Consider the following 50,006-nt stretch of genomic DNA (forward strand, 5'->3'; position numbering starts at 1 on the left):
AGAGCGCACCAGGAGAATGCCCAGATGGGCACCATCCGGTAGGCCCACAATCGGCCAGTGCGCAAGACGGGGCCAATGGGAGAAGTGGGACAGCGCGCGGGCGCACCGCGGAACGCTCGCGCCCGGGCGAATCGCGTCGGGCCGGGCGCGTCGAGTAGCGTTGCCGACCATGCGTCTCGTCATTGCCCGCTGCTCCGTCGACTACGCCGGACGGCTCACCGCCCACCTGCCCTCGGCTCCCCGGCTGATCCTGGTCAAGGCGGACGGCAGCGTCTCGATCCACGCCGACGACCGGGCCTACAAGCCCCTCAACTGGATGTCGCCTCCGTGCACCCTCAAGGAGGGCACGGGCGAGGAGGAGGGCGTCTGGACCGTCGTCAACAAGGCGGGCGAGAAGCTCATCATCACGATGGAGGAGATTCTCCACGACTCCTCGCACGAACTGGGTGTCGATCCCGGCCTGATCAAGGACGGCGTGGAAGCACACCTCCAGGAGCTGCTCGCCGACCGCATCGACACCCTGGGCGAGGGCTACACCCTCGTGCGGCGCGAGTACATGACCGCCATCGGCCCCGTCGACATCCTGTGCCGTGACGCCGAGGGCGGGACCGTCGCGGTCGAGATCAAACGGCGCGGCGAGATCGACGGCGTGGAGCAGCTCACGCGCTACCTGGAGCTGCTGAACCGCGATCCGCATCTCGCCCCGGTGCGCGGGGTCTTCGCCGCCCAGGAGATCAAGCCGCAGGCCCGGGTGCTGGCCACGGACCGCGGCATCGGCTGCCAGGTGCTGGACTACGACGCCCTGCGCGGCATCGAGGACGACAAGCTGCGGCTGTTCTGAGGCCGCGTCAGCCACGACGTGGGGAGGGCCGGGTCCGACGGGCGGACCCGGCCCTCCTTTTTCGTTGCCGTTCCTTGTTCCCGGCCGGCGGGGGTCAGATGATCCGACCGGCCTCCGGGTCGGGGGCGGTTGACGTGTCCGCCTCGGTGCCCGGGTCGCTCTGCGAGGCGGTGGGGGTGCTCGCCGGGGAGCCCGCCGTGGCCGTGGGCGTGATGGGTCCGCTCGCGCTGTCGGACGTGGAGGGGGTGGTCGACGGCGGGTCGTCCGTCTCCGTCTCGGTCGGACTGGGATCGGGCGACTCGGTCGGCGGCGTGGACGGGTCGTCCGGTTCGCTGTCCGTCGGCTTCGGCGACGTCGGCTTCGTCGTCGGTGAACTCGGCGACTTGCTCGGCTCGTCCGGCGACCCCGGATCGTCCGGGCTCTCGTCGCCCCCGGGGCCGGTGCTGCTGCCCGCACTGCCCGGCCCCTGCGAAGGTTCGCCCGACTCCGTCGGTGTCGGGTCGTCGGACGTGCCGGGGGTGCCGTCCGGGCCCGAGTCGGTCGGGCCGCCGGGCGTCTCCCGGCCCTTGCCGTCGTCGGCGGGCCGGTCCGCGCCCAGGCTGCCGTCGTCGATGCCCTGGCTCGCCGACGGGGTGCCGCCGACCTCGTTGGAGGGGTCGCCCGCGTCGTTCTCGGACGTGGCCCCCAGGGTCACCACCGTGCCGAGCACGGCGACGAGCAGCGCGCCCGCTCCGGCGGCCACCAGGTTGCGCCGGGCGAAGCCCTTGATGCCGCCGGCGACCGTGCGGGACGGCTCCTCGTCGGGCTCGCGGCGGGTGACGAGGGTCGGGGACTGCGGAGGCGGCTGGAGTGGCGGGAAGGGCGCGGGGACGCCCGCGGACGGCGACACCGACTCCTCGTTGCGCGCGTCGGGCACCTCCTGCCCCACGGTCGGGCCGAGCCCGGCGTCGACGGCGCCGAATCCGGCGGCGGCCCCCGGTACGCCGAACGCGCCCGCGCCGCTGCCCAGGCCCGGGGTGTCCCCGGTGCGGTCGGCGACCAGCGCGAGGGCGCGGCGGCCCGCCACGGCGCCGCGCTTGTCGGAGAGCGCGCCGCGCAGCCCGATGGAGGCCTCCAGCTCGGCGCGCGCCCGGTCCAGCTGGTCCTCGCACAGCGCGAGGACGCCGAGTTCGTGGTGGAAGTAGGCCTGTTCGGCGACGTCGCCGGCGAGCCGGGAGGCCTCGGAGCCGGAGCGCAGCGCCCGTTCCCAGGCGCTCCAGTGGAGTCCGGCGGCGAACGCGGGAGCCGCGGTGCGGGCCAGCTGGACGGCCGGGCTCCCCTCGTCCTCGGCGGCCGGGGTCGTCGCCGGCACCAGGACGGCGAGGGCGGCCAGGACGGCGTCGGCCTCCGCGCAGACCCGCTCCGGGGTGACCGAGGGGTGCCCGGCCCACCAGGCGTAGTGCTGGGCGGCGGACTGCGCCCTGTCCTGTACGTCGTCGGCGTATCCGGCGCTCTCCAGCTGGGTGAGCACCCCGGCGGCCAGCCGGTAGCGGGAGCCGACCGGGGAGACCAGTCCGCAGTCGGCCAGCTCGCCGAGGGCGGCGTCCGCGTGGGTGTCGCCGACCAGGGCGGGCAGGTGCGCCTGGTGCGGCACCTCGCCGCCGAGCGCGACGGCGAACTCCAGGGTGGCGCGGGCGGAGGCGCTCAGCCGGGAGGCGAGCAGCGGCGCGGGCGCGGCGGCCTCGCCGAGGGACGGCAGGGGTACGTCGTCGGCCTCGCCGGCGTCGTAAGGGGTGTCGTCGGCGGAGCGGGGGTCGGCGAAGACGCCGAACTCGTCGACGGCGTCGGCACCGGCCCGCTCCCGGTCCCGGCGGCGCAGCAGGGCTCCGGCCTGGACGAAGCGCAGCGGCAGGCCCTCGGACTCGAACCAGAGGTCGCCGGCCCAGTTGGCCTCCTCCTCGGTAAGGGGGCGACCGGCGGCGCGCTCCAGCAGCTCCACGCCGTCCGAGCGCTCCAGTCCGGTGAGGAAGACCTCCTCGACGGCCGAGTCGGCGGAGGGTGCGGGCACATCCGGGGTGGCGCCGACCAGGAAGGCGCACTCGGGGGTGGCGTCGAGGAGTTCGTCGAGGGCGGTGCCGCCGAACTCGGCGTCGTCCAGGACCACGACCGCGCCGACCTCGCGGAGGCGGGCGAGCAGTTCCGTCCGGTCCGGGCGGTGCAGGGGCGCGTGGTGGACGGCGTGGAAGAGGTCGTGGAGCAGGTCGTCGGCGGTGCGGTGGTGGCCGTTGAGGCGCACGACGCCGTCGGGTGCGAGGCCCGCGCAGTCCTCGGCGACGACGTCGAGGAGGCTGGTGCGGCCGGAGCCGGCGGGGCCGGTGAGGCGGACGGAACGGCCGCGGGCGAGCAGCCGCACCAGTCGTTCGCGTTCGTCCTCGCGGGCCAGCAGGCCGAGGACCGTGCGGACCGGTCCCGGCGGGACGGGCGGCCGCGCGGCGCGCTCCGCCTCGGCGCGTTCGGCCGCGGTGTGCTTCTCGGGCCGGGCGGGCCGCTCCGCGAGCCGGCAGACCTCGATCTCGCTGCCGTCGACGGGGTTGACGGTGAGCAGGAGGTCGCCGGACACCAGTTGCGCGGTGCGGGCGAGCGCGGGCGCGTGCTGTCCGAAGTCGGATGTGAGGGGGTCCCTGGGCGGGCGCGGGCGCGGCGCCCGGTGGTCGCCGACTTGGCCGTACTCCTCAGGGCCCCGGTTGTTCGGGTCCATTGGTTCAAGCCCCCCAAAAGCGTCGTGTGCAGGGCCCCGGCGGGGCCACCCTCCCGGCCTTGCCGCACACCGCGCTGTCGCTTCTGGTCCGGGCCCGCCGGTGGGTCGCAACGGGGCGGGCAGCCAGACCCTAAACCTTCGCTCAGTATGTCCGACAGTCCGGGGTACCGGGCCGTCCGAGAGGTCACGGTCTCGTGAGGATTGCGTGTGTCGGAGGTGTGAACCTTCACTTACACGCGGGGCAGAGTCTCCACACCGATGCCGCCCTCGATGGCCAGGATCCGGTGCAGCCGGGTGGCCACCAGCAGGCGCTGCATCTGCGGCGGCACGTCGCGCAGCACCAGGCGCCGGCCGCAGCGGCCGGCCCGTCGGTGGGCTCCCATGATCACGCCGAGGCCGGTGGCGTCCCAGGAGTCCAGCTCTGACAGGTCGAGCACCAGGTCGCCGACTCCGTCGTCGACGGCCGAGTGCAGGACCGTACGGGCGTCCGCCGCGCTGCGGACGTCGAGGCGGCCCCCGACGACCAGCTCGACGTGGTCGCCCCTGATGTGCATATGCGCTCCCCGGCGTGCGTCTTCTCTTCGTCGTCTCTGCGTGGTGATCTCTCGGCGATATCAGGTGTTGCACCCTCTGACTGGCCGAAACGACCGGAGGTTGCCGCCTGTAAGCGAACCGATACCGAATTCACCCCGGCGTGTGACGTTTGCCGGGGCCGATGTGACCTCAGTGCTTGTAGAAGCCCTGCCCGCTCTTGCGGCCGATGTCACCGGCGTCCACCATCCGGCGCATCAGCTCCGGCGGGGCGAACTTCTCGTCCTGGGACTCGGTGTAGATGTTGCCCGTGGCGTGCAGCAGGATGTCGACGCCCGTCAGGTCGGCGGTGGCCAGCGGTCCCATGGCGTGGCCGAAGCCGAGCTTGCAGGCGAGGTCGATGTCCTCGGCGGTGGCGACGCCCGACTCGTACAGCTTCGCGGCCTCGACGACGAGGGCGGAGATGAGACGGGTCGTCACGAAGCCCGCGACGTCGCGGTTGACGACGATGCAGGTCTTGCCGGTGGACTCGGCGAACTCCCGTGCGGTGGCGAGCGTTTCGTCGCTGGTCTTGTAGCCGCGCACCAGCTCGCACAGCTGCATCATCGGCACCGGCGAGAAGAAGTGCGTGCCGACGACCCGCTCCGGGCGCTCGGTCACGGCCGCGATCTTGGTGATCGGGATGGCGGAGGTGTTGGACGCGAGGATCGCCCCGTCCTTCACCAGCTTGTCCAGGGTACGGAAGATCTCGTGCTTGACTTCCAGTTTCTCGAAGACGGCCTCGACGACGACGTCCGCGTCGGCGGCCGCGTCCAGGTCGGTGGTCGCGGTGATGCGCCCGAGGGCGGCCTCGGCGTCGTCGGCGGCGAGCTTCCCCTTGGCGACGAACTTGTCGTACGAGGCCCTGATGCCGTCGGTGCCGCGCCGCAGCGCCTCGTCGGTGACGTCCCGCAGGACGACGTCCCAGCCCGCTTGCGCGGAGACCTGGGCGATGCCGGATCCCATGAGACCGGCTCCGATGACGGCGAGCTTCCGTGCCACTGTGCGACTCCCCTGATACGCGCTGATTCTCGTCTCTCGGCCGGAGATTAGCGGGCGTGAGGCGCTGTGTGACCGGTTAGTAACGCGCGTCACGTCTCAAATGACGGACGTCACACCGAGGGGCCTCATTCGGGTGTCACTCGGCGCCTCGTACGGCGTAGTTGAGCACCTTCTCGCTCAACAGGTCCTCCATCTCGTCCAGCAGCAGGAGCACCTCGCGGGAGACCTCGGAGGGCTTTCCGCCGCCGACCATGCGGTGGCCGATCTCCACCATCACGGTGCCGTGCAGCCAGTTGATCTGACCGGCCATCAGGGCGGGCAACGGGTCCTCGGCCGGGGCGCCGGTCTCCTCCCGGAGGGTCTGCTCCAGGTTGACGAGGACCTCCTGGCCGATGGCCCACATCCGGGACCGCAGGGCCGGCGACTCGTGCACGACTTTCATGAACCCGGCGTATCCGTCCATCAGGCCGACGCGCGGCGAGACCGACTCGACCTCGTCGCGCAGTTCCCGCAGGACGGCGCCGGTCGCGGACTCCCCGCCGCGCCGCCCGCGCACCCAGCGCGAGAGCCGGTCGATCACGCCCTTGGAACGGTCGAGGAACAGGTCCTCCTTGGCCGGGAAGTAGTTGTAGACGGTGTTGACGGAGACGTTCGCAGCGTCCGCGACCTCCGCCACCGTCACCGCCTCGAAGCCGCGCTCCAGGAACAGTCCCGTGGCGACATCCGAGATGTACTGCCGGGTCTGCCGCTTCTTCCGTTCCCTGAGTCCCTCGGCCATGCACGCATCCTACCTGCGCCGACATCCCCGACTGGGGACACTGGAAACTTGGGGTCATTGCAAACTTCGAGTCACTCTGTTTTTCTGGAACGCATGGCAATCATCAGTACGGCCGGCCTGGCCCGCACCTTCGCGACCAAGCAGGGTCCGGTCGAGGCGGTGCGCGGCATCGACCTCACCGTCCGCGAGGGCGAGATCCTGGGCTTCCTCGGGCCCAACGGCGCCGGCAAGACCACCACCCTGCGGATGCTCACCACCCTCCTCGCCCCCACCGGCGGCGCGGCCACCGTCGCCGGGCACGACCTTGCGACCGACCCGGCCGGGGTGCGCGCGGCGTGCGGGTACGTGGCGCAGTCGGGCGGGGTGGACCCGCAGATCACGGTGCGGGAGGAACTGGTCACCCAGGGCCGCCTGTACCGGCTGACCAGGGCGCGGGCCGCCGAACGCACCGACGAGCTGGCCCGCGAGCTGGGCCTCACCGGGCTGCTCGACCGCAAGTGCGGCGCGCTCTCCGGCGGGCAGCGGCGCCGGCTGGACATCGCGATGGCGCTCACGCACCGCCCGAAGGTGCTCTTCCTGGACGAGCCGACGACCGGCCTCGACCCGGGCAGCCGCGCCGACCTGTGGGACCTGGTCCGCCGGCTGCGCGACGAGCACGGCACCACGGTCTTCCTGACCACCCACTACCTCAACGAGGCCGACGCCCTCTCCGACCGCCTGGTCGTCGTGGACGGCGGCGTGGTGGTCGCCGAGGGCACTCCGGCCGCCCTGAAGCTCGAGTACGGCGGCTCGCCCGACGCCTCGCTCCAGGACACCTTCCTGGCCGTCACCGGCCGCAGTGCGGCTCCGGCCGACGCCACACCCGTAGCCGTCTAGCACCCCTGGGAAACCCGATGCTGCTCCACGACACCGGCCTCGTCTACGGCCGCTATCTGCGCCAGTCCCTGCGTTCCCGCTTCGCGCTGCTGTTCGGGGTGCTGATGCCGCTGCTGTACCTGCTCTTCTTCGGTCCGCTGCTGACCAGCCTGCCGCTGGGCGCGCGGGGCAGCTCCTGGCAGGTGCTGGTCCCCGGCCTGCTGCTGCAACTCGGCCTGTTCGGGGCCTCCTTCGCGGGCTTCTCCCTAATCATCGAGAAAGGCCAGGGCGTGGTCGAGCGGATGCGGGTGACGCCCGTCAGCCGCCTGGCGCTGCTCCTTGGCCGGGTCCTGCGGGACGCCAGCGTCTTCGCCTTCCAGGCGGTGCTGCTGGTACTGGCGGCGCTGGTGATGGGCCTGCGCGCGCCGCTGCCCGGCGTGCTGGTCGGCTTCGCGTTCGTCGCGCTGCTCACGGTCTCGCTGGCGTCGCTGTCGTACGCGCTGGCGATGAAGGTCAGTACGCCGCAGGAGTTCGGGCCCACGATCAACGCGCTGACGATGCCGTCGATGCTGCTGTCCGGCCTGATGCTTCCGATGACGCTCGGCCCGGCGTGGCTGGACGTGCTCTCCCACCTGATGCCGTTCCGCTATCTGGTGGACGCGGTGCGGGACGCGTACGTCGGCTCCTACGCGACGGCGCACATGCTGTACGGCACGCTCGTCGCCCTCGCCTTCACCGCACTGGCCGTGACCGCGGGCACACGTGTGTTCCGCACCGCCGGGGCCTGACTACGCTGGCCCGATGGTCAACCTGACGCGCATCTACACCCGGACCGGCGACCAGGGCACCACCGCCCTCGGCGACATGAGCCGGGTCCCCAAGACGGACCTCAGGATCTCCGCGTACGCCGACGCCAACGAGGCGAACGCGGTGATCGGCACCGCCATCGCTCTCGGCGGCCTGCCGGAGGAGGTCGTCAAGGTCCTCGTCCGCGTCCAGAACGACCTGTTCGACGTGGGCGCGGACCTCTCCACGCCGGTCGTGGAGAACCCGGAGTTCCCGCCGCTCAGGGTCGAGCAGTTCTACGTCGACAAACTGGAGGCCGACTGCGACCGCTACCTGACCGAGGTGGAGAAGCTCCGCTCCTTCATCCTCCCCGGCGGCACCCCCGGCGCGGCCCTGCTCCACCAGGCGTGCACGGTGGTGCGCCGGGCCGAGCGCTCCACGTGGGCGGCGCTGGAGGCCCACGGCGAGACGATGAACCCGCTCACCGCGACCTACCTGAACCGCCTCTCCGACCTGCTCTTCATCCTGGCCCGCGTGGCCAACAAGGAGGTCGGCGACGTGCTGTGGGTGCCGGGCGGGGAGCGCTAGGCGCTGCGCGGGGAAGGGTGTGACGGCCGTGGGTCGTCTAGTCACATCGTCGTGACTGGTCGCGCGGTTCCCCGCGCCCCTTCGGGACGCTGCCGGCCTCGGCCGTCGGCGTGCCCGCCGGGGCCCTCTTCGGCCAGATCAGGTAGGTGAGGGCGATCAGGCCGTGGATGCCGGCGGCGCGCAGGGCCGTCCACTGGAAGGAGCGCAGCGACGAGGTGTCGCCGTCGCCGCCGACGTACCGGACGGCGCCCTGGAGCAGCGCGCAGGCCACCGCCGCGCCCAGCACCGTGCGCAGCCACAGCCGGCCCTCGTGCCGCGCCCGGGGCATGCCGTGGCGCGGGGGCCTGGCCGGGGGCGGACCACCGCCCAGGCGGTGGGCGGCGTGGCCGTCGAGCCAGCGGATCGTGTAGTGGCCGTAGGCGACGGTGTAGCCGATGTACAGCGCCGCCAGGCCGTGCTCCCAGCCCGGCTCGGCGCCGTTCTTCAGGTCGTACGCCGTCACGGCGAACAGCACCAGTTCAAGGACGGGCTCGCACAGCAGCAGGACCACACTGGTGCGCCGCCACTTCAGCAGGTAGCGGGCACCCAGGCCGAGGGCCAGCAGGACCCAGAAGCCGACCTCGCAGGCGATGATCAACGCGACGACCACGACGCACTCCCCTCGTTCACTCTTCCAGGCTCCCGTCGGAATCCGCCGGGTTCGTCGTCGGCGGTGACGAACCTCCGGTACATCGAAAGATGCAGTGCGGGACCCTTCCCGGGGATCAGGCGGGCGGGGCGCGGGGCGTGTTGGATGGTGGCATGGCCGCACGACTCCCCCGCCCGCGCCGCTTCGACGTGTACGCCGCGTCGGCGGGGCTCCTCGGCGGGCTGCTGCTGTGGGGCATCGGCCTGGGCATGCGGCCGGCCGACGAGCCGGCCGTCCTGTTCGGCGGCCGCTGGCCGCTGCTGGCCCCCCTCGCCGTCATGGCGGGCTGCGAGCTGCTGCGCCGGGCGGCGCCGCGCACCGGGCTGATGATCGGCACCGTCGCGCTGATCGCGGACTCGCTCACGCAGGGCAGCCTGGCCACGGTGATCATGTACACCGACGTGATGTACGCCGCCGTGCTGTACGGCCCGCCCGGCTCGGCCCGCCGCATCCCGTGGATCACCGGGTTGCTCACGGTGGCCGGGACGGTGGTGCCGTACGCGGTGCTGCGCGTGCCCGAGGCGCTGCTCATCGGAGTCGCCGTGGGCATCGTGTCCTTCGCGCCCGCCTCCACCGGCCTGATCGTGCGCAACCACCGCCAGGCCGCCGACGCCGCCCTGCTGCGGGCCGAGCAGACCGCGCTGCTGGCCGAGACGGACCGGGTCCAGGCCGTGACCGCGGAGCGTTCCCGGATGGCCCGCGAGCTGCACGACATGGTCGCCAACCATCTTTCCGCGATCGCCATCCACTCCACGGCCGCGCTCTCCCTGGACGACGCGGCGACCACCCGGCAGGCGCTCGGCGTGATCCGCGAGAACAGCGTGGCGGGGCTGGCCGAGATGCGACGCCTGATCGGCATCCTGCGCGACGACGGCGGGGACACCGAGCCCGCCGCCGCGCCCACCCTCGACGGGCTCGGCGCACTGGTCGACGGCGCCCGCGCCAACGGTCTCGACGTCACCCTGGACGCGTCACCCGGCGAGAACCTGCCCGCCCCGGTCGAGCTGGCCGCGTACCGGATCGTGCAGGAGTCGCTCACCAACGCGCTCAAGCACGCCTCGAAGGGCCCGGTCCGGGTCCTGATCGACCGGCACGAGGGCGCCCTGCGAGTCCGGGTGACCAGCCCGTACGGCGACCGGGACACCCCGCGCGCCCCCGGCTCGGGCGCCGGTCTGGTCGGGATGCGGGAGCGGGCCGCGCTGCTGCACGGCACCTTCGAGGCGGGTGCGGTGGCGGACCCCGCCTTGGCGGGCGACAAGATCTGGGCCGTACGCGCCACCCTCCCCCTGACCGAAGGAGACCTCGCATGATCCGCGTCCTCGTCGCCGAGGACCAGTCCGCCGTCCGCGCGGGGCTGGTGCTGATCCTGGGCAGCGCACCGGACATCGAGGTGGTCGGGGAGGCCGCGGACGGGGAGCGGGCGGTGGAGCTGGCCCGGGAGCTCCGTCCCGACCTGGTGCTGATGGACGTGCAGATGCCGCGCCTGGACGGGGTGTCGGCGACCCGGGTCGTGGTCGGGGAGCAGCTCGCCGACGTGCTGATGCTGACCACCTTCGACCTGGACGAGTACGTCTTCGGGGCGCTGCGGGCGGGGGCCGCCGGGTTCCTGCTGAAGAACACCGAGGCGAACGACCTGATCGCGGCCGTGCGCACGGTGGCGGGCGGTGAGGGGATCGTCGCCCCGGCCGTCACCCGGCGGCTGATCGCCGAGTTCGCCGCGAAGCCGGTGCGGGAGCCGGCCGCCGACCCGGCGGTGCTGCGGGACCTGACCCGGCGTGAGCGCGAGGTGCTGTCCTGCCTCGGCGATGGCCTGTCCAACGCCGCGATCGCCGAGCGGCTGGAGATGGCCGAGGCCACGGTGAAGACGCACGTCAGCCGGCTGCTGGGGAAGCTGGGCCTGCGCAGCCGGGTCCAAGCGGCGGTGCTGGCGCAGGAGTTGGGGATCTAGTTTCCCCTCTCGATCACGGGCTCAACCGCACCTCGCCACATTGGTCCAGACCTATTGACCTATGGTCCAGACCTTTCTATTCTCGCCGCACTGCGGGCATGAGGCTCAGTCATGCCCTCGACAACATCCCCATATAAGGAGGCGCACATGCGCTTCAGACACAAAGCCGCGGCACTCGCAGCGACCCTGGCGCTTCCCCTCGCCGGCCTGGTCGGCCTCGCGAGCCCGGCCCAGGCGGCCACGAGCGCGACGGCCACCTTCGCCAAGACCTCGGACTGGGGCACGGGCTTCGGCGGCAGCTGGACGGTGAAGAACACCGGCACCGCCTCCCTCAGCTCCTGGACCGTCGAGTGGGACTTCCCCTCCGGCACCAAGGTCACCTCCGCCTGGGACGCCACCGTCACCAACTCCGGCGACCACTGGACCGCCAAGAACGTCGGCTGGAACGGGACGCTCGCCCCCGGCGCCTCGGTCTCCTTCGGCTTCAACGGCAGCGGCCCCGGCTCCCCGTCCGACTGCAAGCTCAACGGCGGCAGCTGCGACGGCACCTCCGTCCCCGGCGACGAGGCCCCCTCCGCGCCCGGCACGCCCACCGCCTCGAACATCACCGACACCTCGGTGAAGCTGTCCTGGTCGGCGGCCACCGACGACAAGGGCATCAAGAACTACGACGTCCTGCGGGACGGCGCGACGGTCGCCACCGTCACCGGCACCACCTACACGGACAACGGCCTCACCAAGGGCACCGACTACTCGTACACGGTCAAGGCCCGCGACACCGCCGACCAGACCGGTCCGGTCAGCGGCTCCGTGAAGGTCACCACCACCGGCGGGGGTGGCGACGACGGCGGCAACCCGGGCACCGGTGACGAAGTCAAGATGGGCTACTTCACCAACTGGGGCGTCTACGGGCGCAACTACCACGTGAAGAACCTGGTCACCTCCGGCTCCGCCGACAAGATCACGCACATCAACTACGCCTTCGGCAACGTCCAGGGCGGCAAGTGCACCATCGGCGACTCCTACGCCGACTACGACAAGGCGTACACCGCCGACCAGTCCGTCGACGGCGTCGCCGACACCTGGGACCAGCCGCTGCGCGGCAACTTCAACCAGCTGCGCAAGCTGAAGGCGAAGTACCCGAACATCAAGATCCTCTACTCCTTCGGCGGCTGGACCTGGTCCGGCGGCTTCCCCGACGCCGTGAAGAACCCGGCCGCGTTCGCGAAGTCCTGTCACGACCTGGTCGAGGACCCGCGCTGGGCCGACGTGTTCGACGGCATCGACCTGGACTGGGAGTACCCGAACGCCTGCGGTCTCAGCTGTGACGAGACCAGCACCCCGAACGCCTTCAGCAACATGATGAAGGCCATGCGCGCCGAGTTCGGCCAGGACTACCTGATCACCGCGGCCGTCACCGCCGACGGCTCGGACGGCGGCAAGATCGACGCCGCCGACTACGGCGAGGCCTCGAAGTACATCGACTGGTACAACGTGATGACGTACGACTTCTTCGGCGCCTGGGAGAAGAACGGTCCGACCGCTCCGCACTCGCCGCTCAACGCGTACGACGGCATCCCGCAGCAGGGCTTCAACACCGCGGACGCCATGGCGAAGTTCAAGTCCAAGGGCGTCCCGGCCGGCAAGCTGCTGATCGGCATCGGCTTCTACGGCCGCGGCTGGACCGGCGTCACGCAGTCCGCGCCCGGCGGCACGGCCACCGGCCCGGCGGCCGGCACCTACGAGGCGGGCATCGAGGACTACAAGGTCCTCAAGAACAGCTGCCCGGCCACCGGCACCATCGCCGGCACCGCCTACGCCCACTGCGGCACCAACTGGTGGTCCTACGACACCCCGGCCACCATCAAGTCGAAGGTGGACTGGGCCGAGCAGCAGGGCCTCGGCGGCGCCTTCTTCTGGGAGTTCAGCGGCGACACCACCAACGGCGAACTCGTGAGCGCCATCGACAGCGGCCTGAAGTAATCCTCAGGGGCCCGGCGTTCCCAAGGGCCCAAGCGACGTTGACGCTCCCCCAGACTTCGTCCGGGGTGCCCCCCACACAGCGAGTGAATGTGGCTACGCCACATTCACTCGCTGTCCGGGCGGGGCTGCTTCCAGCCACGCGAGGAATCCGGTCAGCGCGTCTTCGCTCATCGCCAGTTCGAGCCGTGTGCCCCGGTGCAGACAGGCCAGGACCACGGCGTCGGAGAGCAACGCCAGTTCCTCCTCGCCGTCCGGCACCCGGCGGCCGGCCACCTCGATCGCCGAGCGTTCGAGCACGCGGCGCGGGCGGGGGGAGTACGAGAAGACGCGGTACCACTCGACCCGGTCGCCGTTGTAGCGGGCCACCCCGTAGGCCCAGCCCTTGCCGCCGGTGTCGCCCTCCTTGGGGGCGTCCCACCGCAGCGAGCAGTCGAAGGTGCCGCCCGAGCGCTGGATCAGCCGGCGGCGCAGACCGAAGACGAAGAGCCCGATCACCACCAGGGCGACCACGATTCCGCACACAGTCAGAGCGAGGGCCATCGACACCGACCTCCTCGTCTCCTAGGTAACGGAACGGAAAAAACACCCGGATCTGCCTCAGCCGCGGCCGGGTCCGGATGACTCCGGTCCCAGCCGCGGCTGAGTGACGTCATGGCACGACGCTATCGCACAGTGCTGTGGATCAGCGTCCCGCCGCAGCGCGCAGTCGGACGTCCGCGCGGCGCTCGGCGTGGGCGTCGCCCTCCGTCTTCGCGCGCTCGAGCTCCCGCTCGGCACGGTGGACGTCGATCTCGTCCGCCAGCTCGGCGGTCTCGGCCAGCAGCGACAGCTTGTCGTCGGCGAACGAGATGAAACCGCCGTGCACCGCGGCGACGACCGTCCCGCCGTCACTCGTACGAATGGTCACCGGGCCCGACTCCAGCACACCGAGCAGCGGCTGGTGACCGGGCATGACGCCGATGTCGCCGGACGTGGTGCGCGCGACGACCAGGGTGGCCTCGCCGGACCAGACCTCTCGGTCGGCCGCGACCAGCGCGACGTGCAGCTCAGCAGCCAAGGTGGCTCCTCGGGTCACCACCCGGCCGGAGAGCCGGGTGTTGGTTACAAGTCTAAGGGGCGTGCCGGAGGGGGCGGGACGCGCCCGCCCCCTCCGGGTGGTGGGCCGTGCGGCTCACCGTGAGCCGGGGCTCAGGAGACGCCCAGCTCCTTGGCGTTGTTCTTCAGGTCCTCGATGCCACCGCACATGAAGAACGCCTGCTCCGGGAAGTGGTCGTACTCGCCGTCGCAGATCGCGTTGAAGGCCGCGATCGACTCCTCCAGCGGGACGTCCGACCCGTCGACGCCGGTGAACTGCTTGGCGACGTGGGTGTTCTGGGACAGGAAGCGCTCCACGCGACGGGCGCGGTGGACGACGAGCTTGTCCTCTTCGCCCAGCTCGTCGATGCCGAGGATCGCGATGATGTCCTGCAGGTCCTTGTACTTCTGCAGGATGTTCTTCACGCGCATCGCGGCCTGGTAGTGGTCCGCCGCGATGTACCGCGGGTCGAGGATGCGGGACGTCGAGTCCAGCGGGTCCACGGCCGGGTAGATGCCCTTCTCGGAGATCGGACGGGACAGCACCGTCGTCGCGTCGAGGTGGGCGAAGGTGGTGGCCGGGGCCGGGTCGGTCAGGTCGTCCGCGGGGACGTAGATCGCCTGCATCGAGGTGATCGAGTGACCACGGGTCGAGGTGATGCGCTCCTGGAGGAGACCCATCTCGTCGGCCAGGTTCGGCTGGTAGCCCACCGCGGAGGGCATGCGGCCGAGCAGGGTCGACACCTCGGAACCCGCCTGGGTGAAGCGGAAGATGTTGTCGATGAAGAACAGCACGTCCTGCTTCTGGACGTCGCGGAAGTACTCGGCCATGGTCAGGCCGGCCAGCGCGACGCGCAGACGGGTGCCCGGCGGCTCGTCCATCTGACCGAAGACCAGCGCGGTCTTGTCGATGACGCCGGACTCGCTCATCTCGTCGATGAGGTCGTTGCCCTCACGGGTGCGCTCACCGACACCGGCGAACACGGAGACACCGTCGTGGTTGTTGGCGACGCGGTAGATCATCTCCTGGATGAGCACCGTCTTGCCGACGCCGGCGCCGCCGAACAGACCGATCTTGCCGCCCTTGACGTACGGGGTCAGCAGGTCGATGACCTTGACGCCGGTCTCGAACATCTCGGTCTTCGACTCGAGCTCGTCGAAGTTGGGCGCCTTGCGGTGGATCGGCCAGCGCTCGCCGTCGTACTGCTCGTCGACGTTCAGGACCTCGCCGAGGGTGTTGAACACCTTGCCCTTGGTGAAGTCGCCGACGGGGACGGAGATGGCCGCACCCGTGTCGGTCACCGGGGCCTGGCGGACCAGGCCGTCGGTGGGCTGCATGGAGATGGTGCGGACCAGGCCGTCGCCGAGGTGCTGGGCGACCTCCAGGGTCAGCGTCTTGAGCTCACCCTCCTTGGCCGGGTCGGCGACCTCGACGTGCAGCGCGTTGTAGATGTCCGGCATCGCGTCGACGGGGAACTCCACGTCGACGACCGGACCGATGACCCGGGCGACGCGGCCCGTGGCCGTCGCGGTCTCAACAGTGGTGGTCATTAGTTGTCACTCCCCGCGTTCGCGTCGGCCAGGGCACTGGCGCCACCGACGATCTCGCTGATTTCCTGGGTGATTTCGGCCTGGCGGGCCGCGTTGGCAAGACGGGAGAGCGTGTTGATCAGCTCGCCCGCGTTGTCGGTGGCCGACTTCATCGCGCGGCGGGTGGCGGCGTGCTTGGAGGCAGCCGACTGCAGCAGCGCGTTGTAGATACGGCTTTCGACGTAGCGCGGCAGCAGGGCGTCGAGGACGTCCTCCGCCGACGGCTCGAAGTCGTACAGCGGAAGGATCTCGTCCTTCGCGCCGCCCGCGGCGGCAGCCGCAGACGTCTGCGTCTTCGCGACCTCGTCGAGGCTCAGCGGCAGCAGCCGGGAGTCGACCGCCGTCTGCGTCATCATCGAGACGAACTCGGTGTAGACGATGTGGAGCTCGTCCACGCCGCCCTCGGCCGTGCCCTTCTCGATGGCCTCGATCAGCGGCGCCGCGACCTTCTTGGCGTCCGCGTACGCCGGCTCGTCGGTGAAGCCCGCGAACGACTCCACGACCTTGCGCTCGCGGAAGTTGTAGTGGGCCAGACCGCGCCGGCCGACGATGTACGTGTCGACCTGCCGGCCCTCACGCCCGAGGCGCTCGGTCAGCTGCTCCGCCGCCTTGATGGCGTTGGAGTTGAAGGCGCCGGCCAGACCGCGGTCGCTCGTGAGGAGCAGGACCGCGGCACGGGTCGGGTTGTCCGCCTCCGTGGTGAGCGGGTGCTTCGTGTTCGACCCGGTACCGACCGCCGTGACCGCTCGGGTGAGCTCCCGCGCGTACGGCGTGGAGGCCGCCACCTTGCGCTGCGCCTTGACGACGCGCGAGGCGGCGATCATCTCCATCGCCTTGGTGATCTTCTTGGTCGCGGTGACGGATCGGATGCGACGCTTGTAGACCCGGAGCTGGGCTCCCATGAGTCAGGTCCCTTCCTTACGTCACTTGGCGGCGGACGGGGCGTCCTCGCCGAGCAGCTTGCCGTCCGAGGTCTCGAACTGCTTCTTGAACGCGGCGACGGCGTCGTCGATGGCCTGGATGGTGTCGTTCGACATCTTGGCGCCCTCCTTGATGGAGGTCATGAGGCCCTGCTCCTGGCGGTGCAGGTACTCGAGCAGCTCCTTCTCGAAGCGGCGGATGTCGGCGACCGGCACCTCGTCCATCTTGCCGTTGGTACCGGCCCAGACGGAGACGACCTGGTCCTCGGTGGCCATCGGCTCGTACTGGTTCTGCTTGAGCAGCTCGACCATGCGCTGACCGCGCTCCAGCTGCGACTTCGAGGCCGCGTCCAGGTCGGAACCGAAGGCGGCGAACGCCTCCAGCTCGCGGAACTGGGCGAGGTCCACGCGCAGTCGGCCGGAGACCTGGCGCATCGCCTTGTGCTGGGCGGAGCCACCGACGCGGGAGACCGAGATACCGACGTTCAGGGCCGGGCGCTGACCGGCGTTGAACAGGTCGGACTCAAGGAAGCACTGGCCGTCGGTGATCGAGATGACGTTGGTCGGGATGAAGGCCGACACGTCGTTGGCCTTGGTCTCGACGATCGGCAGGCCGGTCATCGAGCCGGCGCCCTCGGCGTCGGAGAGCTTCGCGCAGCGCTCCAGCAGACGGGAGTGCAGGTAGAAGACGTCACCCGGGTAGGCCTCGCGGCCCGGCGGGCGGCGCAGCAGCAGCGACACGGCGCGGTAGGCGTCGGCCTGCTTCGACAGGTCGTCGAAGATGATCAGGACGTGCTTGCCCTCGTACATCCACTGCTGGCCGATGGCCGAGCCGGTGTACGGCGCCAGGTACTTGAAGCCGGCCGGGTCGGACGCCGGGGCGGCCACGATGGTCGTGTACTCCAGCGCGCCGTTCTCCTCCAGCGCGCCGCGCACGGACGCGATGGTGGAGCCCTTCTGGCCGATGGCGACGTAGATGCAGCGGACCTGCTTGTTCGGGTCGCCGGTGCGCCAGTTGTCGCGCTGGTTGATGATCGTGTCGACGGCCAGGGCGGTCTTGCCGGTCTGCCGGTCGCCGATGATCAGCTGACGCTGACCGCGGCCGATCGGGGTCATGGCGTCGACGGCCTTGTAGCCGGTCTCCATCGGCTCGTGCACCGACTTGCGCTGCATGACCGTGGGGGCCTGCAGCTCGAGGGCGCGGCGGCCGGACGTCTCGATCTCGCCGAGGCCGTCGATCGGGTTGCCGAGCGGGTCGACAACGCGGCCGAGGTAGCCCTCGCCGACGGCCACGGAGAGGACCTCACCGGTACGCGAGACCGGCTGCCCCTCCTCGATGCCGCTGAACTCACCGAGGACGATGGCACCGATCTCGCGCTCCTCGAGGTTGAGGGCGAGGCCGAGGGTGCCGTCCTCGAACTTCAGCAGTTCGTTGGCCATGGCCGAGGGCAGGCCCTCGACCTTCGCGATGCCGTCGCCGGCAAGGGTGACCGTACCGACCTCCTCGCGCGAGGCCGCGTCCGGCTTGTACGACTGGACGAAGTTCTCCAGTGCGTCCCGGATCTCCTCCGGCCGGATCGTGAGCTCCGCCATCTGAGTTCCCTGCTCTCCTTGTTGGGCCCGAAGTTTCACTTGGGGGGTATTCCACGAGTCGGGACTCCCCCCAATGAGAGGTGAATCCTCTGCACGGCCCAACCAGGGCCGTCGTAAGTACGTACTGCTACTGCTCTGTTACTGATGTGCTGCTGTGCTGTTGTCGCGACCGCCGTCGCGGGAGGCGTCAGCTCGCCAGGCGGCGGCCGGCGTCCTCCAGACGGTCCGCGATGGAGCCGTTGATGACCTCGTCACCGACCTGCACCCGGATCCCGCCGAGAACCTCGGGGTCCACGTCGAGGTTGAGGTGCATCGGCCGGCCGTAGACCTTCGCGAGGGCCGCGCCGAGGCGCTGCTTCTGCGTGTCGCTCAGCGGCACCGCCGAGGTGACCACGGCGACCATCCGGTCCCGCCGCTCGGCGGCGAGCTTGGACAGGGACTCGAGTCCCGACTCCAGGCTACGTCCACGCGGCGCGGTGACAAGGCGCGTCACCACACGCTCGGTGGTCCGCTCCGACCGGCCGCCGAGCAGGTCGCGCAGCAGCTCGCCCTTGGCCGCGGTGGTGGCCGACCGGTTGGTGAGCGCGGCACGCAGCTCGGTGTTGGAGGAGACGATCCGGCCGAACCGGAACAGCTCGTCCTCCACGTTGTCGAGCCGGCCCCGCTTCTGGGCGGCGGTGAGGTCGGCGGTGTTCGCCAGCTCCTCCAGCGCGTCCACCAGGTCGCGGGACTGCGACCAGCGGGAGCGCACCATGCCGGCCACCAGGTCGACGGCCTGGCCGCTGACCTGGGTGCCGAGGAGACGCTGGGCGAGCTCGGCCTTGGCCTCGCCCGACTGCGCCGGGTCGGTGAGGACCCGACGCAGCGACACCTCGCGGTGGAGCAGCGCGGTGACGGCGGCCAGCTCGTCGGCGAGCGAGCCGGCGTCCACGGACGTGGAGTCCGTCAGCGCGTCGAGACGCTCGCGTGCGGCGGCAAGAGCCTCGCGGCTCGCTCCGTGCATCCCACTCATCGGGTTGCCTCGGCCGTCGTCGCCTTGTCGTCCAGCTCGTCCAGGAAGCGGTCGATGACGCGGCTCTGGCGGGCGTGGTCCTCGAGGGACTCGCCGACGAGCTTGCCGGCCAGCTGAGTGGCCAGCTGTCCGACGTCCTGGCGCAGCGCGGACGCGGCGGCCTTGCGGTCGGCCTGGATCTGGGCGTGACCGGCGGCGATGATCTCCTCACGCTGCCGCTGGCCTTCCGCGCGCATCTCGGCGATGAGCGTGGCGCCCTGCTCCTGCGCCTCCTGACGCAGTCGCGCGGCCTCGTGCCGGGCCTCGGCGAGCTGCGCCTTGTACTGCTCGAGGACGCTCTGGGCCTCGGTCTGCGCGGCCTCGGCCTTCTCGATACCGCCCTCGATGGCCTCGCGGCGCTCTTCCAGAACCTTGTTGATGTTCGGGAGGAGCTTCTTGGCGAGGAAGCCGAAGACGATGACGAAGGCGATCAGGCCGATGACGAGCTCCGGCCACGGCGGGATGAGGGGGTTCTCCTTCTCACCCTCAGCCGCCAGGAAAACCAGGGCGGAAGTCACATCAATGCCTTTCGTCGAAAGGGTCGGTCGTCAGTCTTCGTCTTAGTAGACGAAGGGCATGACGAGACCGATGAGGGCGAGCGCCTCACAGAAGGCGAAGCCGAGGATCTGGTTGGCGCGGATCAGGCCGGCCGCCTCGGGCTGACGGGCGAGGGCCTGGGTGCCGTTACCGAAGATGATGCCGACGCCGACGCCGGGGCCGATGGCGGCCAGACCGTAACCAACGGAGCTGAGCGAACCGTCGACAGCGGCAAGGGTAGTGGACATGCCAGTTCTTCCTTCTCTTTACGGACCGGTGGGGGTTGGCCACCGGACGGCTGGGGTGTGAGGCCGGGCGGGACTCAGTGGTGCTCGGCGAGCGCGCCCTGGATGTAGGTGCAGGTCAGCAGCACGAACACGTACGCCTGCACGGCCTGGATGAACAGCTCGAAAGCCGTCATGATGATCGTCATCACGAACGAGACGCCCGCGTAGGCGATCCCGATGCCGTTCAGCATGTACCAGCTGGCGATGGTGAAGAGCAGCAGCAGCGTGTGGCCGGCGAACATGTTGGCGAAGAGCCGCACGGCGTGCGTGAACGGGCGGACCAGCAGGTTCGAGAAGAACTCGATGGTCATCGACAGCGGCAGCACCGCGCCGAGGGACTTGTCGTAGCCGGTGACGTTCTTGAAGAAGCCGACGAAGCCGTGGCGCTTGAAGGTGAGCGAGACCCACAGGACGTAGACGATCAGGGCCAGGACCATCGGGTAGGCGATGATCGAGGTGACCGGGAACTGGGCGACCGGGATGACCGACCAGAGGTTCATCATCCAGACGAAGAAGAAGAGCGTCACGACGAGCGGGACGTACTTCTCGCCTTCCTTCTTGCCGATCGTCTCGTAGACCACGCCGCGACGGATGAAGTCGTAGCCGGACTCGGCGACCATCTGGAACTTGCCCGGGACAACCTTCGGCTTGTTGAAGGCGGCCCAGAAGAAGCCCACGATGACGAGTGAGCCGAGCAGGGCGAGCAGCATCGGCTTGTTGAAGTACATGCCGTTGCCGTCTGCGTTGCCCCAGAGCGGCTCGAAGAGGAACGAGTGCAGGCCGGGAGCCGGGAAGCCACACCCGTCGAACAGGTGGCAGTCGGTCTCGAAGGCGAGCACCTGCGTCGGGTCAGCACTCACCGCGGGCTCCTTCATCGTGGCGCATGGGTACGGCAACCTCGTTGTGTCGGCGCGGCGCGTAACCGCTGTTCGGCACGGGACTGGTGTTACGGATGTGGGGGCGGCAGTGGGGCATCTCGCCTCGCGATTCAGCAGGCGTCAGCTCGGATGCCCGCGCCCGCGATGCCGCAGTTGGCACCGGACGATAGCAGGACTTCACATGCCTCTTTATCCCGGCCCTACCCCTCACGACGAGTGGCCCGTCTTCTCGGGCTTCTCGCTCGACGATTCGGGCTCGACGTAGAGGATCTTGGCCTTCATGTGCGCCCGCGTCTGCGCGGCGATCCACGCGAGCGTGACGACGACCAAAGTGATCGCGAAGGACCGGGGGTTGAACAGCGTCGTGTTCTTGAACGCGGCGAGGAAGACGAACAGCAGCAGGATCTGTGCCGCGTAGAGCATCAGGCCCATCGCCTGGAAAAGGTGCGGAAGCGATTTGGCGGTGCGCTGCAGGACGTAGAGCCCGATCCCCATGAAGAGCATCGCCAGCACGGTCGCGACGACGGCTCCGACCGCGCCCTTGCCGCCGGCGACCACGGCGCTGACGACGGCGGCTACAGCGCCGACGGCAGCCGTGGGCACGGCAGCCTGAAGCAGGATCCGGACGTCATTGGACGGCATGGCGGCAACTCCGCTTTCAACACACAGGGGGCAGGTGTCGTCATGGACGAGCGTAGCCCCGAGCCGGACGAGGTCCTCACTTACAAGAGACCGTCGCACTACGGTCCTTGGGCTCTACCCGGGGGATACTCGTGAACCGTATCACAAACTATTTGATGAGGTCTTTACCTCTGAGTGTGCTTGGTGTCACACGTGAGAGTGACCGTGCGCGTTTGTGCCATTACGGCGCCAACTTGTCTGGTAATGCGGCATTTTGCCGCTCCTACCTGGTCCGCGTACGGGATCCGACGGCGGTCGCTCCGTTGACGCCCGAGACTCCCACGGTCACGGGAACGCGTTCCTCGCCCTCGTCCTCGACCGCCGCGGTCCCGGCCTCGTCCGCGGTGGCTGCGGCCGCCCTGCGGCGCCGGTAGCGCGGCGGGACGAAGCCCTCGGCCCAGCGGGGGGCGCGCGGGGTGAAGCGCGGCAGCAGGAGCAGGACCAGGCCGATCGCGCTGAGGAAGACGACGCTCAGCACGATCCACATCGACGCCGCGTTCACGGAGTAGGCGAGCGCGCCGAACGCGATCAACGCCGAGAAGAAATACATGATCAGCACCGCGCGGCTGTGCGAGTGGCCGATCTCCAGCAGCCGGTGGTGCAGGTGCCCCCGGTCCGCGGCGAACGGCGACTGACCGCGCCAGGTGCGGCGCACGATGGCCAGGATCAGGTCGGCGGCCGGGATGGCGATGATGGTCAGCGGCATCAGCAGCGGGATGTACACGGGCACCATCTGGTGCACGGCGTTGCGTTCGGAACCGGAGAACAGCTTCATCACGTCCGGGTCGACCTGCCCGGTGACGGAGATCGCGCCTGCCGCCAGCACGAGCCCGATCAGCATGGAGCCGGAGTCGCCCATGAAGATCCGGGCCGGGTGCATGTTGTGCGGGAGGAAGCCCAGGCACATGCCCATCAGGATGGCCGCGAACAGCGAGGCGGGCGCAGCGGCTTCGATGCCGTACGAGTACCAGATCCGGTAGGCGTACATGAAGAACGCCGCCGCCGCGATGCACACCATGCCCGCCGCGAGTCCGTCCAGGCCGTCCACGAAGTTGACCGCGTTGATGGTGATGACGACGAGGGCCACCGTCAGCAGGGTGCCCTGCCACTGGGTGAGCGCCACCGTGCCGACGCCCGGCAGCGGGATCCACAGGATGGTCAGACCCTGCACCACCATCACGCCGGCGGCGATCATCTGGCCGCCCAGCTTGATCAGGGCGTCGATCTCGAACTTGTCGTCCAGGACGCCGATCAGCCAGATCAGGGCCGCTCCGGAGAGCAGGGCGCGCGGCTCGTTGGACTTCTCGAAGACCTCGCTGAGGTTGGTGAGGTGGTCGGCGACCAGCAGGCCCGCGCACAGCCCGAAGAACATCGCGATCCCGCCGAGCCGCGGAGTGGGTTCCCGGTGCACGTCGCGTGCCCGGATCTCCGGCATCGCCCCCGCCACGATCGCGAACTTCCGTACCGGCCCTGTCAGCAGATACGTCACCGCGGCCGTGATGCAGAGCGTCAGCAGGTATTCACGCACGGGCTTCCCCACAGGTCTCGCTGGCCATCCTCGACCTCACACCCTAGCGAGGCGTCTGGCGACGCACGCATACGGTTGAGGACATCCGGGTAGCGACGATGGTTGCACGTGTGGCTGTGCACGCCTGTACGGCTACCCGTCCTCAGTCCGGATACGGGGGGAATTCCGCGGTCAGGTCCCGTACGTCGGCCCGTGCCGCGACCGGGTCCGTCGTCCCGCGCAGCACCCCGGCGAGCAGCGTCGCCACCGCCCGCATCTCCCGCTCCCCCATGCCCTGCGTGGTCACCGCCGCCGTGCCCAGGCGCAGGCCGCGGGCGTCGCCGTGCGGCAGGGCGCAGCAGTCCAGGACGAGCCCGGCCGCCGCGAGCCGCCCCCGTGCGGTCTTCCCGTCGAGGCCGAGCGGGCCGGGGTCGGCGGTGAGCAGGTGGGTGTCGGTGCCGCCGGTGGTGACGACGAGGCCCTCGACGGCCAGGTGGGCCGCGAGCGCCCGGGCGTTGGCGACCACCTGGTGGGCGTAGGCGGCGTACTCGGGCGTCGCCGCCTGGCCGAAGGCGACGGCCTTGGCGGCGACGGTGTGCATCTGGGCGCCGCCCTGGGTGAACGGGAAGACGGCGCGGTCGACCCGCTCGGCCAGTTCGCTTCCGCACAGGATCATGCCGCCGCGGGGGCCGCGCAGCACCTTGTGCGTGGTGGCGCACACGATGTCGGCGTACGGCACCGGGCTGGGCGCCGCTCCCCCGGCGACCAGCCCGATCGGGTGGGCGGCGTCCGCGATGAGGTAGGCGCCCACCTCGTCGGCGATGTCGCGGAAGGCGGCGTAGTCGAGGTGGCGGGGGTAGGCGATGGAGCCGCACACGATCGCCTTGGGCCGCCGGGCGCGGGCCAGGGTGCGCACCTGCTCGTAGTCGATCAGCCCGCTCTCGGCGTCCACGCCGTAGCCGACGAAGTCGAACCAGCGGCCGGAGAAGTTGGCGGGCGAGCCGTGGGTGAGGTGGCCGCCGTGGGGCAGGCCGAGGGCGAGGACGGTGTCGCCGGGGCGCAGGAGGGCGGCGTAGGCGGCCAGCACGGCGGAGGAGCCGGAGTGGGACTGCACGTTGGCGTGCTCGGCGCCGAAGAGGGCCTGGGCGCGCTCGACGGCCAGCCGCTCGGCGACGTCGACGATCTCGCAGCCGCCGTGGTGACGGGCGCCCGGGTAGCCCTCGGCGTACTTGTTGGCCGCCGGGGAGCCGAGGGCGGCCAGCACGGCGGGGGACGTGAAGTTCTCGGCGGCGATCAGCTGCAGGGTCGTCGCCTGCCGACGGCCCTCGGCGAACAGGATCTCGGCCAGCTCGGGATCCTGGCGCGGCAGGACTCCGAGCGAGCTGTCATCGGCCTCGATGATGTCGTGGGTGACCGACATGGTGCGCTCCGGGCGTGCGTCGACGGTGACGTACGACCAATGTAGGCCCGGCACGACGAAGCCGCCCGGTGTGCCCACGGCGGGCCTACGTCCGCGCGGGAACCCCCGTCAGCGCGGTCACGACCGGGTCCAGGGCCTGGTGTATCTCGTCGCCGATCGAGCGGAAGAACGTCAGCGGGGCGCCGTACGGGTCGTACACCTCGTCCGCCTCCGCCGTCGGCGCGAGGAGCCACCCGCGTAGAGCCGCGGCCGCGCGGACCAGCGCGCGTGCGCGGACGACCACGCCGTCCTCCAGGGGAGGGAGCGTCGCCGGGTCGATGGCGTTCACCAGGCGGGTGAACTCCTTGAGGGTGAAGGTGCGCAGGCCCGCCGAGTGGCCCATGGAGATGACCTGGGCCCGGTGGTCGCGGGTCGCGGTGAGCACCAGGTCGGCGCGGATCACGTGCTCGTCGAGCAGCTCGCGGCCGGTGAACCCGGCCGGGTCGGCGCCGAAGTCCGCGAGGACCGTCTCGGCGTTCGCCTCCATGGGGGCGCCCTCGTGGCCCCAGGTGCCGGCGCTCTCCACGATCAGGCCGCCGCCCAGCACGCCGAGCCGCTCCTGCACCGCGTGCCGGGTCAGCCGCTCGGTGATGGGCGAGCGGCAGACGTTTCCGGTGCTGACGTGGAGGATGCGGAAGCTGTCGCGCGGAAGTCCGACGAACGTGGTCGTGATCTCCGCGGCGCGTTCCCCGTTGCCTATGCCACGCCCCGTCTCAGGGGCCGTCAATTCGCCACCTCGAGGTCGGGTACCACCTTGCGCAGCTCCTCCGCCGAGAGCGCGCCCGCGCGCAGCAGGACCGGCACCTCGCGGGTGACGTCGACGATGGACGACGGGACGATGCCGGGGGTGGGGCCGCCGTCGAGGTAGACGGAGACGGAGTCGCCGAGCATCTGCTGAGCGGCGTCGCAGTCCTCGGGGGCCGGGTGGCCGGTCAGGTTGGCGGAGGAGACGGCCATGGGGCCGACCTCGGTGAGCAGCTCGATGGCGACGGGGTGCAGCGGCATCCGGACGGCGACCGTGCCGCGGGTCTCGCCGAGGTCCCACTGCAGGGACGGCTGGTGCTTGGCGACCAGCGTCAGCGCGCCGGGCCAGAAGGCGTCGACCAGTTCCCAGGCCATCTCGGAGAAGTCCGTGACGAGGCCGTGCAGGGTGTTGGGCGAGCCGATGAGGACCGGGGAGGGCATGTTGCGGCCGCGTCCCTTGGCCTCCAGCAGGTCGCCGACGGCCTCCGCGGTGAAGGCGTCGGCGCCGATGCCGTACACGGTGTCCGTCGGCAGCACCACGAGCTCGCCACGGCGGACGGCGGACGCGGCCTCGCGCAGACCGGTCACTCGGTCGGTCGCGTCGTTGGTGTCGTAACGCCGTGCCATTTAGCGGGCCTCCTCGTACACGTACTGCGGGATCGAAGTCATGGGGACGCGGTCGCTCACGGCAGTGCCTTGCGGGCGGTCGCGAACCTGGGCCGGTTGTTGAGGTCGGGGTGGTCGGCGGCGTCGGCCCAGCCCCGCTCCTCGGTGAAGATCCACGGCACCTGGCCGCCCTGGGTGTCGGCGTGCTCGACGACGACCACGCCGCCGGGACGCAGCAGGCGGTGCGCGGTGCGTTCCAGGCCGCGGATGAGGTCGAGGCCGTCCTCGCCGGAGAACAGGGCCAGCCCGGGATCGTGGTCGCGGGCCTCGGGGGCGACGTACTCCCACTCGGTGAGCGGGATGTACGGCGGGTTGGAGACGACCAGGTCGACCTGCCCGTCGAGGTCCGGGAAGGCGGTCAGGGCGTCGCCCTGGCGCAGTTCGACCCTGGACCCCTCCATGTTCCTGCGCGTCCACTTCAGGGCGTCCTCGGACAGCTCCACGGCGTACACGCGCGAGCGCGGCACCTCCTGGGCGAGCGCGAGCGCGATGGCGCCCGAGCCGGTGCACAGGTCGACGATGCAGGGCTCGACGACGTCCATGGCGCGCACCGCGTCTATGGCCCAGCCGACGACCGACTCGGTCTCGGGGCGGGGCACGAAGACGCCGGGTCCGACCTGGAGCTCCAGGTAGCGGAAGTAGGCGCGGCCGGTGATGTGCTGGAGCGGCTCGCGCGCCTCCCGGCGGGCGACGACCTCCCAGTACCGGGCGTCGAAGTCCGCGTCGGGCACGGTGTGCAGCTCGCCCCGCTTCACGCCGTGCAGGTACGCGGCGAGTTCCTCCGCGTCGGTGCGCGGCGAGGGCACGCCGGCGTCGGCCAGCCGCTGGGTGGCCTGGGCCACCTCCGCGAGCAGCAGGTTCACGCTGGTCCTCCGGGGCTGAGCTGGTCGTCCGGTACGGGGTGCGGGTGCGTATGCGGTGCGTGCGGTGCGGCTGCGGGGCCTACGCGGCGGCGAGCTTGGCCGCCGAGTCGGCGTCGACGCATGCCTGGATCACCGAGTCGAGGTCGCCGTCCAGGACCTGGTCCAGGTTGTACGCCTTGAAGCCGACGCGGTGGTCCGAGATGCGGTTCTCCGGGAAGTTGTACGTGCGGATCTTCTCGGAGCGGTCGACGGTGCGGACCTGGCTGCGGCGGGCGTCCGCGGCCTCCTTCTCCGCCTCCTCCTGCGCCGCCGCGAGCAGCCTGGAGCGCAGGATACGCATCGCCTGCTCCTTGTTCTGCAGCTGGCTCTTCTCGTTCTGGCAGGAGGCGACGACTCCGGTCGGGATGTGCGTGATGCGCACGGCGGAGTCGGTGGTGTTGACGGACTGGCCGCCGGGTCCCGAGGACCGGTAGACGTCGATGCGGAGGTCGTTCGGGTTGATCTCGACGTCGATCTCCTCGGCCTCGGGGGTCACGAGGACACCCGCCGCGGAGGTGTGGATACGGCCCTGGGACTCGGTCGCGGGGACGCGCTGCACGCGGTGCACGCCGCCCTCGTACTTGAGGCGGGCCCAGACGCCCTGGCCGGGCTCGGTGGCGCCCTGGCCGCCCTTGGTCTTCACGGCGACCTGGACGTCCTTGTAGCCGCCCAGCTCGGACTCGGTGGAGTCGATGATCTCCGTCTTCCAGCCGATCCGCTCGGCGTAGCGCAGGTACATCCGCAGCAGGTCGCCCGCGAAGAGCGCCGACTCGTCACCGCCGGCGCCGGCCTTGATCTCGAGGATGACGTCCTTGTCGTCGCTGGGGTCGCGCGGGACGAGCAGCAGGCGCAGCTTCTCGGTGAGCTCGTCGCGCTGCTTGTCCAGCTCCTTGACCTCGGCGGCGAAGTCGGGGTCGTCGGCGGCGAGCTCGCGCGCGGTCTCCATGTCGTCGCCGGTCTGCTTCCAGGAGCGGAACGTGGCGACGATCGGGGTCAGCTCGGCGTACCGCTTGTTCAGCTTGCGCGCGTTCGCCTGGTCGGAGTGGACCGACGGGTCGGCGAGCTTCTTCTCCAGGTCGGCGTGCTCGGCGACGAGTTCCTCGACGGCCTCGAACATCTTGGGCTCCTGCTACTGCGTGGGAAAGGGAAGGCGGGCGACCAAAAACGCCGGTCCCGGCGCTCCCCGGGCAGGGGATGCGGCCGTGGACCGGCGGTTGGAGGCTCGCTACTTCTTGGAGCCGGCGGAAGCCTTGCCGAAGCGGGCCTCGAAGCGGGCCACGCGGCCACCGGTGTCGAGGATCTTCTGCTTGCCCGTGTAGAACGGGTGGCACTCGGAGCAGACCTCGGCGCGGATGGTGCCGCTCTCGATCGTGCTGCGGGTGGTGAACGACGCGCCACAGGTGCAGCTGACCTGCGTCTCGACGTACTCGGGGTGGATGTCGCGCTTCAAGGTGTCTCCTACTGTTCCGGGAGGGCGCCGGGTCGCAGCCGCGGGGTGCGGGAGCGTGAACCGGAGCCGACGTACCAGTCTGCCAGGACTGGGGCCATCCTCCCAAACCCGGGGGTGCCGGCTGCTATTCCCTGCGGGCCGGTGGGGGTGCTCGCGCCCGCGCGGCGGAGCCGCACATGTCACAGTCCCGCGCCTCTTACGGGGCGCTGTTCACCACGCCCTTCGCTTCACCCGTCGCCGTGCCCTCCGTGGCCGACTCCGGGATCGGGCGGTCGTTCTTCAGGGCCGTCCAGACCTGCTGGGCCTTGTCCTTCTCGACCAGGACGCGGTTGGCGTCGGCGGGGTCGTAGGCCACCGGCATGGTGACCATGTGCATCTTGTCCGGGCCGATGCCCTTCAGGCCGCTCGCGAAGGACATCAGGGAGTTCACCGAGCCGAGGTCGGAGTCGGTGGTGACGGTCTTGGTGGCGGTGTCGGCGATGTCGTACAGCTTCTTGGGGTTGCCGAGCAGGCCGACGTCCTTGACCTGGTCGACCAGGGCCTTGACGAAGGCCTGCTGGAGCTGGATGCGGCCGAGGTCGGAGCCGTCGCCGACGCCGTGCCGGGTGCGGACCAGGCCGAGGGCCTGCTCGCCGTCGAGGCGGTGGGTGCCGGCCGTGAGATCGAGGTGGCTGTCGGGGTCCTTGATGTCCTCGCTGGTGGTGACCTGGACGCCGCCGAGGTCGTCGACGAGGTGCTGGAAGCCGCTGAAGTCGACCTCCAGGTAGTGGTCCATGCGCAGGCCGCTGATCGACTCGACGGTCTTCACGGCGCAGGCGGCGCCGCCGGTGGAGTAGGCGGAGTTGAACATCACGCCGTCGGCCGCGGGGTGGTCGTCGCCGTCGGTGTCGGTGCAGTCGGGGCGGTCGACGAGGGTGTCGCGCGGGACGGAGACCACGCTGGCCTTCTTGTGCCCCTTGTAGACGTGCACGATCATCGCCGTGTCCGAGCGGGCGGTGCCGTCGTCGGTGCCGCCGCCGAGCTTCCTGTTGCCGCCGGAACGGGTGTCGGAGCCGAGGACCAGGATGTTCTCGGAGCCGTTGTCGGCCTTCTCGGGCCGGTCGGCGCCGAGCGCCTGGTCGATGTCGACGCTGGTGAGGTTGCCGTTGAGCTTGAAGTACAGGACTCCCGCTCCGGTGCCGCCCAGGACCACGATGCCGGCCGCGCTCCAGGCCGCGACGAGCAGGGCCTTGCGCCGGCCCGTTCTGGGCCTGCGGCGGCGGCCCTTGCCCCGGCGGCCGGGTCCGGTGGGGCGGGACTGGCCGGGGCCGGGTATCGCGGGATCCGGCGTGCTCTCGGCGGACATGGGCTCCTCGGTGTTCGTCCGGTCGGTTACCCCCTGCGCTCAGGGTCGGGTCGGTCGGTCCGGCGGCTGGGGCGCCGGTACCTCACCATGGTCCCTCCGTAGCTCAGACGGCGGAACTCGGGACAGGGTTGCACAACGGACTGTGGCGACCCGGTGGGGAAACGGTGACGGAGCGTGTTCGATGGGCCGTGAGGCGCCGCCCTGACCTGGGAAGGCGCGCGCACCGGTCCGGACCCGCCGGGACGCCGGCCGGGGCGTCGCATGTGGCGAAGGTCGCAGGTGGAGACCGACGGCGAAGGGGCCGCCCCCGCGGTGGAGACGGCCCCTGCCCGGGAGCGCCGGCTCAGCCGAGGAGGTCGAACGCGTTCCAGCCGCCCCCGACCCGCACGCGGGTCTTGAACGTCGTCGTGCCCGACTTGCCGGTGCCCTTGTACAGCCACATCACACCGGAGGTGTCGCGGGCCAGCAGGTCGGGCCTGCCGTCGCCGGTGACGTCACCGGCGGTGGCGAAGGCGCTGTAGACGGACCAGCCGCCGCCGACCCTGACCGGGGTGCCGAGCGCCGGCGCGGCCTTCCCGGTGCCCGGGTAGAGCCACAGGACGCCCGAGCCGTCCCGCGCCAGCAGGTCGGCCCTGCCGTCGCGGTCGTAGTCGCCCTTGCCGGTGATCGTGTACTTGGCCCAGCCGCCGCCGATCCGGACCCGGCTGCCGAAGGTGCCGTCGCCCTTGCCGGGGTAGAGCCACAGGACGCCGTCCTTGTCCTTGGCGACCAGGTCGGGCAGGGCGTCGCCGGAGAGGTCGCCCGGGACGCGGATGTCGTTCATCGCGTTCCAGCCGCCGCCGACACGGATCGTCTCGTAGCGGTCGTCCCCGTTGAAGGCGAACGTGTACAGCACGCCGTCCGGGGCGCGGAACACGTAGTCCTGGAAGAAGTCGCGGTCCAGGTCGCCCTGGCGCACCAGGCTCAGCGTGCCCCAGCCGTCGAGCGCGACGCGGTTGTCCAGGTAGGGCCACTGGTCGCCGAGGGAGTAGTACTCGTAGGCCTCGCCGCCGGGGGTACGGGCGAAGAGGTCCGCCAGGCCGTCGAAGTCGAGGTCGGTGTCGTCGACGCGGGAGTTGACCTCGCCGACGTAGGTGGCGACCTTGGCGTAGACGCTGTGGGCGCCCGAGGCGACGCAGTCCTCGACGCCCCAGGAGACGACACCGGCGATCCGCCCGTTGACCACCAGCGGGCCGCCGGAGTCGCCGTTGCACGGGGAGACCGTACCGGCGTCCTGCCCGGCGGCCGGGTCCCCGGCGCAGGCCATCTGACCGGGCACGAACTCGGAGCCCCAGTACGAGGTGCAGGAGGCGTCCGAGCGCATCGGCACGGTCGCCTTCTTCAGCGTCGGTGAGATGTCCTGGCTGGTGGAGCTGGTGCGCCCCCAGCCGTAGACCGTCGCCGGGACCCCGTTGGTGTAGGAGGCGGTGTCGTCGCTCGTCGTCGGCCGCAGCGTCTTGTACGGCAGCGCCTCGCCCAGCGTGAGCACCGCCAGGTCGCCGCCCGAGATGCTGCTCGGCCGGTACGTGGGGTTGACCCACTGGCGCCATACGCCGGCGACCCGGCCGCCGTGCAGGTCGGTGCCCTCGGGCAGCTGGGCGGTGCCGGCGAGGACGGCCCCGTGCTCCGACCAGTCCAGGCCGTACACGCAGTGCGCGGCGGTCAGGACCTTCGCCGGGGCCACCAGGGTGCCGCCGCAGAAGTAGCCCTCGTCGTCGGCGGGGTCGTCGTTGCCCTTGTCGTCGTAGTAGTGCAGCTGCACCATCCACGGCGCCTCGGAGATGGTCGCGTCTCTGCCGCCGATGATCTTCGGGTCGACCCTGCCGGACGGTTCCTCGGTGCTCGGGGTGGTCTTCGGCCGCGCGCCGGGGGTGGTCGTGGTGTCGCCCTTGAGGGCCGCCCCGGAGTCCTGGATCCGTTGTGCCAGCTCGGACGGGGACGCGGTGGCGGGCCGTTCGGTGACGGCCGGCCGGGGCGGGACGGGGGTCCCGCCGGACGCCTGGGCGGGGGCGGTCGCGAGGACCGCACCCGACAGGGCGAGTGCGGCGCCGGCCGCGGGAAGAGCAAGGCGGGCTCTTCGGGGAGTAGATGTCACTCAGGTCTCCTGTCGCTGTAGACGCGGGCAGGAGAGAGCAGCCCATGGGTGCGGGCCCGTGAAGGCAGCACTGATCACCCCGTGGGCGTATCCGAAAACACGTTCCCCCCCACCGCAGTGCGCTGATCCTACAAGCCCCGCAAGCCGGAAGTCCCGCCCCGTCACACGAGTGACGAGGCGGGACTTCCGTACTGCGGACCGGTCGGCGGTGGCTCAGTCGCCGTTGCCGGGCGTCGGGGTCGTCTTCTGGATCTGCATCAGGAATTCGACGTTCGACTTGGTCTGCTTCATCTTGTCGAGGAGCAGCTCGATCGCCTGCTGCTGGTCGAGGGCGTGCAGCACCCGGCGCAGCTTCCAGGTGACGGCGAGCTCCTCGTTGCCGAGCAGGATCTCCTCCTTGCGGGTGCCGGACGCGTCGACGTCCACCGCGGGGAAGATGCGCTTGTCGGCGAGCTTCCGGTCGAGCTTGAGCTCGGCGTTGCCGGTGCCCTTGAACTCCTCGAAGATGACCTCGTCCATGCGGGACCCGGTGTCCACCAGGGCGGTGGCGAGGATGGTCAGCGAACCGCCGTCCTCGATGTTGCGGGCCGCACCGAAGAAGCGCTTCGGCGGGTACAGGGCGGTCGAGTCGACACCACCGGACAGGATGCGGCCCGACGCCGGGGCGGCGAGGTTGTACGCACGGCCCAGACGCGTGATCGAGTCGAGCAGCACGACGACGTCGTGACCCAGCTCCACCAGGCGCTTGGCACGCTCGATGGCCAGCTCCGCGACCGTGGTGTGGTCCTCGGCGGGGCGGTCGAAGGTCGAGGAGATGACCTCGCCCTTCACCGACCGCTGCATGTCGGTGACCTCTTCCGGACGCTCGTCGACCAGGACGACCATCAGGTGGCACTCGGGGTTGTTGTGCGTGATGGCGTTGGCGATCGCCTGCATGATCATGGTCTTGCCGGTCTTCGGCGGGGCCACGATCAGACCGCGCTGGCCCTTTCCGATGGGCGCGACGAGGTCGATGATGCGGGTCGTGAGGACGCCGGGGTCCGTCTCCAGGCGGAGGCGGTCCTGCGGGTACAGCGGGGTGAGCTTGTTGAACTCCGGGCGGCCGCGGCCGTGTTCGGGCGCCATGCCGTTGACCGAGTCCAGGCGCACCAGCGCGTTGAACTTCTCGCGGCGCTCGCCCTCCTTGGGCTGGCGCACGGCACCGGTGAGGTGGTCGCCCTTGCGCAGGCCGTTCTTGCGGACCTGGGCGAGGGAGACGTACACGTCGTTGGGGCCGGGCAGGTAGCCGGAGGTCCGGATGAACGCGTAGTTGTCGAGGATGTCGAGGATGCCGGCGACCGGGATGAGGACGTCGTCCTCGTTGATCTGCGGCTCCGAGGCGATCTCGTCGCGCCCGCGACGGCCCCGGCGGTCCCGGTAACGGCCCCGGCGGCCGCGGCGGCCGCCGCCGTCGTCGTCGTAGCCGTCGTCGTGCTGCTGACGGTCCTGGCGTCCGCCGCCCTGCTGCTGACGGTCCTGGCGACCGCCGCCCTGCTGCTGGTCGTCGCCCTTGCTTCGCCGGTCCCGGCCGCCGCGGTCACCGCGGTCGCCACGGTCACCCCGGTCGCCACGGTCACGGCGGTCGCGACGGCGGCCCTCGCCGCCCTCGCCGTCGGAGCGGGCGTCGCCCTGGCCCTGCTGGTGGCCCTGGCCCTGCTGCGACTGCTGCTGGGCCGACGCGTCGGACTTCGTCTCGCCGCGGGTCTCGACGGCGACCGTCTCGGTGCCGCCGGACGGGCTGCCCGCGTCGGCGGTGGCCCGGCGACGACGGCGCTCGGAGGGGGCGTCGTCGGCGGGAGCGGTCTGCTCGGCCGAGGCGTTGACCTTGGGGGACGGCTGACCGGGAATCTCGATCTGCTGCTGGTCGGCGGCCTTGTCGGCGGCAGCCTTGTCCGCCTTCTTGTCGGCCTTGCCGGTCTTCTCCGCGCTCCCCGCCTTCTCGGCGGATGCCTCGTCGCCCGTACGGGCCCGGGAGGTGCTGCGGCGCTTCGGCTTGGTCTCGCCGGCGGCGTCCGCGGCGTCGGGCGCGGCCTTGGCGGGGGCTCCCCCTGCGGCCTGCGCCTCCTTGATGACCTCGATCAGCTGGCTCTTGCGCATCCGCGCGGTGCCCCTGATACCGAGGCCGGATGCGACCTGCTGCAGCTCGGCCAGCACCATGCCCTCGAGGCCGGTACCGCGGCGCCGCCGGGAGCCGGCACCGCTGGCAGGCGCGGAGGCGTCCGTGGCGGGCGCGGCAGCGGTCTCCTCGACACGTGCGCCCATCAGATCGGTGGTGTCGCTCACGAAGGGTCCTTCCCTGGAGCGGACGTCGGCCTGTCTGGCTCGGCGACCGGTTGTGCTGTCCGGCTTCGGTCCTTGCTGTGCGAACCGTGCCGGGGCGGTGGTCCGCCTGAACGGCGGAAGAGATATCTGGTGATGGCGCTTCCCCTAGCCGTGGCACCCGGTGTCTGTGTCAGGCGGCGTGGTCGCACCGGTTCCGAAACTCCCCCAGAGGGGGTGACCCCCACCGGCGGGCCGCTCAATGCCCGTGTCGGCCGTACTGATCACGTACGACATCCACTGCACGATGCGGCTTGGGGGGCTCCCGGAAGAATGTCTGTCCCGGACGGGGACACGAGGCACCTCGCCATGGTGGGGTCGGGTGCAGACTTGAGGTTAACACTACCGGATCCAACAAACATTCCCCCTCTCGAAATCCGGCAACCGCTTGCGCGTCTAAATGTCACCGGATGTCGCCAGCGGCAGGACGCTGGCGCCCTGCCCGTCCAGACCGAGCCGATTGGCCGCCCAGTCCGTTCCGGCCAGCGCCTCGACCTTGTCGGCCGTGTCGGCGTCGGCCAGGGCCATCACCGTGGGTCCGGCACCCGAGATCACCGCGGGGATGCCGTCGCCGCGCAGCCGTTCCACCAGCGCCGCGCTCTCCGGCATGGCCGGTGCGCGGTACTCCTGGTGCAGGCGGTCCTCGGTGGCCGGCAGCAGCAGCTCGGGGCGCCTGGTGAGGGCCTCGACGAGCAGCGCGGCGCGGCCGGCGTTGGCGGCGGCGTCGACGTGCGGGACGTGGCGCGGGAGCAGGCCGCGCGCGGTCTGGGTCAGTACCGGCTTTCCGGGCACGAAAACCACCGGAACGATGGAATCGGAGGGCTCCATCCTGATCGCCCGGGCGGCGCCGGAATCCATCCAGGACAGGGTGAAACCACCCAGCAGACAGGCCGCCACGTTGTCGGGGTGGCCCTCGATCTCGGTGGCGAGGTCGAGCAGCGCGGCGTCGTCGAGGCGGGCCTCGCCGCCTATGGTCACCGCGCGCGCGGCGACGATGCCGGCGCAGATGGCGGCGGAGGAGGAGCCGAGGCCGCGACCGTGCGGAATGCGGTTGGCGCAGACGATCTCCAGGCCGCGCGGCTGTCCGCCGAGCAGGTCGAAGGCGGTGCGCAGCGAGCGGATCAGAAGGTGCTTCTCGTCGCGCGGGAGGGTCTCGCTGCCCTCACCCGCGATGTCGATGTGCAGCCCGGAGTCGGCCACCCGGACGACCACGTCGTCGTACAGCCCCAGCGCGAGTCCCAGGGCGTCGAAGCCCGGACCGAGATTGGCGCTGGTGGCGGGGACGCGCACCCTGACGGCGGCGGCGCGGAACGCTGGACCGGCCATCGCTAGATGACTCTCCTTGAGCTGCGGGACTGTCGAATGACATTCGATGACGTACGGGACCCTGGGGCTCGCCGCTTCCTGTCGAACGGCCGGCCCGTACCGACCGCGGAGACGGCGCGGCACCGCGGCATATGCGGCAGGCGGGTTGGGGACAGCCTATCGAAGGAAGGTTCCCTGGCGACATAGGGCGCACAGGAGGCGCACGATGCGTGTCGTAAGCCCCCTGTGCACCCCCCGTGTGCGGCTTTCCCGGCCGGACGTCGCTTACGCCCTCTTGCGCCGGTCGCGTTCCGGGAGTGCGCCGCCCGGACCGGTCAGACCAGCCCGAGCCGCTCGGCCGCCGTCGCCGCATCGACCGGGACGGTGACCGGCTGCGGGGCGCCCGCGACGGCCCAGTCCGGGTCCTTGAGCCCGTTGCCGGTGACGGTGCACACGATGCGCTGCCCGGGGTCGACCTTGCCCTGCTCGGCGGCCTTCAGCAGACCGGCCACCGACGCGGCGGACGCGGGCTCCACGAAGACGCCCTCCTGGGAGGCCAACAGCCGGTAGGCGCGCAGGATCTCACGGTCCGTCACCTCGTCGATGGCGCCGCCCGACTCGTCCCGCGCGGCGAGCGCGAAGTCCCACGAGGCGGGGTTGCCGATCCGGATGGCGGTGGCGATGGTCGACGGGTCCTTGACCACCTCGCCGCGCACGATCGGGGCGCTGCCGGACGCCTGGAACCCCCACATGCGGGGCGCCTTCGTGCTGACCCCGTCGGCGGCGTACTCCCCGTACCCCTTCCAGTACGCGGTGATGTTGCCCGCGTTGCCCACCGGGAGGACGTGGATGTCGGGCGCGTCGCCGAGCATGTCCACGATCTCGAAGGCGGCCGTCTTCTGCCCCTCGATACGCACCGGGTTGACCGAATTGACCAGCGCCACGGGGTAGTTGTCGCTGAGCGCACGGGCCAGCGTGAGGCAGTCGTCGAAGTTGCCGTCGACCTGGAGGATCTTCGCGCCGTGCACGAGGGCCTGGCCCATCTTGCCGAGCGCGATCTTGCCCTGCGGCACGAGCACGGCGGAGACCATGCCGGCCCGCACGCCGTAGGCGGCGGCACTCGCGGACGTGTTCCCGGTGGACGCGCAGATGACGGCCTGCGCACCCTCCTCCTTGGCCTTGCTGATGGCCATGGTCATACCGCGGTCCTTGAAGGACCCGGTCGGGTTCGCCCCCTCGACCTTGAGGTGGACCTCGCAGCCCGTGCGCTCGGAGAGCACCTGCGCGGGCACGAGCGGGGTGCCGCCCTCACGGAGCGTCACGACGGGCGTGCTGTCGGAGACGGGCAGCCGGTCCCGGTACTCCTCGATGATTCCGCGCCACTGGTGGGTCATTGCTGGTTACTCTCCTTCAACCCGCATGATGCTGGCGACACCCCGCACGGTGTCGAGCTTGCGCAGCGCCTCGACCGTACCGCCGAGGGCGGCGTCGGACGCGCGGTGGGTGACGACGACGAGGGATGCCTCGCCGTCCTTGCCGGACTGCCGCACGGTGTCGATGGAGACACCGTGCTCCGCGAACACGGTCGCGACCTGGGCGAGCACGCCCGGTTTGTCGGCCACGTCGAGGCTGATGTGGTAGCGCGTGACGACGTCGCCCATCGGGGAGACCGGCAGCGCGGCGTACGCGGACTCACCGGGGCCGGTGGCGCCGCCGATCCGGTTGCGGCAGACGGCGACGAGGTCGCCGAGCACGGCGGAGGCGGTCGGGGAGCCGCCGGCACCGGGCCCGTAGAACATCAGCTGCCCGGCGGCCTCGGACTCGACGAAGACCGCGTTGTACGCCTCGCGCACGTTGGCCAGCGGATGGCTGAGCGGGATCATCGCGGGGTGCACGCGCGCGGTGACCGATCCCCCCTCCGCCGCCCGCTCGCAGATGGCGAGCAGCTTGATGGTGCAGCCCATCTCCTTGGCGGAGGCGAAGTCGGCGGCGGTGACCTCGGTCATGCCCTCGCGGTAGACGTCGTCGAGGCGCACGCGCGTGTGGAAGGCGATCCCGGCGAGGATGGCGGCCTTGGCGGCGGCGTCGAAGCCCTCGACGTCGGCGGTCGGGTCGGCCTCGGCGTACCCGAGGGCGGTGGCCTCGTCGAGGGCCTCCTGGTAGCCCGCCCCCGTCGTGTCCATCGCGTCGAGGATGAAGTTGGTCGTCCCGTTGACGATGCCGAGCACCCGGTTGACCTTGTCGCCGGCGAGGGACTCGCGCAGCGGCCGGATCAGCGGGATGGCGCCGGCGACGGCGGCCTCGTAGTACAGGTCCTTGCCGTGCTCGTCGGCGGCGGCGTGCAGGGCGGCGCCGTCCTGGGCGATGAGCGCCTTGTTGGCGGAGACCACGGAGGCACCGTGCTCGAAGGCGGCGGTGATGAGTGTCCGCGCGGGCTCGATCCCCCCGATGACCTCCACCACGACGTCGATGTCCCCCCGCTTGACGAGGGCGGTGGCGTCGGTGGTCACGAGCGCGGGGTCGATCCCCTCGCGCACCTTGTCGGGACGCCGTACGGCGACACCCGCGAGCTCCACCGGGGCCCCGATCCGGGCGGCGAGGTCGGCGGCGTGCGTCGTCATGATGCGCGCCACCTCTGAGCCGACCACTCCACAGCCCAGCAGCGCCACCTTCAGCGGACGCGTACGCATCATCCGACCTCGTTTCCTCATACCGTCTACGGTTGGACCAGTCTCACGCACCGGACGGGATTTTCTGCCTTTCGTCCGGATCGTGAGACGTTTATTTCATTTTCGGAGGGGGTGCGCACCGAAGGATCTTCTCCGTCGGCAGCCGTCCCACCGCGGCCGGGGTCATCCGACGTCGAGCCGCAGCAGGTCCTCCTCGGTCTCCCGCCGTACGACGACCCGCGCCGCGCCGTCCCGCACGGCGACGACCGGCGGACGCAGCACGTGGTTGTAGTTGCTGGCCATGGAGCGGCAGTAGGCTCCCGTCGCCGGTACGGCGATGAGGTCACCGGGTGCCAGGTCGCCCGGCAGGAAGGCGTCCTTGACCACGATGTCCCCGCTCTCGCAGTGCTTGCCGACGACGCGCACGAGCATCGGTTCGGCGTCGGAGGTGCGGGAGGCGAGGGCCACGCTGTACTCGGCGTCGTACAGGGCGGTACGGATGTTGTCCGACATCCCGCCGTCGACGGAGACGTAGGTCCGCAGCCCGTCGAGGGGCTTGACGGTGCCGACCTCGTACAGGGTGAAGGCGGTCGGCCCCACGATGGCCCGCCCGGGCTCGACGGAGATGCGCGGCGTACGCAGCCGGGCGCCCTCGCACTCCCGCGTCACGATCTCGGTCAGCGCCTTGGCGATCTCGTGCGGCTCGCGGGGGTCGTCGTCACTGGTGTACGCGATCCCGAGCCCGCCGCCGAGGTCGATCTCGGGCAGCTCGACCCCGTGCTCGTCCCGGATGTCCCTGAGCAGCCCGACCACCCGGTGCGCGGCGACCTCGAACCCCGACATGTCGAAGATCTGCGACCCGATGTGCGAGTGGATGCCGATGACCTCGAGCCCGTCGAGCTGCAGGGCCCGCCGCACCGCCTCCGCCGCCTGCCCGCCGGCCAGCGGAATCCCGAACTTCTGGTCCTCGTGGGCGGTGGCGATGAACTCGTGCGTGTGCGCCTCGACGCCGACGGTGATCCGGATCTGCACCCGCTGCCGCCTGCCCAGCGACTGGGCGATGTGGGCGACCCGCACGATCTCCTGGAACGAGTCGAGCACGATCCGCCCGACCCCGGCGCGGACGGCGCGCTCGATCTCCTCCGGCGACTTGTTGTTGCCGTGGAAGGCGATCCGCTCGGCGGGCATCCCGGCGGAGAGCGCGGTGGCGAGCTCGCCCCCGGAACAGACGTCGAGGTTGAGCCCTTCCTCGTGCAGCCACCGCACGACGGCCCGCGACAGGAAGGCCTTCCCGGCGTAGAAGACGTCGGCGTCGTTGCCGAAGGCGGTACGCCAGGCCCGTGCCCGGTCCCGGAAGTCGGCCTCGTCGAGGATGTAGGCGGGGGTGCCGTACTCCTCGGCGAGCTGCGTGACGGCGATCCCGCCGACGGTGACCACCCCGTCCGCGTCCCGTCCGACGGTGTGGGCCCAGACCTTGGGGTCGAGGGCGTTGAGATCGTCCGCCGGAGCGGAGTAGTGCCCTTCGGGCAGGACGTCGGCGTGACGGGGTCCGGCGGGGTGTGCGGAACGGCTCATGGCGTCTTCCGTGCTCTCTCAGAGGTGTTCGGGTGCGTCGATGCCGAGGAGGGCCAGGCCGCCGGCCAGCACCGCCCCGACGGCTTCGGCGAGGGCCAGCCGGGCACGGTGCGCGGCCGAGGGTTTCTCCCCACCGCGCGGCAGCACGGTGAGCAGGAAGGGCAGCGCGGCGTCGGCGACGGCGACGAGATGCCGGGCGAGCCGGTCGGGGGCGCGCTGCTCCGCGGCGGCGGCGAGGACGCGGGGGTGGTCGGCGAGGGCGGCGAGGAGTGCCTGCTCGGTGCCGTTTTCGTCGACGGGGCCGGGTTCGGCGGTGAACCCGAGGCCGGCGGCGTTGCGAGCGGCGGCACGGGCGCGGGCGTGGGCGTAGCGCACGCGGAAGAGGGGGTTGCTCTCACGCTGGACGAGGTGCTCGTCGCCGGTGCGGGGCCGGTCGTGGGCCGCGGGCTGGAGCAGGGCCCAGCGTCCGGCGTCGTGCCCGAGGGCCAGGAGCTCGGCGGAGACGGGCGCCGGAACGGGCCGGACGTTGACGGGCAGCTCGGCGGGGGCCGCCCCGACGGCGTCGACCTCTGCCCCCAGGACGGAGGCCCACGCGGGCTCGAACCCCTCGGCGGTCACCCGGACCAGGGCCCCCTGTGAGCGGAGGAGCCGCGCGGAGGCTTCGGCGACGACGACGGCACGCAGGTCGTGCGGGCAGTGCAGCTGCACGATGCGCCCGCCGGCCCCGTCGGCGTACCCGTACCGGGTCCCACGGCGCAGGATCTCGTCGACGAGCCCGGCGCCCGAGGCGGCCCGGTCGAGACTGATGTTGAGAAACCCCGGCCCGGTGAGGACGACGTCGGTGATTCCGTCGGACCCGACGAGGTGGGACCGCAGCACCTGGGCGACCCGGAGCGGCGTCCGGCCGGCCGGCCCGGCCAGCTGGAGGGCGATGCCGGTGGCGTAGTCCCCGCACCCTCCGGGCCCCGGCGGTGCGACCACGGCACGCGTCGGCACGGCCACGCTCAGCTCCCCCGCGTCGACGGCGCGACGCACCGCGTGCAGCACGGTGCGGGAGAGTTCGACGGGGGTCACGGGACAAGCGTATGGGAGGAGGGGGGTGGGCAGGCGAACCGTTTCCCGGCAGTCCCGGGATATGGACGGACGCCGGGGCAACCCGGGTGCGCCCGCCGCTCCGGCTCACGCCTGGGCGGGCGTCCCACTCTCCCCGGCACGCCCACGGACCCGCGACAGGGAGGCGGGCGAACCCGCCCCGGACGCATCACCGGCGGGCCCGCCCACCTCCCCCTCGGCCAACTGCCGTACGAGACCGATGAGCTCGGCGGGCTCGAACGGCTTGGACAGGAAGGCGTCGACCCCCGCGGCGAACCCGGCGTCGACCTCGTACTGCGTGCAGGCACTGACGATCGCGATCGGAAGATCCCTGGTACGGGGATCGGCACGCAGCCGGGCAGCCGTCCTGAGCCCGTCCAGCCGAGGCATGACCACGTCCAGCGTGACGACGTCGGGCCGCACCTGATGGACGACTTCCAGACACTCGGCACCATCGCCCGCGGTCACGACCTCGAAGCCCTCCAGCTCGAGGTTGACCCTGATCAGCTGCCGGATGACCTTGTTGTCGTCCACAACAAGAATCCGGCCGGACGCCCTAGGCACAACTCGAGAGTAGGTCGACACCGGCCACCGCGTCCGGGTTTTCCCCACTTCAACCCCGCGCGGGGGACAACCCCCGCACGGCACACCCCGCGACCCGCGAAAACCCGTTCATGACCACCCCGGGCGAGCTGGTAGTGTTCTACCCGTCGCCGCGAGCAACACCGACCGCGACCGACACGCCCCCGTAGCTCAGGGGATAGAGCAACGGCCTCCGGAGCCGTGTGCGCAGGTTCGAATCCTGCCGGGGGCACCCTTCATGAGGTGCTCAAAGACCCCGTCACCAGCGGAAACGCTGAGAGCGGGGTCTTCGCGTATGTGCAGCCGTGTGCTGCCCGGAGCAGGCGCATGTCGGCGTCTGTGGACTATTCGTGGACAGGATCTTGGACTGTCTCCCCTGGTCAGCCTCAGAGTTCCGGAGGACCCGTCAGCCAGCGTCCGGCCACTCCTCATGGGGCGAAGGCGGCTCCGGATCGTTCTGCCGCTCCACTCGCCGCGCGTTCTCCCCTCGCAGGGACGTCAACCACGGCCACAGATCCGGCAGAGGTTGTGCAGGGCAGGCAAGGCAGTGCTCGACGCGGCACCGCTGGAACTGATCCGGCGGGCACACCCCGTAGACCGTCACCCGCCCATCGGACAGTTCGATCCACCGGTGCTCCGCCGGCACCGTATGGGCCAGGGGATTCATGTCCGGCTCCAGCAGCACCCACTCTTGCTCAAGCGTCGGTACTCGGTCCTGCAACAGACCGCAGTCAGGACAAGGGGACTGCCCACCACTCAGCCGCCGCGGTTCCCTCTCTAAAAGCCCCATACCGTGAGGGTCGCCAGTCCGTCAGCCTCTGCGTAGAGCGCGAACCGGACGGAACCCCTGGGGCAAAAGTCCACCAGCGGAGCCAAAAGCGACGCGGCAGGTGCAACGGACAACCAACGACCGACGCCACGCGGCTGAGATACGGCGAAGCCCCCAGTCCATGCGGGCTGGGGGCTACGACTCACGTATGTGTCACTCGTACTCGCGCAACAGCTCTTCGATCTTGCGATTGACGACCTCTTGCCGCCCGTCGATGCATTTTGCGTACCGACTCAGCAAGACCTCCACACTGTTACCTGCGCGTTCGGCGACCTCCGTCGGGTCGACACCGGCGTTGAGCCAGGTGGACAACGCCGAGTGCCGCAGATCGTACGGACGGGCAGCGAGTGGAGAGGCCACCGCGGCCGGCGGGAGAGCGAACACACGAGCCTCCTGCCACACGCGGAAGTACGTCGATGAGCCGACCACTCCCCCACGCTCATTGGTGAACAGCCGCCCGTCCTCGGCGGTACCGAAGGTGTCGAGGTGCCGCTTAAGGATGGCAACGAGCTGGGGCGGGATCGGCACGAGCCGCACTTCCTCAGCCGGCCGATTCTTCAGACCCCGGTCGTCGTGGGTCTCTCCCGAGTCCGTCCACTGCTTGCCAGCACTGGGACGCGTCCGGTTCAGCAACGCCGTGCCCCAGCCCGTCTCCGGCAGCTTCAGGTCTGCCGCCGTGAGGCCCACAGCTTCAGCGGGGCGGAAGGCCCCGTAATACATGCAGGCGAACAGGCCGACCAGTCGACGGCCGCGAGCCCGACCATAACCGCCAACGTACGACACAGCCGTCAGCAAAGAGCGCGCCTGCTCTGGATTGGCCACCACCCGTGGATCGACTTCTCCGGCTACCTTCGGCTTCTTCCAGCGAATGCCAGTGATCGGATTCTCTTTGAACTCCCCAAGGTCGACCGCGTAGTGCAGGGCATTGACGAGCGTCCGGCGCTTGCGCCGAACAGTCTCCGCGGCTGCCGCAGTGCCATCCAGTTTCAGCTTCAACGCGTCCAGCACGGCCCTGGCGATCGAAGCGTCACCGAGATCGGCGAGGGGGCGTGAAGCCTTCGACACCCAGTGCAGCGCGTGTGCGATCTCTTGTGGCAGTTCGCGGTCATCTGGACCGGGAAGGACGAAAGCCCAGTTCCGGAGCGCCCTCCTGATCAGCTCTTCGGGTGGCCGACCTGGTCGATCGTCGAGCAGGGCCGTGGTCACCGCAGTCAGCGACTCGTTGATGCCATTACGCGTGTTGGGAGCGGCATGCGGCCACTTCATGGCGAGGTATTTCAGAGCGAAGGCGTACCAGCTCATAGAGGTCGCCTTTTCGACCATCGAGTCCGGCAACCCCGTGACCGTGTCGAACTCCTCGCCGCCATGAGCGGCCCGCAGGAGCTTGGAACGGTAGTGATCCGCCAGCCCTTTGGTGCGAAACTGGTTGGAAAATACATTGCCGGCCACGATCCACCGGACGTCATAGGACGACTTCTTCGTGTTCCTCTTCCGCACCCCCCAGACCTTGACGTCGAGAGACTTCACGCGGCGGACTCCAACTGTCGCAACCAGGTCCGGAAGTCGCTTCGCCACACCCGCAGTTCCCCGTTCGGGAGCTTGAAGGAAGCCGGTCCCTGTCCCAGTTCGCGCCACCGGTAGAACGTCCTCCGTGATACTCCGCCGAGCTCATCGAGGATCTGCGGAACGGTCATCAGCTCGTCTTTCACGTCAGGCTCCTTCCAGGGCCAAGAGCTCTTCGCGGGCGGTTTGGCGGTTGAGCTGGAGATCTCGGGCGATGGTTGCGGCGAGGGCGGATTCGCCGGGGGTGTGGCCGTGGCCGGCGTACTGCCAGTCGGCGAGCACGAGGACGGTGTCCGGCTCGCGGTCCTCCAGACCGGAGGCGGCGACCTCTTGGGCCGCGCGGTAGTCGGCGCGGGCCTGGCGGAGAGCTCCGAGGGTGGTGGAGTAGCGGCGGCTCTTGCTGGAGAAGTGGCCGCGGAAGCCGAGCATGTGAGCCCAGGCCCACAAGCGCCGGTCGGGGTAGAGCGGATCGAGGGTCTTGCACGCGGCGATGAGGCGACGAGCGTGGTCGGGGACGTCGTGTCGCTCGAGTTCGGACAGCTCCCCCACCCGGCGGTCGAGGGTGCCGGTGTTCTCGGCCGCTTTCGTGGCGTACTTGGCGACGTAGGAGGCAACGGCCTGTTCGGTGACGTCGGAACCATCTCCGAACGCCTTGACCGGGCGTACGTCGAGCTGTGTGCCCCACCGGAAGGTGCGGGCCGGCTGGTCCTCGGCGGCCGGGACCGAGACCGAGGTGTACGAGTGCGCGGCGGCGGCTCGGATCGCGTCGCCGAGGAGATCGACCGTGGCCCAGGATGGCGGCGGGGCGTCCGGGCCGTCGGGTCCGTCGATGCGGATCACGGCATGGAAGTGCACGGCACCGCGCTTCTGGAACTCGGCGACCTTGCCGTACGACAGCCGGGCGCACTCCTTCAGCTCGCGTTGGGTGATGCCGGCGCGAGCGGCGATCTCGCGGCGCAGGCGGTTGGTGAAGCGCTGCCAGAGCTGCCCGGCGTGGTTGTTGAACAGCACGGCGCCCGCGTAGTCGTACGTGGTCGGGTCGAGGGCGGTGCCCAGCTCGGTGGCGTCCTCGGTGTGCCGGGTGCCGCAGCGGCAGAGCCGAGTGCCGGGTCGGTTATGGACCGGGCCGAACGAGGGTGCGGTGAGGGTGGCGAAGACCCGGGGGTGGTCCCGGACGGTGGCGGGGATGTCGCGGCGGTCGTCACCGGCGAGTCCGGCGCGGATGAGGTGGTAGGTGTCTCCGGCGTAGGTCCAGGCGCAGGAGGGGCAGCGGGAGGCCCGGCGGTTGCCGCAGGCGAGGCGCAGCCGGCCGCCGGGTTCGTCGGCAGTGGTGTAGTGGTGCAGGGTCTCGCCGGTGGTCTTGTCCTTGTGGATCGCCCAGCCGGTCAGGTGGATCGGGTCGGAGCAGCCGCCGGTGCGCTTGATCTGGTCTTGCCAGCGGTCGAAGCCGGGTGACCCGGCCACCCTCAGCAGGTCGCCGAGAGTGATCGGGTCCAGGCCCGCCAGGGTGGCGGAGTCGTTCACGCGAAGACCTCCTGGCGGGCGGTCAGGAAGGCGTGGCCGATCCATTCGGTGTAGGCGGGTGGAATTGCTTCGGTCAGTTCCTCGCGGACGTCGGTCCAGGTGATGCCCATGGCCGTTTGCATCTCGGGCACGGTGGCCTTGCCGCCGCCGTTGCCGTACGCGGCGACGTAGGGGCCCTCACGCTTGACGCCGTGGCGGTGGCCGCGCACGTAGCCCCGGTGGCGGGGGTGGGCCGGCTGTGCGGTGGCCCACCGGCCCAGCTCGAAGTTGCGGTGGCGCAGCACGCCGAGCCCGAACATCTCTCCGCACAGGGAGAGGTCTTTGCGGATCTTGGCGCGGCCGTTGGGCTGCTCGATCACGTACGGCAGGCCCGACGCGTCGAGGAGAGCCCGGGTCGGCGCCACGAGGTCGACGTGGGAGCCTCCCCAGCCCTGGGAGACGTTCGTGCCCACCGTGAGGGCGCAGCCGGCCTGGCAGGGCGGGGAGGCGTGCACGAGGGTGTACCGCTCGATCTCACCTGTGGCGATCAGGTCGGCGAGTAAGTCCAAGGCGTTGCCCAGGTGGAAGGTGAAGGGGTAGCGGGGGCGGTCGAGGATGTCGCAGCCGTCGACCTCGAATCCGGCGCGGTGGTAGCCCATGGCGGCACCGCCGGCGCAGGAGAACAGGTCGAGGACGCGACGGGCGTTGGTGCTCATCGGGCACCGCCCTTGCGGCTCTTGCGCGGCGGGTCGGAGTGGAACCGGTGGGTGCCGAGGTCGTGTCCGTCGTGCTCGTGCCGGGCGGCGTGCGGGTTGCGGTCGTTCCAGTCCTCCGCGCACACCTTGTGGACGGGCTCACCGGCGTGGGAGCGCAGCGGGGTGAGCTTGCCGCACTGGGTGCACGGGCAGTCGCCGGCGTGGTCGTAGTGCTGTCCGGAGTTCCAGTTCAGGAGTCCCACGACCGTCACCGCCCCGTCTGGGTCAGCGCGGCGGCCGGGGTGGTGTGGCCGGTGCCCTTGCAGGTCGAGCAGGTGACGCGGAGGGTGGCGCGGGTGCCGTCGCTGTGGCGGGTGCCGGTGGTGATGGCGACCGTCGGGAAGCCGTCGCAGTCGCGGCAGATGCGCGCGGTCGGGGCGTGCTGGGGCATCATGAGGGTGCCTTTCGGGTCCGTTGGGTCTGGAAGGTGGGAAGGCGCCCGGGGCGGCGGTTCTTTGGCGAGAGAGCCGCCCCGGGGGCCGTTAACGGCGCCGGGTGTCGGAGGCGCGCAGGGAGCGCAGGACGACGGCGCAGACGGCGACCGAGGCGCCGGTGATGGCGACCGCCAGGAGCACGGAGACCAGGACGGCGCCGACGACCAGGACGACGGCCGTTCCGCCGCCGACGAGGGCGAGCGCCGTACCCGGGGTGAGCTGGACCGTGGGCCGGGTCGAGGTCGGGACCGGAGCCGGAGCGGCCGGGGCCGGCGGCGTGCTCGGGGTGCCCGGCGTGATCGTGGTCGGTTCGATGACGGCGGGCGGGGTGACGATGCCGGTGGGCTGGGGCATGGTCGGGAGCTTGGGCCGGAACATGAACGTTCCTCCTTCCGTGACTACTTGAGCGCGGTGTCGATGACCGGGGCGAGGACGCTGTCGGCGAGGAGGAACCCGCCGAGCAGGAGCACGCCGATGAGCCACCAGGGCGGGCGGATGAGCTTGACGCCGAGGACTCCGACGATCAGCAGGGCGAACCAGAGCGGGACGTCCATCAGGGCCTCCTAGCGGACCTTGCAGCGGTGGGTGCGGGCGGCGAGCTGGGCGGCGGACTGGCTGGTGTAGTCGGCGGACCAGCCGCAGCCGTCGTTGCTGCACACGGCGGCGTGCTTGGTCTGGCCGTGGCGGTCGCGGTGGGTGCCGATCTGCACCGGTCCGATCCGCATCACGGAGTGGAAGAAGTCGCGGGCAGGCATGACGGTGATCTCCTCTCAGGCGAGTTGGGCGGCGATGGCATCGGCCAGGTGCGGCGGGACGCCGAGACGTGCGCGAAGGGTGTCGGTGTCGATCCGTGCACCGGTGCGGTGTTCGTGGTCGGCGGCGACCTTGCGGGCGTGGTCGACCAGCGCGGCCGGGACCGGAACGGCCGGCGGCGGTGCCGGGGCCGGGTCGGCGGGCGGGAGAGCCAAGGCGTCGTCGGCGGAGTCGACCGAAGCCGGGACCGGATCGGCAGCGGAACCCCGGGCGGACTCCACGTCGGCCGCGGGCTCCTGGTCCGGGGCGGTGGGTGCCGGCGGGGTCGAGGAGCGTTCCGCGGGTGAGTGGACAAGGAGGGTGCCGCCCATGAAGGCCAGCGCGGGCCAGGCGGCGACGAGGATACGCAGCCAGGCCGGGACGTTGCTCAGGTCAAGCAGGCCGGCGGTGGCGACGTTGGCGCCGAGCGAGGCGACGAGGGCAACCAGGAACCAGCACCAGGCCAGCCGGGAGGGTCCGTCGGAGCGCAGTCGACGCCAGGCGGCGACCAGGAGCAGGTCGACGGAGACCGGGTAGGCCCAGGCTTTCCAGCCGTCCTGTCCGGCAGCGGCGGCCAGGTCGTGGAGGTGGGCGAAGGACAGGGCGCCAGCGATGACGGCTTGCACCAGGACGGCATCCACGCGAAGGGCGGTGCGGGGCATGGTGTCCTCCCTTCCTGGTCAGTCGGGGGTCTGGCCGGTGCCCCAGCAGGTGAGGCAGAGGGCGGTCTGGTGGTCGTCGGTGGCGCGGCCCTTGCGGGCACCGACGCGGACGGTTTCGCGGAGCTCGCCCTTGCCGTCGCAGTCGGGACAGGCCGCCGGTTCCGGCTTGGCGGGCGTGGTCTTGCGGCGGGTGGTGGGCTTCTTCGCGGTAGCCATGACGGGGCCTCCAGGGCGGGGTCAGGCGGCGGCCGGGGCCGACTCGACGGCCGGAGCCGGAACCGGGGCAAGGGTGCCGAGGGCGGGCCGGAACGGCGCGAGGGCGGGCAGGTCCGGGGTCAGGTCGGCGTGCCGGTTGCAGACGTTCACGGCCTGGCGCAGCGAGGTGTGCGGGGCTCGGATGCGGGCCCAGCCGCCGGAGGAATCGCCGGTGACGGCGACACCGGGGGTGTCGGTGGGGATCTGGATCGCGGCCAGCACGGCATCCGGGGCGATGTCGCCGAAGGCCATGTTCGCCGACGATTCGTCGTTGACGCGGTGCGCGGTCCGGCCGGTGAGCTGCGCGCGGAGCATCGTGATGCCCTTGCCGAGTTCGGAGCCGAAGCGCTGCCCGCAGATCTCCAGGTAGACGCCGGCGGCACGGCCGAGCTGAGCCAACCGGGCGAGCGCGGTGATGATCCGGTCCCGGCGCTTCTCGTCGTCCTTCGTGGCGAAGAGGGCGAGTTCGGCGACCTCGTCGACCAGGACCACGATCGGCACCGGACGCAGGTCTTCGGGCAGGTCCCAGATGTCGGCGGCGATCTCGGCATCCGGCACGTCAGCGGTGATCCGCTGGTGGGCCCGGATGAGTTGATACACGTCCTGCATGTGGGAGACGAGGGCGGCGAGGAGTTCGGCGGCGGTGTCGGGGTTGTCGGCGAGCGCGGAGAACCGGCGGGCCAGCGGGAACAGCTCCACGCCCTGCTTGCAGTCGATGCCGACCAGGGCGACCCGTTGCGGCGCGAGCGCGGCCACGAGGGTGCGCTGATAGACCGACTTGCCCGACTCTGTGGCACCGAGGGTGAGCCCGTGCGGGACCGTGCGGTAGTCACGGTAGTGCACGGCTCCGTCCTCGCGCAGGGCCACCGGGACCCGCATCGGCCGGGTGTCGACACGGGCCGGCATCTGCACCCGCTTCAGTACGTCGTAGCCGGTCATCCGCAGCTCCACCACACCCGAGCGCAGCTCACGGGAGGTGACGCCGTAGAGGGCGAAGGAGTGCCGCAGTCGGTCGCACGAGGCGGCCACGTCGAAGGCGTCCTGACCGGGCCTGAGCTTGAGCCGCAGGACCAGGCCGGTACGGGTCACCCGCAGCCGCAGGATGCGCGGGGCACGGGGGCCGGGGATCGGCCGGTTGGTCATCCGGGCCAGGGTCAGGCGCCAGCGCGGGGCCGGGACCGTGAGGCCGCAGGCGTCCATGACCGAGCCGTAGCGGACCAGGACCCGCAGGGCGGCGAGGGTGACACCGAAGGTCATCCAGTACCAGGCGGGGAGCCGCCACCGCAGGAGACCCGCAGCGGCGACGACCAGCACCAGGGCGACGGTCAGCCAGCTCATGGCTCAGGCCGCCTTCGAGGACGAGGCGCCGGCGGCGAGGGAGGTCACGGCGACCGCGCGGAAGGCGATGCCGTGGCGCTTCTGGCCGTTGAACTCGTTCTCCCACGGCCGGGCGATCAGACCGGTCAGCGCGACCGGGGTGCCCATCATCAGGTCACCGGAGATGCCGGTCTCGGGGACCGTCACGGACAGGATCTCGACGTCACCGTTGGCCGCGAACATGACGTCCACGGTCGACAGCGCGGCGCCGGTCTCGGCGTCCATCGCACGCTCGCCGGTACGGCGGTCCTTCACCTTCGGCTGGGGGGACTGGGCCACCATCACGGTGGCAGTGGAGGTGTCGACGGGAATCTGACGCATGATGGAACTCCCTTTTCCGGGGACGGGAGCGGCGGACTTGCTTGGCGGTGGGTCGCCGCTCCTGTGCGTTGGCGGGAGCCCGCAGCTCAGCCGCAGGCTTTGCGCTTCCAACTGGTGCGCACCAGTAGGTTGCATCTGGTGCGCACCAGATGTCAAGCACCGTCGCGAGCTGGGGAATTCCAACTCCCGTTGCTGCGACAGTTCTAGGGAAGCGCTCGCACCAACGCCCCGGTAGCCAACAGCTCTTAGAGATCATCTCATTTGGTTCGTTAGACTCGTGGTGTGTCGAAGATCGTTGAGCGGCTGGTGCCAGACGAGTTGTGGGACCTGTTCCAGCGGG

Annotated in this window: 52 protein-coding genes and 1 tRNA gene; 8 read left to right on the top strand and 45 right to left on the bottom strand. The window is 70.8% G+C overall.

Going from position 1 to position 50,006, the window contains the following annotated elements; all coding sequences use genetic code 11:
* The first annotated feature begins 169 nt into the window (after positions 1 to 169).
* A complete protein-coding gene (nucS, locus tag ACIQFU_RS33555) occupies positions 170 to 841 on the top strand; it encodes an endonuclease NucS (RefSeq protein ID WP_402556685.1) in 672 nt (223 codons plus the stop codon).
* A 94-nt stretch (positions 842 to 935) separates the two neighbouring features.
* Here nucS and ACIQFU_RS33560 read toward each other — a convergent pair whose 3' ends face one another.
* From ACIQFU_RS33560 to ACIQFU_RS33575, 4 genes are all read right to left on the bottom strand, one after another.
* Positions 936 to 3,578, bottom strand: coding sequence for an ATP-binding protein (locus ACIQFU_RS33560; RefSeq protein ID WP_402556687.1), 2,643 nt, complete (start codon positions 3,576 to 3,578; stop codon positions 936 to 938).
* Positions 3,579 to 3,808: 230 nt separating this feature from the next.
* Positions 3,809 to 4,132, bottom strand: a complete 324-nt coding sequence (locus ACIQFU_RS33565; protein WP_030187305.1) for an STAS domain-containing protein — start codon at positions 4,130 to 4,132, stop codon at positions 3,809 to 3,811.
* A gap of 169 nt (positions 4,133 to 4,301) precedes the next feature.
* Positions 4,302 to 5,150 carry a 3-hydroxyacyl-CoA dehydrogenase family protein gene (locus tag ACIQFU_RS33570; RefSeq protein ID WP_087807204.1) on the bottom strand — a complete coding sequence of 283 codons (849 nt, stop codon included), beginning with the start codon at positions 5,148 to 5,150 and terminating at the stop codon, positions 4,302 to 4,304.
* Between the two features lie 136 nt (positions 5,151 to 5,286).
* Positions 5,287 to 5,928, bottom strand: a complete 642-nt coding sequence (locus ACIQFU_RS33575; RefSeq protein ID WP_402556689.1) for a TetR/AcrR family transcriptional regulator — start codon at positions 5,926 to 5,928, stop codon at positions 5,287 to 5,289.
* Positions 5,929 to 6,021: 93 nt separating this feature from the next.
* Between ACIQFU_RS33575 and ACIQFU_RS33580 the strand changes: the two genes are divergently transcribed.
* The 3 genes from ACIQFU_RS33580 to ACIQFU_RS33590 are packed head-to-tail and all read left to right on the top strand — an operon-like array spanning position 6,022 to position 8,157.
* A complete protein-coding gene (locus tag ACIQFU_RS33580) occupies positions 6,022 to 6,804 on the top strand; it encodes an ABC transporter ATP-binding protein (RefSeq protein WP_402556691.1) in 783 nt (260 codons plus the stop codon).
* 17 nt (positions 6,805 to 6,821) lie between these two features.
* Positions 6,822 to 7,571 carry an ABC transporter permease gene (locus tag ACIQFU_RS33585; protein ID WP_402556693.1) on the top strand — a complete coding sequence of 250 codons (750 nt, stop codon included), beginning with the start codon at positions 6,822 to 6,824 and terminating at the stop codon, positions 7,569 to 7,571.
* Between the two features lie 13 nt (positions 7,572 to 7,584).
* A complete protein-coding gene (locus ACIQFU_RS33590; RefSeq protein ID WP_402556695.1) occupies positions 7,585 to 8,157 on the top strand; it encodes a cob(I)yrinic acid a,c-diamide adenosyltransferase in 573 nt (190 codons plus the stop codon).
* A gap of 37 nt (positions 8,158 to 8,194) precedes the next feature.
* Here ACIQFU_RS33590 and ACIQFU_RS33595 read toward each other — a convergent pair whose 3' ends face one another.
* On the bottom strand, positions 8,195 to 8,806 hold the full coding sequence (locus ACIQFU_RS33595; RefSeq protein WP_402556697.1) for a hypothetical protein: 612 nt from the start codon (positions 8,804 to 8,806) through the stop codon (positions 8,195 to 8,197).
* Positions 8,807 to 8,958: 152 nt separating this feature from the next.
* Here ACIQFU_RS33595 and ACIQFU_RS33600 point away from each other — a divergent pair, with 152 nt between their 5' ends.
* From ACIQFU_RS33600 to ACIQFU_RS33610, 3 genes are all read left to right on the top strand, one after another.
* Positions 8,959 to 10,155: a sensor histidine kinase gene (locus tag ACIQFU_RS33600; RefSeq protein ID WP_402556698.1), complete on the top strand. Its 1,197-nt coding sequence runs from the start codon at positions 8,959 to 8,961 to the stop codon at positions 10,153 to 10,155.
* Entirely contained in the window at positions 10,152 to 10,793 is a 642-nt protein-coding gene (locus ACIQFU_RS33605; RefSeq protein ID WP_402556700.1) for a response regulator, read from the top strand. Before ACIQFU_RS33600 ends, ACIQFU_RS33605 begins: the two co-directional genes overlap by 4 nt.
* 147 nt (positions 10,794 to 10,940) lie before the next feature.
* Complete coding sequence (locus ACIQFU_RS33610; protein WP_402556701.1) at positions 10,941 to 12,776, top strand: glycosyl hydrolase family 18 protein; 1,836 nt, start codon at positions 10,941 to 10,943, stop codon at positions 12,774 to 12,776.
* Between the two features lie 93 nt (positions 12,777 to 12,869).
* On the opposite strand, the gene ACIQFU_RS33615 is transcribed toward ACIQFU_RS33610, so the two are convergent.
* The 26 genes from ACIQFU_RS33615 to ACIQFU_RS33740 form a co-directional block, all read right to left on the bottom strand.
* Positions 12,870 to 13,316: a DUF2550 domain-containing protein gene (locus ACIQFU_RS33615; RefSeq protein ID WP_007387649.1), complete on the bottom strand. Its 447-nt coding sequence runs from the start codon at positions 13,314 to 13,316 to the stop codon at positions 12,870 to 12,872.
* Positions 13,317 to 13,458: 142 nt separating this feature from the next.
* A complete protein-coding gene (locus tag ACIQFU_RS33620) occupies positions 13,459 to 13,833 on the bottom strand; it encodes a F0F1 ATP synthase subunit epsilon (protein ID WP_402556703.1) in 375 nt (124 codons plus the stop codon).
* A 131-nt stretch (positions 13,834 to 13,964) separates the two neighbouring features.
* Entirely contained in the window at positions 13,965 to 15,401 is a 1,437-nt protein-coding gene (gene atpD / locus ACIQFU_RS33625; protein WP_402556705.1) for a F0F1 ATP synthase subunit beta, read from the bottom strand.
* Positions 15,401 to 16,342 (bottom strand): F0F1 ATP synthase subunit gamma, encoded by a 942-nt coding sequence (locus tag ACIQFU_RS33630; protein WP_402556707.1) that lies wholly within the window; start codon positions 16,340 to 16,342, stop codon positions 15,401 to 15,403. The genes atpD and ACIQFU_RS33630 overlap by 1 nt, the downstream gene beginning before the upstream one ends.
* Positions 16,343 to 16,363: 21 nt before the next feature.
* Complete coding sequence (gene atpA / locus ACIQFU_RS33635) at positions 16,364 to 17,953, bottom strand: F0F1 ATP synthase subunit alpha (protein WP_402556708.1); 1,590 nt, start codon at positions 17,951 to 17,953, stop codon at positions 16,364 to 16,366.
* Between the two features lie 187 nt (positions 17,954 to 18,140).
* A complete protein-coding gene (locus ACIQFU_RS33640; RefSeq protein WP_402556756.1) occupies positions 18,141 to 18,956 on the bottom strand; it encodes a F0F1 ATP synthase subunit delta in 816 nt (271 codons plus the stop codon).
* A 5-nt stretch (positions 18,957 to 18,961) separates the two neighbouring features.
* Complete coding sequence (locus ACIQFU_RS33645) at positions 18,962 to 19,522, bottom strand: F0F1 ATP synthase subunit B (protein ID WP_007387655.1); 561 nt, start codon at positions 19,520 to 19,522, stop codon at positions 18,962 to 18,964.
* Between the two features lie 42 nt (positions 19,523 to 19,564).
* A complete protein-coding gene (atpE, locus tag ACIQFU_RS33650; RefSeq protein WP_402556710.1) occupies positions 19,565 to 19,789 on the bottom strand; it encodes an ATP synthase F0 subunit C in 225 nt (74 codons plus the stop codon).
* Positions 19,790 to 19,863: 74 nt separating this feature from the next.
* On the bottom strand, positions 19,864 to 20,703 hold the full coding sequence (gene atpB / locus ACIQFU_RS33655) for a F0F1 ATP synthase subunit A (RefSeq protein WP_402556712.1): 840 nt from the start codon (positions 20,701 to 20,703) through the stop codon (positions 19,864 to 19,866).
* 210 nt (positions 20,704 to 20,913) lie between these two features.
* On the bottom strand, positions 20,914 to 21,348 hold the full coding sequence (locus ACIQFU_RS33660; protein WP_402556714.1) for a hypothetical protein: 435 nt from the start codon (positions 21,346 to 21,348) through the stop codon (positions 20,914 to 20,916).
* 262 nt (positions 21,349 to 21,610) lie between these two features.
* Complete coding sequence (locus ACIQFU_RS33665; protein ID WP_402556715.1) at positions 21,611 to 22,915, bottom strand: MraY family glycosyltransferase; 1,305 nt, start codon at positions 22,913 to 22,915, stop codon at positions 21,611 to 21,613.
* A gap of 142 nt (positions 22,916 to 23,057) precedes the next feature.
* The gene (gene glyA, locus ACIQFU_RS33670) at positions 23,058 to 24,314 is read right to left on the bottom strand and encodes a serine hydroxymethyltransferase (RefSeq protein ID WP_402556758.1); all 1,257 of its coding nucleotides are present in this window, start codon (positions 24,312 to 24,314) and stop codon (positions 23,058 to 23,060) included.
* A gap of 85 nt (positions 24,315 to 24,399) precedes the next feature.
* The gene (locus tag ACIQFU_RS33675; protein WP_402556717.1) at positions 24,400 to 25,080 is read right to left on the bottom strand and encodes a protein-tyrosine-phosphatase; all 681 of its coding nucleotides are present in this window, start codon (positions 25,078 to 25,080) and stop codon (positions 24,400 to 24,402) included.
* Positions 25,077 to 25,724 (bottom strand): L-threonylcarbamoyladenylate synthase, encoded by a 648-nt coding sequence (locus ACIQFU_RS33680; protein WP_030187245.1) that lies wholly within the window; start codon positions 25,722 to 25,724, stop codon positions 25,077 to 25,079. The genes ACIQFU_RS33675 and ACIQFU_RS33680 overlap by 4 nt, the downstream gene beginning before the upstream one ends.
* Positions 25,725 to 25,780: 56 nt before the next feature.
* Positions 25,781 to 26,626 (bottom strand): peptide chain release factor N(5)-glutamine methyltransferase, encoded by an 846-nt coding sequence (prmC, locus tag ACIQFU_RS33685; RefSeq protein WP_402556719.1) that lies wholly within the window; start codon positions 26,624 to 26,626, stop codon positions 25,781 to 25,783.
* A 79-nt stretch (positions 26,627 to 26,705) separates the two neighbouring features.
* Positions 26,706 to 27,782, bottom strand: a complete 1,077-nt coding sequence (prfA, locus tag ACIQFU_RS33690) for a peptide chain release factor 1 (RefSeq protein WP_373902399.1) — start codon at positions 27,780 to 27,782, stop codon at positions 26,706 to 26,708.
* Between the two features lie 108 nt (positions 27,783 to 27,890).
* Complete coding sequence (rpmE, locus tag ACIQFU_RS33695) at positions 27,891 to 28,115, bottom strand: 50S ribosomal protein L31 (protein ID WP_003973638.1); 225 nt, start codon at positions 28,113 to 28,115, stop codon at positions 27,891 to 27,893.
* 196 nt (positions 28,116 to 28,311) lie between these two features.
* On the bottom strand, positions 28,312 to 29,460 hold the full coding sequence (locus ACIQFU_RS33700) for an LCP family protein (protein ID WP_402556722.1): 1,149 nt from the start codon (positions 29,458 to 29,460) through the stop codon (positions 28,312 to 28,314).
* A gap of 343 nt (positions 29,461 to 29,803) precedes the next feature.
* Entirely contained in the window at positions 29,804 to 31,594 is a 1,791-nt protein-coding gene (locus ACIQFU_RS33705) for a trypsin-like serine protease (protein ID WP_402556723.1), read from the bottom strand.
* Positions 31,595 to 31,807: 213 nt separating this feature from the next.
* Positions 31,808 to 33,916 (bottom strand): transcription termination factor Rho, encoded by a 2,109-nt coding sequence (gene rho / locus ACIQFU_RS33710; RefSeq protein WP_402556725.1) that lies wholly within the window; start codon positions 33,914 to 33,916, stop codon positions 31,808 to 31,810.
* Between the two features lie 432 nt (positions 33,917 to 34,348).
* Positions 34,349 to 35,278 (bottom strand): homoserine kinase, encoded by a 930-nt coding sequence (gene thrB, locus ACIQFU_RS33715; RefSeq protein ID WP_402556727.1) that lies wholly within the window; start codon positions 35,276 to 35,278, stop codon positions 34,349 to 34,351.
* 314 nt (positions 35,279 to 35,592) lie between these two features.
* Complete coding sequence (gene thrC, locus ACIQFU_RS33720) at positions 35,593 to 36,651, bottom strand: threonine synthase (RefSeq protein ID WP_402556728.1); 1,059 nt, start codon at positions 36,649 to 36,651, stop codon at positions 35,593 to 35,595.
* A gap of 6 nt (positions 36,652 to 36,657) precedes the next feature.
* A complete protein-coding gene (locus ACIQFU_RS33725; protein ID WP_402556729.1) occupies positions 36,658 to 37,950 on the bottom strand; it encodes a homoserine dehydrogenase in 1,293 nt (430 codons plus the stop codon).
* A gap of 159 nt (positions 37,951 to 38,109) precedes the next feature.
* Entirely contained in the window at positions 38,110 to 39,501 is a 1,392-nt protein-coding gene (lysA, locus tag ACIQFU_RS33730; protein WP_402556730.1) for a diaminopimelate decarboxylase, read from the bottom strand.
* 18 nt (positions 39,502 to 39,519) lie between these two features.
* Positions 39,520 to 40,575: an ArgS-related anticodon-binding protein NrtL gene (gene nrtL, locus ACIQFU_RS33735; protein WP_402556731.1), complete on the bottom strand. Its 1,056-nt coding sequence runs from the start codon at positions 40,573 to 40,575 to the stop codon at positions 39,520 to 39,522.
* Positions 40,576 to 40,680: 105 nt separating this feature from the next.
* Positions 40,681 to 41,157, bottom strand: coding sequence for a response regulator (locus ACIQFU_RS33740; RefSeq protein ID WP_402556733.1), 477 nt, complete (start codon positions 41,155 to 41,157; stop codon positions 40,681 to 40,683).
* A 178-nt stretch (positions 41,158 to 41,335) separates the two neighbouring features.
* Here ACIQFU_RS33740 and ACIQFU_RS33745 point away from each other — a divergent pair.
* Positions 41,336 to 41,407 (top strand) — tRNA-Arg (locus tag ACIQFU_RS33745).
* 174 nt (positions 41,408 to 41,581) lie between these two features.
* Here the strand turns inward: ACIQFU_RS33745 and ACIQFU_RS33750 are convergent.
* The 14 genes from ACIQFU_RS33750 to ACIQFU_RS33815 all read right to left on the bottom strand — a co-directional run bounded on the left by ACIQFU_RS33750 (position 41,582) and on the right by ACIQFU_RS33815 (position 49,666).
* On the bottom strand, positions 41,582 to 41,965 hold the full coding sequence (locus ACIQFU_RS33750) for a DUF6083 domain-containing protein (protein WP_402556734.1): 384 nt from the start codon (positions 41,963 to 41,965) through the stop codon (positions 41,582 to 41,584).
* 192 nt (positions 41,966 to 42,157) lie between these two features.
* On the bottom strand, positions 42,158 to 43,531 hold the full coding sequence (locus ACIQFU_RS33755) for a tyrosine-type recombinase/integrase (protein ID WP_402556736.1): 1,374 nt from the start codon (positions 43,529 to 43,531) through the stop codon (positions 42,158 to 42,160).
* Complete coding sequence (locus ACIQFU_RS33760) at positions 43,528 to 43,698, bottom strand: helix-turn-helix transcriptional regulator (RefSeq protein ID WP_402556760.1); 171 nt, start codon at positions 43,696 to 43,698, stop codon at positions 43,528 to 43,530. Before ACIQFU_RS33760 ends, ACIQFU_RS33755 begins: the two co-directional genes overlap by 4 nt.
* 16 nt (positions 43,699 to 43,714) lie before the next feature.
* The gene (gene repSA, locus ACIQFU_RS33765; RefSeq protein ID WP_402556737.1) at positions 43,715 to 45,091 is read right to left on the bottom strand and encodes a replication initiator protein RepSA; all 1,377 of its coding nucleotides are present in this window, start codon (positions 45,089 to 45,091) and stop codon (positions 43,715 to 43,717) included.
* Positions 45,088 to 45,786, bottom strand: a complete 699-nt coding sequence (locus ACIQFU_RS33770; protein ID WP_402556738.1) for a DNA methylase — start codon at positions 45,784 to 45,786, stop codon at positions 45,088 to 45,090. The genes repSA and ACIQFU_RS33770 overlap by 4 nt, the downstream gene beginning before the upstream one ends.
* Positions 45,783 to 46,028 (bottom strand): hypothetical protein, encoded by a 246-nt coding sequence (locus ACIQFU_RS33775; protein WP_402556740.1) that lies wholly within the window; start codon positions 46,026 to 46,028, stop codon positions 45,783 to 45,785. Before ACIQFU_RS33775 ends, ACIQFU_RS33770 begins: the two co-directional genes overlap by 4 nt.
* A 5-nt stretch (positions 46,029 to 46,033) precedes the next feature.
* Positions 46,034 to 46,216: a hypothetical protein gene (locus ACIQFU_RS33780; protein WP_402556761.1), complete on the bottom strand. Its 183-nt coding sequence runs from the start codon at positions 46,214 to 46,216 to the stop codon at positions 46,034 to 46,036.
* A 91-nt stretch (positions 46,217 to 46,307) separates the two neighbouring features.
* Positions 46,308 to 46,637 (bottom strand): SpdD-like protein, encoded by a 330-nt coding sequence (locus ACIQFU_RS33785; protein WP_402556742.1) that lies wholly within the window; start codon positions 46,635 to 46,637, stop codon positions 46,308 to 46,310.
* Between the two features lie 20 nt (positions 46,638 to 46,657).
* On the bottom strand, positions 46,658 to 46,813 hold the full coding sequence (locus ACIQFU_RS33790; protein ID WP_202546018.1) for a hypothetical protein: 156 nt from the start codon (positions 46,811 to 46,813) through the stop codon (positions 46,658 to 46,660).
* 9 nt (positions 46,814 to 46,822) lie between these two features.
* Positions 46,823 to 47,014, bottom strand: coding sequence for a mobile element transfer protein (locus ACIQFU_RS33795; protein WP_189414978.1), 192 nt, complete (start codon positions 47,012 to 47,014; stop codon positions 46,823 to 46,825).
* 15 nt (positions 47,015 to 47,029) lie between these two features.
* Positions 47,030 to 47,713, bottom strand: a complete 684-nt coding sequence (locus ACIQFU_RS33800) for a DUF2637 domain-containing protein (RefSeq protein ID WP_402556745.1) — start codon at positions 47,711 to 47,713, stop codon at positions 47,030 to 47,032.
* Positions 47,714 to 47,731: 18 nt separating this feature from the next.
* Positions 47,732 to 47,929 carry a hypothetical protein gene (locus ACIQFU_RS33805; RefSeq protein WP_392036766.1) on the bottom strand — a complete coding sequence of 66 codons (198 nt, stop codon included), beginning with the start codon at positions 47,927 to 47,929 and terminating at the stop codon, positions 47,732 to 47,734.
* A gap of 21 nt (positions 47,930 to 47,950) precedes the next feature.
* Positions 47,951 to 49,306: an FtsK/SpoIIIE domain-containing protein gene (locus ACIQFU_RS33810; RefSeq protein WP_402556747.1), complete on the bottom strand. Its 1,356-nt coding sequence runs from the start codon at positions 49,304 to 49,306 to the stop codon at positions 47,951 to 47,953.
* A gap of 3 nt (positions 49,307 to 49,309) precedes the next feature.
* Complete coding sequence (locus ACIQFU_RS33815; protein ID WP_136208184.1) at positions 49,310 to 49,666, bottom strand: hypothetical protein; 357 nt, start codon at positions 49,664 to 49,666, stop codon at positions 49,310 to 49,312.
* Between the last annotated feature and the right edge of the window lie 340 nt (positions 49,667 to 50,006).

This window comes from Streptomyces sp. NPDC093065 (genome assembly GCF_044754585.1).
Taxonomy (GTDB): domain Bacteria; phylum Actinomycetota; class Actinomycetes; order Streptomycetales; family Streptomycetaceae; genus Streptomyces.

Excerpts from the sequence above, each read along its gene's own strand:
- ACIQFU_RS33805 (WP_392036766.1), bottom strand. The coding sequence starts at position 47,929 with ATGGCTACCGCGAAGAAGCCCACCACCCGCCGCAAGACCACGCCCGCC.
- lysA (WP_402556730.1), bottom strand. The coding sequence starts at position 39,501 with ATGAGCCGTTCCGCACACCCCGCCGGACCCCGTCACGCCGACGTCCTG.
- ACIQFU_RS33760 (WP_402556760.1), bottom strand. The coding sequence starts at position 43,698 with ATGACCGTTCCGCAGATCCTCGATGAGCTCGGCGGAGTATCACGGAGG.
- glyA (WP_402556758.1), bottom strand. The coding sequence starts at position 24,314 with ATGTCGGTCACCCACGACATCATCGAGGCCGATGACAGCTCGCTCGGA.
- ACIQFU_RS33615 (WP_007387649.1), bottom strand. The coding sequence starts at position 13,316 with ATGGCCCTCGCTCTGACTGTGTGCGGAATCGTGGTCGCCCTGGTGGTG.
- thrC (WP_402556728.1), bottom strand. The coding sequence starts at position 36,651 with ATGACCCACCAGTGGCGCGGAATCATCGAGGAGTACCGGGACCGGCTG.
- ACIQFU_RS33725 (WP_402556729.1), bottom strand. The coding sequence starts at position 37,950 with ATGATGCGTACGCGTCCGCTGAAGGTGGCGCTGCTGGGCTGTGGAGTG.
- ACIQFU_RS33770 (WP_402556738.1), bottom strand. The coding sequence starts at position 45,786 with ATGAGCACCAACGCCCGTCGCGTCCTCGACCTGTTCTCCTGCGCCGGC.
- ACIQFU_RS33810 (WP_402556747.1), bottom strand. The coding sequence starts at position 49,306 with ATGAGCTGGCTGACCGTCGCCCTGGTGCTGGTCGTCGCCGCTGCGGGT.
- ACIQFU_RS33560 (WP_402556687.1), bottom strand. The coding sequence starts at position 3,578 with ATGGACCCGAACAACCGGGGCCCTGAGGAGTACGGCCAAGTCGGCGAC.
- ACIQFU_RS33565 (WP_030187305.1), bottom strand. The coding sequence starts at position 4,132 with ATGCACATCAGGGGCGACCACGTCGAGCTGGTCGTCGGGGGCCGCCTC.
- prfA (WP_373902399.1), bottom strand. The coding sequence starts at position 27,782 with ATGTTCGAGGCCGTCGAGGAACTCGTCGCCGAGCACGCCGACCTGGAG.
- ACIQFU_RS33750 (WP_402556734.1), bottom strand. The coding sequence starts at position 41,965 with ATGGGGCTTTTAGAGAGGGAACCGCGGCGGCTGAGTGGTGGGCAGTCC.
- ACIQFU_RS33585 (WP_402556693.1), top strand. The coding sequence starts at position 6,822 with ATGCTGCTCCACGACACCGGCCTCGTCTACGGCCGCTATCTGCGCCAG.
- nucS (WP_402556685.1), top strand. The coding sequence starts at position 170 with ATGCGTCTCGTCATTGCCCGCTGCTCCGTCGACTACGCCGGACGGCTC.
- ACIQFU_RS33660 (WP_402556714.1), bottom strand. The coding sequence starts at position 21,348 with ATGCCGTCCAATGACGTCCGGATCCTGCTTCAGGCTGCCGTGCCCACG.
- atpE (WP_402556710.1), bottom strand. The coding sequence starts at position 19,789 with ATGTCCACTACCCTTGCCGCTGTCGACGGTTCGCTCAGCTCCGTTGGT.
- ACIQFU_RS33610 (WP_402556701.1), top strand. The coding sequence starts at position 10,941 with ATGCGCTTCAGACACAAAGCCGCGGCACTCGCAGCGACCCTGGCGCTT.
- ACIQFU_RS33640 (WP_402556756.1), bottom strand. The coding sequence starts at position 18,956 with ATGCACGGAGCGAGCCGCGAGGCTCTTGCCGCCGCACGCGAGCGTCTC.
- atpB (WP_402556712.1), bottom strand. The coding sequence starts at position 20,703 with ATGAAGGAGCCCGCGGTGAGTGCTGACCCGACGCAGGTGCTCGCCTTC.
- ACIQFU_RS33800 (WP_402556745.1), bottom strand. The coding sequence starts at position 47,713 with ATGCCCCGCACCGCCCTTCGCGTGGATGCCGTCCTGGTGCAAGCCGTC.
- ACIQFU_RS33700 (WP_402556722.1), bottom strand. The coding sequence starts at position 29,460 with ATGTCCGCCGAGAGCACGCCGGATCCCGCGATACCCGGCCCCGGCCAG.
- ACIQFU_RS33580 (WP_402556691.1), top strand. The coding sequence starts at position 6,022 with ATGGCAATCATCAGTACGGCCGGCCTGGCCCGCACCTTCGCGACCAAG.
- ACIQFU_RS33815 (WP_136208184.1), bottom strand. The coding sequence starts at position 49,666 with ATGCGTCAGATTCCCGTCGACACCTCCACTGCCACCGTGATGGTGGCC.
- thrB (WP_402556727.1), bottom strand. The coding sequence starts at position 35,278 with ATGGCCGGTCCAGCGTTCCGCGCCGCCGCCGTCAGGGTGCGCGTCCCC.
- ACIQFU_RS33575 (WP_402556689.1), bottom strand. The coding sequence starts at position 5,928 with ATGGCCGAGGGACTCAGGGAACGGAAGAAGCGGCAGACCCGGCAGTAC.
- ACIQFU_RS33790 (WP_202546018.1), bottom strand. The coding sequence starts at position 46,813 with ATGGACGTCCCGCTCTGGTTCGCCCTGCTGATCGTCGGAGTCCTCGGC.
- ACIQFU_RS33780 (WP_402556761.1), bottom strand. The coding sequence starts at position 46,216 with ATGCCCCAGCACGCCCCGACCGCGCGCATCTGCCGCGACTGCGACGGC.
- ACIQFU_RS33785 (WP_402556742.1), bottom strand. The coding sequence starts at position 46,637 with ATGTTCCGGCCCAAGCTCCCGACCATGCCCCAGCCCACCGGCATCGTC.
- ACIQFU_RS33630 (WP_402556707.1), bottom strand. The coding sequence starts at position 16,342 with ATGGGAGCCCAGCTCCGGGTCTACAAGCGTCGCATCCGATCCGTCACC.
- ACIQFU_RS33590 (WP_402556695.1), top strand. The coding sequence starts at position 7,585 with ATGGTCAACCTGACGCGCATCTACACCCGGACCGGCGACCAGGGCACC.
- ACIQFU_RS33600 (WP_402556698.1), top strand. The coding sequence starts at position 8,959 with ATGGCCGCACGACTCCCCCGCCCGCGCCGCTTCGACGTGTACGCCGCG.
- ACIQFU_RS33680 (WP_030187245.1), bottom strand. The coding sequence starts at position 25,724 with ATGGCACGGCGTTACGACACCAACGACGCGACCGACCGAGTGACCGGT.
- ACIQFU_RS33605 (WP_402556700.1), top strand. The coding sequence starts at position 10,152 with ATGATCCGCGTCCTCGTCGCCGAGGACCAGTCCGCCGTCCGCGCGGGG.
- atpA (WP_402556708.1), bottom strand. The coding sequence starts at position 17,953 with ATGGCGGAGCTCACGATCCGGCCGGAGGAGATCCGGGACGCACTGGAG.
- atpD (WP_402556705.1), bottom strand. The coding sequence starts at position 15,401 with ATGACCACCACTGTTGAGACCGCGACGGCCACGGGCCGCGTCGCCCGG.
- ACIQFU_RS33795 (WP_189414978.1), bottom strand. The coding sequence starts at position 47,014 with ATGCCTGCCCGCGACTTCTTCCACTCCGTGATGCGGATCGGACCGGTG.